The sequence below is a fragment of the Rhodocista pekingensis genome, assembly GCF_042665545.1.
Lineage (GTDB): Bacteria > Pseudomonadota > Alphaproteobacteria > Azospirillales > Azospirillaceae > Rhodocista > Rhodocista pekingensis.
Genome location: NZ_JBHTCM010000018.1, coordinates 56,479 through 112,466, shown reverse-complemented (window position 1 = coordinate 112,466; position 55,988 = coordinate 56,479). Strand labels below are relative to the sequence as shown.

Annotated in this window: 51 protein-coding genes and 1 tRNA gene (2 of these 52 only partly in view); 20 read left to right on the top strand and 32 right to left on the bottom strand. The window is 72.1% G+C overall.

The genetic code is table 11. The annotated features are described in order from the left end of the window. On the top strand, nt 1-2,717 hold the 3' portion of the coding sequence (locus ACFQPS_RS15940; RefSeq protein ID WP_377360207.1) for an efflux RND transporter permease subunit. It extends 445 nt beyond the left edge of the window; the window shows 2,717 of its 3,162 coding nt (coding positions 446-3,162); the start codon falls outside the window, past its left edge; the stop codon is at nt 2,715-2,717. Nucleotides 2,718-2,757: 40 nt separating this feature from the next. Here the strand turns inward: ACFQPS_RS15940 and ACFQPS_RS15935 are convergent, their stop codons facing one another. After that, a complete protein-coding gene (locus tag ACFQPS_RS15935; protein WP_377360206.1) occupies nt 2,758-3,774 on the bottom strand; it encodes an SDR family oxidoreductase in 1,017 nt (338 codons plus the stop codon). 284 nt (nt 3,775-4,058) lie between these two features. Here ACFQPS_RS15935 and ACFQPS_RS15930 point away from each other — a divergent pair, with 284 nt between their 5' ends. From ACFQPS_RS15930 to ACFQPS_RS15920, 3 genes are all read left to right on the top strand, one after another. Continuing rightward, nucleotides 4,059-4,613 (top strand): hypothetical protein, encoded by a 555-nt coding sequence (locus ACFQPS_RS15930; RefSeq protein ID WP_377360205.1) that lies wholly within the window; start codon nt 4,059-4,061, stop codon nt 4,611-4,613. Nucleotides 4,614-4,657: 44 nt separating this feature from the next. Continuing rightward, nucleotides 4,658-5,185, top strand: coding sequence for a hypothetical protein (locus ACFQPS_RS15925; protein ID WP_377360204.1), 528 nt, complete (start codon nt 4,658-4,660; stop codon nt 5,183-5,185). A 189-nt stretch (nt 5,186-5,374) separates the two neighbouring features. Then, nucleotides 5,375-6,823, top strand: a complete 1,449-nt coding sequence (locus ACFQPS_RS15920; RefSeq protein ID WP_377360203.1) for a coniferyl aldehyde dehydrogenase — start codon at nt 5,375-5,377, stop codon at nt 6,821-6,823. A gap of 14 nt (nt 6,824-6,837) precedes the next feature. Here the strand turns inward: ACFQPS_RS15920 and hutH are convergent, their stop codons facing one another. The 4 genes from hutH to ACFQPS_RS15900 are packed head-to-tail and all read right to left on the bottom strand — an operon-like array spanning nt 6,838 to nt 12,275. Continuing rightward, nucleotides 6,838-8,367, bottom strand: coding sequence for a histidine ammonia-lyase (gene hutH, locus ACFQPS_RS15915; RefSeq protein ID WP_377360202.1), 1,530 nt, complete (start codon nt 8,365-8,367; stop codon nt 6,838-6,840). Further along, entirely contained in the window at nt 8,364-9,191 is an 828-nt protein-coding gene (gene hutG / locus ACFQPS_RS15910) for an N-formylglutamate deformylase (protein ID WP_377360201.1), read from the bottom strand. The genes hutH and hutG overlap by 4 nt, the downstream gene beginning before the upstream one ends. 5 nt (nt 9,192-9,196) lie before the next feature. Further along, nucleotides 9,197-10,891 (bottom strand): urocanate hydratase, encoded by a 1,695-nt coding sequence (hutU, locus tag ACFQPS_RS15905; RefSeq protein ID WP_377360200.1) that lies wholly within the window; start codon nt 10,889-10,891, stop codon nt 9,197-9,199. Nucleotides 10,892-10,901: 10 nt separating this feature from the next. Then, nucleotides 10,902-12,275, bottom strand: coding sequence for a formimidoylglutamate deiminase (locus ACFQPS_RS15900; protein ID WP_377360199.1), 1,374 nt, complete (start codon nt 12,273-12,275; stop codon nt 10,902-10,904). Between the two features lie 147 nt (nt 12,276-12,422). Here ACFQPS_RS15900 and hutI point away from each other — a divergent pair, with 147 nt between their 5' ends. Next, nucleotides 12,423-13,682 (top strand): imidazolonepropionase, encoded by a 1,260-nt coding sequence (hutI, locus tag ACFQPS_RS15895; protein WP_377360198.1) that lies wholly within the window; start codon nt 12,423-12,425, stop codon nt 13,680-13,682. A 22-nt stretch (nt 13,683-13,704) separates the two neighbouring features. Here hutI and hutC read toward each other — a convergent pair whose 3' ends face one another. Continuing rightward, a complete protein-coding gene (hutC, locus tag ACFQPS_RS15890; protein WP_377360197.1) occupies nt 13,705-14,547 on the bottom strand; it encodes a histidine utilization repressor in 843 nt (280 codons plus the stop codon). A gap of 138 nt (nt 14,548-14,685) precedes the next feature. On the opposite strand from hutC, the gene ACFQPS_RS15885 reads away from it, so the two are divergent. Then, nucleotides 14,686-15,141, top strand: a complete 456-nt coding sequence (locus ACFQPS_RS15885; protein ID WP_377360196.1) for a hypothetical protein — start codon at nt 14,686-14,688, stop codon at nt 15,139-15,141. Nucleotides 15,142-15,172: 31 nt separating this feature from the next. Here ACFQPS_RS15885 and ACFQPS_RS15880 read toward each other — a convergent pair whose 3' ends face one another. Next, entirely contained in the window at nt 15,173-15,343 is a 171-nt protein-coding gene (locus ACFQPS_RS15880) for a hypothetical protein (RefSeq protein ID WP_012568372.1), read from the bottom strand. 147 nt (nt 15,344-15,490) lie between these two features. Then, nucleotides 15,491-16,087: a pseudouridine synthase gene (locus ACFQPS_RS15875; protein ID WP_377360195.1), complete on the bottom strand. Its 597-nt coding sequence runs from the start codon at nt 16,085-16,087 to the stop codon at nt 15,491-15,493. Nucleotides 16,088-16,272: 185 nt separating this feature from the next. Here ACFQPS_RS15875 and ACFQPS_RS15870 point away from each other — a divergent pair, with 185 nt between their 5' ends. Next, nucleotides 16,273-17,055, top strand: a complete 783-nt coding sequence (locus tag ACFQPS_RS15870; RefSeq protein WP_377360194.1) for a superoxide dismutase — start codon at nt 16,273-16,275, stop codon at nt 17,053-17,055. Between the two features lie 36 nt (nt 17,056-17,091). On the opposite strand, the gene ACFQPS_RS15865 is transcribed toward ACFQPS_RS15870, so the two are convergent. The 3 genes from ACFQPS_RS15865 to ACFQPS_RS15855 all read right to left on the bottom strand — a co-directional run bounded on the left by ACFQPS_RS15865 (nt 17,092) and on the right by ACFQPS_RS15855 (nt 22,612). After that, entirely contained in the window at nt 17,092-17,787 is a 696-nt protein-coding gene (locus ACFQPS_RS15865) for a TrmH family RNA methyltransferase (RefSeq protein WP_377360193.1), read from the bottom strand. Between the two features lie 296 nt (nt 17,788-18,083). After that, a complete protein-coding gene (locus ACFQPS_RS15860) occupies nt 18,084-21,254 on the bottom strand; it encodes an efflux RND transporter permease subunit (protein ID WP_377360192.1) in 3,171 nt (1,056 codons plus the stop codon). Next, the gene (locus ACFQPS_RS15855) at nt 21,251-22,612 is read right to left on the bottom strand and encodes an efflux RND transporter periplasmic adaptor subunit (protein ID WP_377360191.1); all 1,362 of its coding nucleotides are present in this window, start codon (nt 22,610-22,612) and stop codon (nt 21,251-21,253) included. Before ACFQPS_RS15855 ends, ACFQPS_RS15860 begins: the two co-directional genes overlap by 4 nt. A gap of 329 nt (nt 22,613-22,941) precedes the next feature. Between ACFQPS_RS15855 and ACFQPS_RS15850 the strand changes: the two genes are divergently transcribed. From ACFQPS_RS15850 to ACFQPS_RS15840, 3 genes are all read left to right on the top strand, one after another. Continuing rightward, nucleotides 22,942-23,151: a hypothetical protein gene (locus ACFQPS_RS15850; protein WP_377360190.1), complete on the top strand. Its 210-nt coding sequence runs from the start codon at nt 22,942-22,944 to the stop codon at nt 23,149-23,151. Between the two features lie 192 nt (nt 23,152-23,343). After that, on the top strand, nt 23,344-25,989 hold the full coding sequence (pyp, locus tag ACFQPS_RS15845) for a photoactive yellow protein (RefSeq protein ID WP_377360189.1): 2,646 nt from the start codon (nt 23,344-23,346) through the stop codon (nt 25,987-25,989). A gap of 403 nt (nt 25,990-26,392) precedes the next feature. After that, the gene (locus ACFQPS_RS15840; protein WP_377360188.1) at nt 26,393-27,433 is read left to right on the top strand and encodes an SH3 domain-containing protein; all 1,041 of its coding nucleotides are present in this window, start codon (nt 26,393-26,395) and stop codon (nt 27,431-27,433) included. A gap of 78 nt (nt 27,434-27,511) precedes the next feature. On the opposite strand, the gene ACFQPS_RS15835 is transcribed toward ACFQPS_RS15840, so the two are convergent. The 10 genes from ACFQPS_RS15835 to ACFQPS_RS15790 form a co-directional block, all read right to left on the bottom strand. Next, nucleotides 27,512-28,078 carry a hypothetical protein gene (locus ACFQPS_RS15835; RefSeq protein WP_377360187.1) on the bottom strand — a complete coding sequence of 189 codons (567 nt, stop codon included), beginning with the start codon at nt 28,076-28,078 and terminating at the stop codon, nt 27,512-27,514. Between the two features lie 12 nt (nt 28,079-28,090). Next, a complete protein-coding gene (locus ACFQPS_RS15830) occupies nt 28,091-29,935 on the bottom strand; it encodes a DUF294 nucleotidyltransferase-like domain-containing protein (RefSeq protein ID WP_377360186.1) in 1,845 nt (614 codons plus the stop codon). 177 nt (nt 29,936-30,112) lie between these two features. Then, nucleotides 30,113-31,876: a sodium:solute symporter family protein gene (locus ACFQPS_RS15825; protein ID WP_377360185.1), complete on the bottom strand. Its 1,764-nt coding sequence runs from the start codon at nt 31,874-31,876 to the stop codon at nt 30,113-30,115. A gap of 22 nt (nt 31,877-31,898) precedes the next feature. After that, a complete protein-coding gene (locus tag ACFQPS_RS15820; RefSeq protein WP_377360184.1) occupies nt 31,899-32,168 on the bottom strand; it encodes a DUF4212 domain-containing protein in 270 nt (89 codons plus the stop codon). Nucleotides 32,169-32,383: 215 nt separating this feature from the next. Then, nucleotides 32,384-34,063: a PepSY-associated TM helix domain-containing protein gene (locus ACFQPS_RS15815; protein ID WP_377360183.1), complete on the bottom strand. Its 1,680-nt coding sequence runs from the start codon at nt 34,061-34,063 to the stop codon at nt 32,384-32,386. Nucleotides 34,064-34,065: 2 nt separating this feature from the next. Continuing rightward, on the bottom strand, nt 34,066-34,377 hold the full coding sequence (locus ACFQPS_RS15810; protein ID WP_377360182.1) for a hypothetical protein: 312 nt from the start codon (nt 34,375-34,377) through the stop codon (nt 34,066-34,068). Further along, complete coding sequence (locus ACFQPS_RS15805; protein WP_377360181.1) at nt 34,374-34,667, bottom strand: hypothetical protein; 294 nt, start codon at nt 34,665-34,667, stop codon at nt 34,374-34,376. Before ACFQPS_RS15805 ends, ACFQPS_RS15810 begins: the two co-directional genes overlap by 4 nt. Nucleotides 34,668-34,686: 19 nt before the next feature. Beyond that, nucleotides 34,687-37,032: a TonB-dependent siderophore receptor gene (locus ACFQPS_RS15800; protein WP_377360180.1), complete on the bottom strand. Its 2,346-nt coding sequence runs from the start codon at nt 37,030-37,032 to the stop codon at nt 34,687-34,689. A 286-nt stretch (nt 37,033-37,318) separates the two neighbouring features. Continuing rightward, nucleotides 37,319-38,503: a hypothetical protein gene (locus ACFQPS_RS15795; RefSeq protein WP_377360179.1), complete on the bottom strand. Its 1,185-nt coding sequence runs from the start codon at nt 38,501-38,503 to the stop codon at nt 37,319-37,321. After that, nucleotides 38,494-38,988: a DUF4365 domain-containing protein gene (locus ACFQPS_RS15790; protein ID WP_377360178.1), complete on the bottom strand. Its 495-nt coding sequence runs from the start codon at nt 38,986-38,988 to the stop codon at nt 38,494-38,496. Before ACFQPS_RS15790 ends, ACFQPS_RS15795 begins: the two co-directional genes overlap by 10 nt. A 118-nt stretch (nt 38,989-39,106) precedes the next feature. Between ACFQPS_RS15790 and ACFQPS_RS15785 the strand changes: the two genes are divergently transcribed. Continuing rightward, nucleotides 39,107-39,736 (top strand): hypothetical protein, encoded by a 630-nt coding sequence (locus ACFQPS_RS15785; RefSeq protein WP_377360177.1) that lies wholly within the window; start codon nt 39,107-39,109, stop codon nt 39,734-39,736. Between the two features lie 52 nt (nt 39,737-39,788). Here ACFQPS_RS15785 and ACFQPS_RS15780 read toward each other — a convergent pair whose 3' ends face one another. Next, on the bottom strand, nt 39,789-40,790 hold the full coding sequence (locus ACFQPS_RS15780; protein WP_377360176.1) for a helix-turn-helix transcriptional regulator: 1,002 nt from the start codon (nt 40,788-40,790) through the stop codon (nt 39,789-39,791). Between the two features lie 400 nt (nt 40,791-41,190). On the opposite strand from ACFQPS_RS15780, the gene ACFQPS_RS15775 reads away from it, so the two are divergent. Both ACFQPS_RS15775 and fliN read left to right on the top strand, forming a co-directional pair. Beyond that, nucleotides 41,191-41,505, top strand: a complete 315-nt coding sequence (locus ACFQPS_RS15775; protein ID WP_377360175.1) for a hypothetical protein — start codon at nt 41,191-41,193, stop codon at nt 41,503-41,505. Between the two features lie 78 nt (nt 41,506-41,583). Continuing rightward, on the top strand, nt 41,584-41,901 hold the full coding sequence (fliN, locus tag ACFQPS_RS15770) for a flagellar motor switch protein FliN (protein WP_377360174.1): 318 nt from the start codon (nt 41,584-41,586) through the stop codon (nt 41,899-41,901). A gap of 30 nt (nt 41,902-41,931) precedes the next feature. Here fliN and ACFQPS_RS15765 read toward each other — a convergent pair whose 3' ends face one another. Beyond that, entirely contained in the window at nt 41,932-42,714 is a 783-nt protein-coding gene (locus ACFQPS_RS15765) for a substrate-binding periplasmic protein (protein WP_377360173.1), read from the bottom strand. A gap of 521 nt (nt 42,715-43,235) precedes the next feature. On the opposite strand from ACFQPS_RS15765, the gene ACFQPS_RS15760 reads away from it, so the two are divergent. Next, nucleotides 43,236-43,727: an Hsp20 family protein gene (locus ACFQPS_RS15760; protein WP_377360172.1), complete on the top strand. Its 492-nt coding sequence runs from the start codon at nt 43,236-43,238 to the stop codon at nt 43,725-43,727. A 69-nt stretch (nt 43,728-43,796) separates the two neighbouring features. After that, a complete protein-coding gene (locus ACFQPS_RS15755; protein WP_377360171.1) occupies nt 43,797-44,015 on the top strand; it encodes a DUF1150 family protein in 219 nt (72 codons plus the stop codon). A 139-nt stretch (nt 44,016-44,154) separates the two neighbouring features. Here the strand turns inward: ACFQPS_RS15755 and ptsN are convergent, their stop codons facing one another. The 8 genes from ptsN to ACFQPS_RS15715 all read right to left on the bottom strand — a co-directional run bounded on the left by ptsN (nt 44,155) and on the right by ACFQPS_RS15715 (nt 50,600). Next, nucleotides 44,155-44,613 carry a PTS IIA-like nitrogen regulatory protein PtsN gene (gene ptsN, locus ACFQPS_RS15750; protein WP_012568346.1) on the bottom strand — a complete coding sequence of 153 codons (459 nt, stop codon included), beginning with the start codon at nt 44,611-44,613 and terminating at the stop codon, nt 44,155-44,157. 60 nt (nt 44,614-44,673) lie between these two features. Then, nucleotides 44,674-45,309: a ribosome hibernation-promoting factor, HPF/YfiA family gene (hpf, locus tag ACFQPS_RS15745; protein WP_377360170.1), complete on the bottom strand. Its 636-nt coding sequence runs from the start codon at nt 45,307-45,309 to the stop codon at nt 44,674-44,676. 195 nt (nt 45,310-45,504) lie between these two features. Further along, nucleotides 45,505-47,034, bottom strand: coding sequence for an RNA polymerase factor sigma-54 (rpoN, locus tag ACFQPS_RS15740; protein WP_377360169.1), 1,530 nt, complete (start codon nt 47,032-47,034; stop codon nt 45,505-45,507). Nucleotides 47,035-47,203: 169 nt separating this feature from the next. Continuing rightward, entirely contained in the window at nt 47,204-48,037 is an 834-nt protein-coding gene (lptB, locus tag ACFQPS_RS15735) for an LPS export ABC transporter ATP-binding protein (RefSeq protein WP_377360168.1), read from the bottom strand. Continuing rightward, nucleotides 48,034-48,861 (bottom strand): LptA/OstA family protein, encoded by an 828-nt coding sequence (locus ACFQPS_RS15730; RefSeq protein ID WP_377360167.1) that lies wholly within the window; start codon nt 48,859-48,861, stop codon nt 48,034-48,036. Before ACFQPS_RS15730 ends, lptB begins: the two co-directional genes overlap by 4 nt. Nucleotides 48,862-48,866: 5 nt before the next feature. Beyond that, nucleotides 48,867-49,487, bottom strand: coding sequence for an LPS export ABC transporter periplasmic protein LptC (gene lptC / locus ACFQPS_RS15725; protein ID WP_377360166.1), 621 nt, complete (start codon nt 49,485-49,487; stop codon nt 48,867-48,869). A gap of 267 nt (nt 49,488-49,754) precedes the next feature. Further along, nucleotides 49,755-50,369, bottom strand: coding sequence for a ribonuclease D (locus ACFQPS_RS15720; protein ID WP_377360165.1), 615 nt, complete (start codon nt 50,367-50,369; stop codon nt 49,755-49,757). A 146-nt stretch (nt 50,370-50,515) separates the two neighbouring features. Then, nucleotides 50,516-50,600, bottom strand: a tRNA-Leu gene (locus ACFQPS_RS15715). Between the two features lie 336 nt (nt 50,601-50,936). Here ACFQPS_RS15715 and ACFQPS_RS15710 point away from each other — a divergent pair. Next, entirely contained in the window at nt 50,937-51,902 is a 966-nt protein-coding gene (locus tag ACFQPS_RS15710; RefSeq protein WP_377360164.1) for a complex I NDUFA9 subunit family protein, read from the top strand. A gap of 81 nt (nt 51,903-51,983) precedes the next feature. Here the strand turns inward: ACFQPS_RS15710 and ACFQPS_RS15705 are convergent, their stop codons facing one another. Continuing rightward, nucleotides 51,984-52,796, bottom strand: coding sequence for an undecaprenyl-diphosphate phosphatase (locus ACFQPS_RS15705; protein ID WP_417715212.1), 813 nt, complete (start codon nt 52,794-52,796; stop codon nt 51,984-51,986). A gap of 534 nt (nt 52,797-53,330) precedes the next feature. Between ACFQPS_RS15705 and ACFQPS_RS15700 the strand changes: the two genes are divergently transcribed. The 4 genes in view from ACFQPS_RS15700 to gltB are tightly spaced (at most 56 nt apart) and all read left to right on the top strand, a layout consistent with a single transcriptional unit that may run on beyond the window. Next, nucleotides 53,331-54,779, top strand: a complete 1,449-nt coding sequence (locus ACFQPS_RS15700) for an NAD(P)-dependent oxidoreductase (RefSeq protein WP_377360163.1) — start codon at nt 53,331-53,333, stop codon at nt 54,777-54,779. 3 nt (nt 54,780-54,782) lie between these two features. Next, complete coding sequence (locus tag ACFQPS_RS15695) at nt 54,783-55,061, top strand: DUF2442 domain-containing protein (protein ID WP_377360162.1); 279 nt, start codon at nt 54,783-54,785, stop codon at nt 55,059-55,061. Between the two features lie 56 nt (nt 55,062-55,117). Further along, on the top strand, nt 55,118-55,765 hold the full coding sequence (locus ACFQPS_RS15690) for a glutathione S-transferase family protein (RefSeq protein ID WP_012568336.1): 648 nt from the start codon (nt 55,118-55,120) through the stop codon (nt 55,763-55,765). 11 nt (nt 55,766-55,776) lie between these two features. After that, nucleotides 55,777-55,988, top strand: the 5' portion of a protein-coding gene (gene gltB, locus ACFQPS_RS15685; protein WP_377360161.1) for a glutamate synthase large subunit. Its footprint extends 4,345 nt past the window's final position; only the first 212 of its 4,557 coding nucleotides appear in the window; its start codon is at nt 55,777-55,779; the stop codon falls past the right edge of the window.

Genomic DNA, 55,988 nt, shown 5'->3' with positions numbered 1-55,988 from the left:
ACCAGCTTGAGCTGACCGACTATGTCCGGCGCTACTATCTGGACACGCTGAACACCGTCCCCGGCGTCGCCAGCATCCGCATCTCCGGCCGGCGCGACTTCGCCATGCGGGTCTGGCTGGACCGCGACGCCATGGCCGCCCGCGGCGTCACCGTGCGCGACGTGGAGACCGCCATCCGGCGGGAGAACACCGAGCTTCCGGCCGGCCGCATCGAATCCTCCCAGCGCGAATTCACCGTCCGCACCGACACGCGCCTGTCCACGCCCGGCCAGTTCGCCGCCATCGTGGTGCGCCAGGACGGCGCCAACCTGGTCCGCATCGGCGACGTGGCGCGGGTGGAGGTCGGCCCGCGCGACGACCGCGGCGACTTCCGCCTGAACGGCACCCAGGCCGTGGGCATGGGCATCCAGCGCCAGTCCACCGCCAACACGGTGGAGGTGTCGCAGGCCGTCCACGCCGTGCTGGACCAGTTCCGCGCCTCGCTGCCGCCGGGCATGGCGCTGGAGGTCCGGCAGGACGACGCCGTGTTCATCAACCAGTCGATCTACGAGGTCTTCCACGCCATCGGCGTCGCCATCCTGCTGGTGGTGCTGGTCGTCTGGGTCTTCCTGCGCACGGCGCGCGCCACCATCATCCCGGTGGTCGCCATCCCGGTATCGCTGGTCGCCGCCTTCGGCGTGCTGGCGCTGCTGGGCTATTCCATCAACGTGCTGACCCTGCTGGCCTTCGTGCTGGCGGTCGGGCTGGTGGTGGACGATGCCATCATCGTGGTGGAGAACGCCGCCCGCCGTATCGAGGAGGGCGAGCCGCCGCTGCTGGCGGCCTTCCGCGGGGCGCGGCAGATCGGCTTCGCGGTGATCGCCACCACCCTGGTGCTGCTGGCGGTGATCTTCCCGCTGACCATGCTGGACAACGAGCAGGGCCGCCTGCTGCGTGAGTTCGCCGTGGCGCTGATGGCGGCCGTGGGCTTCTCCTGCGTCGTCGCCCTGACGCTGTCGCCCATGCTCTGTTCCAAGCTGCTGCGGGTGCATGACGAGGGCAACCGCTTCTTCGTGGCGACGGAGAAGGTGTTCACCGGCATGTCCAGCCTCTACGGCCGGACGCTGCGCGCCGCCCTGGGGGCGCCGCTGCTGGTGCTGGCCCTGTTCGCCGCCGCGGTGGGCGGGCTGGTGGTGACCTACCAGTCGCTGGAGAGCGAGCTGGCCCCGCAGGAGGACCGCGGCGTCTTCCGCATCTCCGTGCAGACGCCGGAGGGCTCCACCCTCGACTTCACCAACCGCGAGGTCATGGCGGTGGAGACGCTGCTGGAGCCCTACCTCGCCAGCGGGGAGGTCAATTCCGTTCTCACCATCCTGGCCCCCGGCTGGGGCGGTGGCTCGGGCGTCAACCGCGCCATGCTGGTGGTGCGGACCCCGCCCTGGGACGAGCGCAGCCGCGGCGTGCAGGAGATCGTCGCCGAGCTGATGCCGAAGATGGCGCAGATCCCCGGTGCGCGCATCAACCCGCAGATCCCCTCGGGCCTGGGCCTGCGCGGCGGTGGTTCCAACCAGATCCAGTTCGTGCTGCGCGGCAACACCTATGATGAGCTGGCGGAATGGCGCGACGCCATCATCTCCCGCCTCCAGGAATACGGCCGCATCTCCACCCTGATCGCCGACTTTGACGAGACCAAGCCGCAGCTCCGCGTGCAGGTGGACCGCGACCGCGCGTCGGACCTGGGCATCGGCATCTCCGACATCGGCTCCACGCTGGAGACGATGATGGCGGAGCGCCAGGTCACCCGCTATCTGGACCGCGGCGAGGAATACGACGTCGTGCTGCGCGCCGAGGCGGACCAGCGCTCGAACCCGCGCGACCTGTCGAACATCTACATCCGCGGGTCCAAGACGGACCAGCTCGTGCCGCTGGCCAACCTCATCCAGATCAGCGACATCGCCGGGGCGACGGAGCTGAACCGCTACGACCGGCTGCGCTCCATCACCATCACCGGCACGCTGGAGCCCGGTCTGACCATGGGCGAGGCCATCGACATGGTGCGCGCCGCGGCGGCGGAGATGCTGCCGCCGGAGGCGCAGCTCGCCTTCGAGGGCGCGGCGCGGCAGCAGCTCGAGGCGTCGTCCTCCATCTTCTTCGCCTTCGGCATGGCGCTGCTGGTGGCGTTCCTGGTGCTGGCGGCGCAGTTCGAGAACTTCCGCATGCCGCTGATCATCATCCTGGCCGTGCCGCTGGCCCTGTTCGGCGGCGTGCTGGCCATGGCGCTGACCGGCATGACCGACAACATCTACACCCAGATCGGGCTGATCCTGCTGGTCGGGCTGATCTGCAAGAACGCCATCCTGATCGTGGAGTTCGCCAACCAGCTCCGCGACGAGGGGCTGGCGATGCGCGAGGCGGTGGTCGAGGCGTCCAAGCTGCGCCTGCGCCCCATCCTGATGACCAGCATCGCCACCGTGTTCGGCGCCCTGCCGCTGGCCCTGGCCGAGGGGGCCGGGGCGGAGTCCCGCATGGCGATCGGCTGGGTCATCGTCGGCGGCGTCACCGTCGGCACGCTGCTGTCGCTCTACGTGACGCCGCTGCTCTACAGCCTCGCCGCCCACGGGGTTCAGCCGGTCGGCGCCATCCGCCGCCGGCTCCAGGACCTCGACAGCCAGTATGCCGAGCATGGCCCCGCCACCGGGCAGGAACCCCGGGGCGGGCACGGCGCTGCGGCGGAGTGAGCCGCGGGCCGCGTCCGGTGGCCGCCGGACGGCGGCGGGATCAGAGCACGCGGCCGTGCTTCTGGTAGCGGTACCAGGCGGCAGCCCCCAGGGGGACCGCCAGGGCCAGCAGGCCCGCAGCACCGATGCCGGCGGCGTGGCCGCCATTGCCGCCGGTGCGGTGCTGCCGCTCGATCCAGCCGCCGCGCATGCCCGTGCCCTCGGGCATCGGACGCAGCACGCCGCCCTCGGTGGCGGGGCGGGTGCTGTCCTGGAACAGACTCCGCCGCGTCATCCGGGCCAGGCCGCGCTCCAGCGCCCCCTGCCCCACGGCCATGCCCATCTCCAGCACCCAGGGCGGGATGCCGACGCCGACCTCCCGCCGCGGCCGGAAAGCGAGGCCGAGGATGGCACGGGCCACCTTCTCCGGCGGCGTCGCCGGCTCCAGCGCCTGCACGTCGCGGCCGGTATGGTTCGCCGCGTGCTGCCAGAAGGGCGTGTCGATCGGGCCGGGCAGGACGGAGCAGAGATGGATGTCGTCCAGCCCCTCCAGGTGCAGTTCCTGCCGCACCGTCTCGACGAAGCCCAGCACGGCGTGCTTCGCCGCCACGTAGGGCGACTGGTAGGGCGTCGGCACGCGGCCGGCGATGCTGGCCGTGGTGATGAGGATGCCGCGGCCGCGCTCGCGGAAATGCGGCAGCACGGCCCGGAAGCCGTTGACCACGCCGTAGAAGGTCGAGTTCACGACATTGGCGAAGACCTCCGGCGGGGTCTGCTCGAACGTGCCGAAGCTGGCGATGCCGGCATTGTTGACCCAGATGTCGATGCCGCCATAGGCGTCGATGGCCCGGTCGGCGAGGTGCCGGACCTGGGCCGCGTCGCGCACGTCGGTCGGCACCACCATGGTCCGGCCGCCGTCACGGATCACCATTTCCGCCGTCCCGTGCAGGCCCTGCTCGCGCCGGGCCGCCAGCACCACCGTCGCCCCTTCGCGGGCGAAGGCGTCCGCGGTGGCCTTGCCGATGCCGCTGGATGCGCCGGTGATGACGACGACCTTGTCGCCCAGGCGATCCGCCATGGTGTCCTCCGTTGTTCCGTGGCCAGGGACCGCGTCACGGCGGGCGTCACGGCGGTCGGCTTCCCAACAGGCCGGGGCGGACATGGTTTCCCGCCGCCGGACGACGGTCCGGGATCTGCCATGGCGCATCGACGCGCCAGGACCCGCATGGTATAGAACCCCTGCTGCTGCGGATTTCCCCCTCTGCAACCTGTCGAACCCAGCCCGCGTCCGGAATAATCGGTGGCCGTTCCGGGCTTTTGACTGCTTGCAGTCGCGTGGCCACATGATCGGGACGGATCGACGTGTGGCTGGAAGGCTTCAGTATTAACCTGTTCATTTTCACGGTGCTGGGGGCCTGCGGGATGGTCTCGGCGGCACTGATGCGACAGGTGCGCCTTGTCGTCGGCCGCCGGATGCAGGCGACCCTGGAACTCCGCAACGAGCGGATGCGCCGCCGCTACGATCAGATGCGCGCCACGCATGAGGCGGCGGTCGCCCGCATCGCGGAACTGGAGACGGAGCGGCGCATGACCGTCGGCCAGATCCAGGAGATGAAGCGCCGCCTGCTGGCCGCGAAGCAGGAGAGTTTCGAGATCGTCCACGAGCTGGGGGAACCCGGGGGCGACCGCCGCCCCTTCGTCGGCGACATGACGCTGGGACCGATGCTGACGGTGGGGCGCGTCCATTCCGGCGACAGCCGGGTGCGCGGCCTGCGCCATGTGCTGGAGGTCTGGGCCGCCACCCCGGCGGAGGCGACGCGGCTGGCACGGCTGGCCTTCGCACCGGACGCCGGCTTCACCGTCCCGCCCTTGCAGCCCGCCGTCCCCGGCAGGCCCGCCCGCAAGGCGGCCGAGTGACGGGGTCCGAGTGACGGGGACCGAGTGACGGGGCCGAAGCGACCATGATCCTGAACCTGATCCTGCTGCTGCTGTTCGTGCTGGCGCTGGTGCAGTTCGCCGTCACCCTGCGCCGGATGGAGGGCGACCGGGCCGACCGCCACCGCGCCACCGCCCGGCTGGAGGGGGAGCACCGGGCACTGAAGGAGGTCTGCGCGGAGGTGCAGCAGCGGCAGGCCCAGGCCGACGCCGCCATCACCGAGGCGGAGGCCGAGCTGACCCGCCTGAAGGAGCTGCGCGCCGATGCCGAGGCGGAGCTGCACGCCGCCCAGCAGATGCCCAGGCAGCGGCTCCACATGATCGACCGCGCCGGTCTGGTCCATCAGCGCCTGTGGGAAGTGACGGTGGTGAATGACGGACAGGGCAGCCTGCGGGCGGGGCCGCCGCCGGCGCAGGCCGGGGACTGGGCGGCCGGCCGCATCTGCCTGATCGGCGCCGCCACCGAGCGCGACGCCCGCCACCGCATCGAAACGCGGTTCCCTTCGGCCCAGGGCTATCGCATCATCGGCGTGCAGCGCTTCCGCCGCGGCTGATCGCCGCGACACCCGCCCCGCGGACGGCCACCCCCCGCACGGCCACCCCGCGGACGGCCACCTCGCGGACGGCCACCTCGCGGACGGAGTGCCGGACGGACCGGATGCGCGCTTGCCGTGTGTGCCGACACGGCCAACATCGACAACAGCCGGGCCGGCCGGAGCGGGACCCGGACAGGGAGGAACGCCATGACCGATGCCGTGATCGATTTCCCGGTACAGGACGCCCGCACGGGCGACCGCCGGCTGTCCCAGCTTCTCGACGCCCAGCGCAATGCCTACCTGCTGCACGGCCCCCTGTCGGAGGAACGCCGCGCCGCCGCCCTGGACGGTCTCCATCAGGCGGTGCTGAAGTACCAGGAGGCGCTGGTCGAGGCCGTGCGCCAGGATTTCGGCCACCGCTCCCCGCATGAGACGCGGCTGGCCGACATCTTCTCCACCCTGAGCGCCATCCGCCATGCCCGGAAGCATTTCCGGCGCTGGATGAAGCCGCAGCGCCGGCCCATCGCCCTGACCTTCCAGCCCGGCCGCGGCCGCGTGCTGTACCAGCCGCTGGGCGTGGTCGGCATCATCAGCCCCTGGAACTACCCGATCCAGCTCGGCCTGACGCCGCTCGCCGCGGCGATCGCCGCCGGCAACCGGGTGATGCTGAAGCCGTCGGAGTACACCCCGGCCACCGCCGCCCTGCTGGAGCGGGTGCTGGCGGAGGTGTTCGAGCCGGTGGAGGTCGCCGTCGTGCAGGGTGGGGCCGAGGTGGCGCAGGCGTTCAGCCGGCTGCGCTTCGACCATCTGCTGTTCACCGGCTCCACCCCCGTCGGCCGCCACGTCATGCGGGCGGCGGCGGAGAATCTGGTGCCCGTCACCCTGGAGCTGGGCGGCAAGTCGCCCACCATCGTGGCCGCGGACTATCCGCTGGACAAGGCGGCGGAGAGCATCGCCGGCGGCAAGCTGTTCAATGCCGGCCAGACCTGCATCGCGCCGGACTATGTGCTGCTGCCGCGCGGCCGGGAGGAGGCGTTCATCGCCGCCTACCGCGCCGCCGTCACCCGCTTCTATCCGCGGCTGGAGACGAACCCCGACTACACCGCCATCGTGAACGACCGCCACTACCAGCGCCTGACCGGCCTGCTGGAGGACGCGAAGCGCCGCGGCGCGCGGGTGGAGACGATCAATCCCGGCAACGAGGTGCCGGACCCGGCCCGGCGCAAGCTGCCGCCGACGCTGCTGACCGGCGTGCCGGACGAGGCGGCGGTGATGCGGGAGGAGATCTTCGGCCCGATCCTGCCGCTGGTCCCCTATGACAGCCTGGAACAGGCCTACGCCTACATCAACGACCGGCCGCGGCCGCTGGCGCTCTACCTCTACAGCCATGACGAGGGCGTCGTGGACCGCACGCTGGAGCGCACCGTCTCGGGCGGCGTCACCGTCAACGACACGCTGCTGCACGTCGCGCAGGAGGAGCTGCCCTTCGGCGGCGTCGGCGAGAGCGGCATCGGCGCCTACCACGGGGAGGCCGGGTTCCGCACCTTCAGCCACGCCAAGTCCGTGTTCCACCAGTCGCGGCTGAACGGCACCGGCCTGATGCGCCCGCCCTACGGCGCGAAGATGGAGCGGCTGCTGAAGTTCCTGATCCGCTGACCCCCGTCCCCGCGTCAGGCGGCCGCCAGCCAGTCGGTCCCGCTGGCGGCCCGCCCGGCGGCGATCAGGCCCCGCGCCGCCTCGATGTCGGGGGCGAAGTGGCGGTCGCGGTCGTAGAAGCCGACCTCCGCCCGCACGGCGGCATGCACCGCCTCCAGCGGGGCGGAGCTGCGCAGCGGCCGGCGGAAGTCGATGCCCTGGCAGGCGGCCAGCAGCTCCACCGCGACGATGCCGGCGGCGTTGTCCGCCATCTCCAGCAGCCGGCGGGCGGCCCAGGTCGCCATGCTGACATGGTCCTCCTGGTTGGCGCTGGTGGGGATGCTGTCCACGCTGGCCGGGTGCGCCAGCCCCTTGTTCTCGCTGGCCAGCGCGGCGGCCGTGACCTGGGCGATCATGAAGCCGCTGTTCAGCCCGCCGTCGGTCACCAGGAAGGCGGGCAGGCCGCCATTGTGGTGCGGGTCCACCAGCATGGCCGTGCGCCGCTCCGACAGCGAACCGATCTCCGCCAGGGCCAGGGCGATCTGGTCGGCGGCCATGGCGACGGGCTCGGCATGGAAGTTGCCGCCCGACAGGATGTCGCCGTCGTCGGGGAAGACCAGCGGATTGTCGGTGACGGCGTTCGCCTCCGTCGCCAGGGTGCCGGCCGCGAAGCGGAGCTGGTCCAGGCAGGCGCCCATGACCTGCGGCTGGCAGCGCAGGCAGTAGGGGTCCTGCACGCGGGTGCAGCTCAGATGGCTGGCCCGGATCGGGCTGCCGGCCAGCAGCCGGCGGTAGCCGGCGGCGGCGTCGATCTGGCCGCGCTGGCCGCGCAGAGCGTGGATGCGGGCGTCGAACGGCGTGTCGGAGCCCTGCGCCGCGTCGATGCTGAGCGCCCCCGCCACCAGGGCGGCGTCGAACGCCCGCTCGGCTGCGACCAGCCCGGCGAGCGCCAGCGCCGTGGAGGCCTGGGTGCCGTTCAGCAGCGCCAGCCCCTCCTTCGGGCCCAGCTCCAGCGGGCGCAGCCCGGCGGCGGCCAGGGCGTCCGCCGCCGACACGGTGCGCCCGGCCAGCCGCACCTGCCCCAGCCCGAGCAGCGGCAGCACCAGATGCGCGAGCGGGGCGAGATCGCCCGAGGCGCCGACGGAGCCCTTGGCCGGCACCAGCGGCAGCGCCTCCGCCGAGACCAGCGCCGCCAGCGCCCTGATCACCTCCCCGCGCACGCCGGAGAAGCCGCGCAGCAGGCTGGCGACCTTCAGCACCAGCATCAGCCGCACCACCCTGTCCGGCATCGCCTCCCCGGTGCCGGCGGCATGGCTGAGCACGAGGTTGCGCTGAAGCTGGGCCAGCCGGTCCGGCTCGATGCGGGTGCGGGCCAGCAGGCCGAAGCCCGTATTGATGCCGTAGACGGTGCGGCCGGAGCCGATCACCTCCGCCACCGTGCGGGCCGACGCCTCGGCCGCCTCCAGGTCCTGCGGGGCGATCTCCAGCCGCACGGGGCCGGCCAGCACGCGGCGCAGGTCGGCCAGGGTCAGGCCGGCGGGGGTCAGGCGCAGGGTCTCGGTCATCGCGGGGACTCCGGAAGCGGGGCGGCAGGGGGAAGCGCCGCGACATGCTCGGCGGCGGCGGACAGGAAGGTCTCGATCATGCGGCGCAGGACGGGGCGCAGCGCCCCCGCCTTCGCCGGGTCCAGCCGGGGCGGCGGCCCCTCGGCCAGATGCGTGGCCTGGGAGAGTTCGAGTTGGAGGGCGAACACGCGCTCCGCCGGGCGGCCGTAATGGCGGGTGATGTGGCCGCCCTTGAAGCGGCCGTCCAGCACCGCGGTGTAATCGTCGCCGGCGGCCGCCAGCACGGCGCGGGCGACGGGGGGCGGGCAGGACAGGCCGCCGTTGCTGCCCAGGTTCAGGTCGGGCAGCCGACCGTCGAACAGGCGCGGCAGGACGGGGGCGATGGAATGCGCGTCCCACAGCAGGGCATGGCCGAAGCGGTCGCGCAGCCGCGCCAGCTCGGCCGCGATCCGGTCATGGTAGGGCTGCCAGATGTCGGCCCGGAAGGCGGATCGTTCCGCTGCCGTAACAGGCTTCGCCCAGACCGGACCGCCGGCGAAGGTGGTGTCCGGGAACAGGCCGGTCGTGGTCTGGCCGGGATAGAGGCTGGCATCGTCCGCCGGCCGGTTGAGATCGACCAGATAGCGCGACCGGGTCGCCACGATCACCGAGGCGCCGAGCCCGCCCAGGAAATCGTAGAGGGCATCGACATGCCAGTCGGTGTCCGGCAGGTCCCGCGCCGCGGGGGCGAGCCGGTCCGCCAGCGCGTCGGGCATGCCCGTACCGACATGCGGCATGGAGACCAGCAGCGGGATCGTTCCGGAAACGAAACGGTATGGCGTCATGGCCGTTACTCCCGCATCCGGTCGAGCATGGGCAGGTCCAGGCCGTGGCGGCGGGCGCAGTCGATGGCGTCCGCATAGCCGGCGTCGGCATGGCGCATCACGCCGGTCGCCGGGTCGTTCCACAGCACCCGCTCCAGCCGGCGGGCGGCGGCCTCGGTCCCGTCGCAGACGACGACCATGCCGGAATGCTGGCTGAAGCCCATGCCCACGCCGCCGCCATGGTGCAGGCTGACCCAGGTGGCACCCGAGGCGCAGGTCAGCAGCGCGTTCAGCAGCGGCCAGTCGGACACCGCGTCGGAGCCGTCGCGCATCGCCTCCGTCTCCCGGTTCGGGCTGGCGACGGAGCCGCTGTCCAGATGGTCGCGGCCGATCACGACGGGGCCGATCTCGCCGCGCGCCACCATCGCGTTGAAGGCGAGACCGACGCGGTGGCGGTCGCCCAGGCCCAGCCAGCAGATGCGGGCCGGCAGGCCCTGGAAGGCGATGCGCTGCTTCGCCATGTCCAGCCAGCGGTGCAGCGGAGCGTCCTGCGGCATCAGCTCCTTCACCTTGGCGTCGGTGCGGGCGATGTCCTCGGGATCGCCGGACAGCGCCGCCCAGCGGAACGGCCCCTTGCCCTGGCAGAACAGCGGCCGGATGTAGGCCGGCACGAAGCCGGGGAAGGCGAAGGCGTCGGCCAGCCCCTCCTCCTTCGCCATCTGCCGGATGTTGTTGCCGTAGTCGAGCGTCGGCACGCCCATGGCGTGGAAGTCCAGCATGGCCTGGACATGCGCGACCATGGAGCGCCGCGCCGCGGCGGCGACCGCGCGGGGGTCGCGCGCGCGCATCTCCTCCCAGCGGGCCAGGGTCCAGCCGGCCGGCAGGTAGCCGTTGGCCGGGTCGTGGGCGCTGGTCTGGTCCGTCACCACGTCGGGCCGGGCGCGGGCATCGCCGGCCGCGGCACGGCGGGCCAGCTCGGGGAAGATCTCCGCCGCGTTGCCCAGCAGGCCGACGGAGACGGGCCGCCGCTCCGCCCGCGCGCGGGCCATGATCTCCAGCGCCTCGTCCAGGCTGTCGGTGCGGAGGTCCAGGTAGCGCGTCGCGAGGCGGCGGTCGATGCGGCTGGGCTGGCACTCCACCGCAAGGCAGGAGGCGCCAGCCATTGTGGCGGCCAGCGGCTGCGCCCCGCCCATGCCGCCCAGCCCCGCCGTCAGCACCCAGCGGCCGGCAAGGTCGCCGCCATAGTGGCGCCGGCCGACCTCCACGAAGGTCTCGTAGGTGCCCTGCACGATGCCCTGGGTGCCGATATAGATCCAGGAGCCGGCCGTCATCTGGCCGTACATCATCAGCCCCAGCCGGTCGAGCGCGTCGAACTGTTCCCAGGTCGCCCAGTGCGGCACCAGGTTGGAGTTGGCGATCAGCACCCGCGGCGCGTCGGCATGGGTGCGGAAGACGCCCACCGGCTTACCGGACTGCACCAGCAGGGTCTGGTCCTGCTCCAGCCGGGTCAGGGTGGCGGCGATGCGGTCGAAGCTCTCCCAGTCGCGGGCGGCGCGGCCGATGCCGCCATAGACGATCAGCTCCTCCGGCTTCTCGGCCACCTCCGGGTCCAGGTTGTTCATCAGCATCCGCAGCGGTGCCTCGGTCTGCCAGGAGCGGGCGGTCAGGGTCAGGCCGCGGGCGGCGCGGATGCTGCGGGAATTGTCGCGGCGGGTGGACATGGGCGGGCTCCTAGGCGGTGAGGCGGGCGACGGTGCGGCGGTAGCGGGCGGCGACGGTCTCCTCCGCCGGGTGCCGCCCCGCGGCGACGACCCGGCGGCCGCCGACGACGACGTCGCGCACCGGGTTGCCGTGGTTGGCGAAGACCAGCGCGTCCAGCAGGGCGTCGCCCTCCCGGCTACAAAGGGACGGATGCCCGGCGTCGAGCACGAGGAAGTCGGCCCGGCGGCCTGGGGCGAGGCGGCCGGCGGCGCGGCCCAGGGCCTGCGCCCCGCCGTCCGCCGCGTCCAGCCAGAGCCGCGCGCCCAGGTGGGGGCTGCGTCCCGGCAGGCCGAAGGAGCGGCGGCCGGCGGCCAGCCGCTGGCCGTAATGCAGCCAGCGCAGCTCCTCCCGCGGATCGACGGAGACATGGCTGTCGGAACCGATGCCGAAGCGCCCGCCGGCACGGCGGAACGGCTCCCAGCGGAACAGCCCGTCGCCCAGGTTGGCCTCCGTCGTCGGGCAGAGGCCGGCGACGGCACCGCTGGCGGCCAGGGCGGTGGCCTCGGCCTCGGTCATGTGGGTGGCGTGGATCAGGCACCAGCGCCGGTCCACGCCCGCCTGTTCCAGCAGGAACTCCACCGGCCGGGCGCCCAGATGGTTCAGGCACTCCTCCACCTCCTTCGGCTGCTCGGCCGCGTGGATGTGGACGGGGGCGTCGGGGTCGCGGGCGCGCAGGCCGGCCAGCGCCTCCCGCAGGGCGCCCGCGGGCACGGCGCGCAGGCTGTGCAGGGCCAGCCCCAGGCGCAGGTCGGGACCCGTCTCCGGCGCCAGCGCCTCCAGCAGCGCCAGCAACCCGGCGGGCGTGCCGGCGAAGCGGCGCTGGCCGTCCGCCAGCGGCCGCCCGTCCAGCCCGCCCGTCATGTAGAGCACCGGCAGATGGGTCAGGGCGATGCCGGTCTCCCGCGCCGCGGCCAGCACCGCGCGGGAGAGCGCGGCGGGGTCGGCGTAGGGCCGGCCGTCGGGATCGTGGTGCAGATAGTGGAACTCGGCCACCGCGGTGTAGCCGGCCTTCAGCATCTCGATCTGGAGCTGGGCCGCGATGGCATGCACGTCGTCGGGCGTCAGCCGGGCGACGAAGCCGTACATGGTGCGGCGCCAGGACCAGAAGCTGTCGCCCCCCTCCCCGACCCGCTCGGCCAGTCCGGCCATGGCGCGCTGGAAGGCGTGGCTGTGCAGATCGGGCAGGCCCGGCACCACCGGGCCGGCCAGCCGCTCCGCCCCCTCGGGCGAGCCGCCGGGGATCAGGGCGGCGATGTCGCCGCCCTCGGTCAGCTCGATCCGCACCCCTTCGGCCCAGCCCTCGGGCAGCCGGACGCGGTCGGCGTAGCAGGCGCGCAGCAGCACTCCCCTCTCCCTGTCCGCGGCGGCGCCGCCGCCCGGCGGGCCGGGTCGGCCGATCGCGTCCGCGCTGATGGTTTCCGCATGGCTGTCTATACAGGTTAGTCTAGCGGCGCCGTTGCGGCCCCGCAAGACACCCGGCAGGATGCGCGCATGACAGACGCACCCCCCTGGGACATCCTCTGGACCGGGGCGGCGCTGGCGACGCTGGCCCCCGGCGCGCCCGGCACCGCCGCCGGCGACCCTTACGGCGCCATCCCCGACGGCGCCATCGCCGCCCGCGGCGGCCGCATCGCCTGGGTCGGCCCGCGCGCCGCCCTGCCCGGTGAGTCGCAGGCCCTGGCCGCCCGCGTCGTGGATCTGGGCGGCCGCTGGGTCACGCCGGGCCTGATCGACTGCCACACCCATCTGGTGTTCGGCGGCGACCGGGTGGAGGAGTGGGAGCGCCGCCTGAACGGGGAGAGCTACGAGGCCATCGCGCGGGAGGGCGGCGGCATCGCCCGCACCGTGCGCCTGACCCGGGAAGCGACGGAGGAGGCGCTGTTCCGGTCCGCCGCCCGCCGCCTGCGCCCCCTGCTGGCCGAGGGCGTGACGACGGTGGAGGTGAAGTCCGGCTACGGGCTGGAGCCGGAGGCGGAGCTGAAGATGCTGCGCGTGGCCCGCCGGCTGGAGCGGGAACTGCCGGTGCGGGTGCGGACCACCCTGCTGGCGGCGCACGCCCTGCCGCCGGAGCGGCGCGACGACCGCGCCGGCTACATCGACCGCATCGTGGCGGAGATGATCCCCGCCGCCGCGGCCCAGGGGCTGGCCGACGCGGTGGACGCCTTCTGCGAGACGATCGCCTTCACCCCGGAGGAGGTGGCGCGGGTGTTCGACACGGCGCGGCGGCACGGGCTGCCGGTGAAGCTGCACGCCGACCAGCTCTCCGACCTGGGGGGCGCGGCGCTGGCCGCCCGGTTCGGCGCCCTGTCGGCCGACCATCTGGAGCATGCCGGCGAGGCCGGGCTGGACGCCATGGCGGCGGCCGGCACGGTGGCGGTGCTGCTGCCCGGCGCCTTCTACCTGCTGCGCGAGACACGGCTGCCGCCGGTGGCGGGATTCCGCGCCCGCGGCATCCCCATGGCGGTGGCGACGGACCTGAACCCCGGCACCAGCCCGGTGCAGTCCCTGCGGCTGGCGCTGAACATGGCCTGCACCCTGTTCCGCCTGACCCCGGCGGAGGCGCTGGCCGGCGCCACGCGGGAGGCGGCCCGCGCCCTGGGGCTGGCGGAGGAGGCGGGAACGCTGGAGGCGGGGAAACGCTGCGACCTCGCCATCTGGGAGATCGGGCGCCCGGCCGAGCTGGCCTACTGGCTGGGCGGCGGCGCCTGCGCCGGCCGCGTCCTGGCGGGCGTGCCGGTGGACGGGGCTTGAAACCTCCTGGCGGACTGACCCGTCAGCCCGGCCGGAAGCGGCCGCCCAGCCGGTAGCGGCCGCCGGGGAACCAGAGTTCGACCAGGGAGGCGACACGCCCCTCCGCACGCCCCTCTGCACGCCCCTCCGGCGCCGTCTCCGCCCCCTCGCCCGGCCCGCCCTCCGTCTCCGCCTCAGCCGCGGCGATCCAGGTGCGCCGGCGCAGCAGCAGGCAGGGCTCCCCCACCTCCATGTCCAGCAGGGTGCGGGTGCGGGCGTCGGGCAGCACGGCCTCGACCAGATGCTCCACCTCCCGCACCGGGGCGACGGCCAGCAGATGCTCCGACGGCGTCGCCTGGGCGAAGTCCTGCGCCAGATAGTCGGGCGCGGCGTCGGGCGCCACCCAGCGGTCTTCCAGCAGGATCGGGCGGCCGTTCTCGGCATGCACCAGGATCGAATGGAACAGCGGCGTCCCCGCCGGCCGGCCGAAGCCTTCCGCCACCTCGCCCGCCGCCGGCTCCGTCGCCAGATGCAGCACGCGGGCGGAATGGGCGCCGCCGCGGGCCTGGATCTCGTCGGCGATGTTGCGGATCTCCAGCACCGTGCCCAGGGGCTTGGCCGGGGCGACGAAGGTGCCCGCCCCGGCGACGCGGGTCAGCCGCCCCTCCGCCGTCAGTTCGCGCAGGGCGCGGTTCGCCGTCATGCGCGAGACGCCCAGCGCCGCCACCAGCTCATGCTCGGAGGGCACGCGGTCGCCGGGTTGCAGGGCACCGTCGCGGATGCGCTCCAGCACATAGGTCTTCACCCGGCGGTAGAGCGGCGCCTCCGCCCCGCCGCCGTCCGTTCCGGTCCTGCCGTCCGGCTGCGTCCTTCCGTCGTCCAGCACCACCGTTCCCCCGCCGCCCGGGCATCCCCATCTCCAGGGGCCACCCCACCCGGCACACCATAGCCGGCCCGGCGCGGGCGGTTAAGCCCGGACGGGAAAGACGGGAACGGACGGAAGGACCGGAAAGCGGACGACGGCATGACGAGACTCTTCCTCGACCTCGACGGCGTGCTGGCCGACTTCGACCGCGGCGTGGAGCGGGTCACCGGCCGCCGGCCGGACCAGCAGACCACCCGCGAGATGTGGCGGGCACTGGCGCAGGACGCGGATTTCTTCGGCACGCTGGCGCTGATGGCCGATGCCCGCGATCTCTGGGACTACTGCGTCCCGCACCGGCCGGTGATCCTGACCGGCCTGCCGCGCGGCGACTGGGCCGACGCGCAGAAGCGCCGCTGGGTCGCCAACATGCTGGGCAAGGAGGTGGAGGTCATCACCTGCATGGCGCGGGACAAGCCGGACTGGTCCGGCCCCGGCCGGGTGCTGGTGGACGACCGCGCCACCACGCGCGAGGGCTGGGAGGCGCGCGGCGGCCACTTCGTCCAGCACAGCTCCGCCGCGCTGTCCATCGCGGCGCTGAAGGAACTGGGCTTCTAGGCCCCCCGCCCTGATCCCGGGGGCCGCCCCCTCAGCGGCCGAGGCGGCGCAGGCCCATCCGCACGCCCACGCCGGCCAGCAGCACGACCAGGACGGCCAGCAGCACCAGCATCAGCGCCCCGCCCAGGACCGCTTCCAGCGTGTCCCAGAACCCGACCTGGGCGATCAGGATGACGAGCAGAAGGAAGATGAACAGGGGCATGGGCGCACCTCCGTCGGGGGCGGCCGTCGGCGTCGGCCGCTGAAGTCAGGCGGGGGCCGGCGGGCGGGGCGCGGCCGGGCGTCCGGTCCCTGCCCCCACGCCGGGCGTCTGTCCTGCCAACGGTGGCGCGTCCCGGCTGTTCCCCGCTCAGCGCCGGGGCGGACGCGACGCCGCACGCGGCGACGAAGACGGGGGCGGGGGCGGGGGCGGCGCGTCGCGCCACTCCCCGGGGGCCAGCCCCTCCAGGGTCCAGGGGCCGACGGCCCGGCGCACCAGCCGCAGGGTCGGCAGCCCCACCGCCGCCGTCATCCGCCGGACCTGACGGTTGCGCCCCTCGCGCAGGGTCAGCTCCAGCCAGGCGGTGGGGATGGATTTCCGGAAGCGGACCGGCGGCGTGCGCGGCCAGAGGCCGGGCGGCTCCGGGATCGCCCGCACCGCCGCCGGCAGGGTCGGGCCGTCGTTCAGCACGACGCCGCGGCGCAGCGCCTCCAGCGCCGCCTCTTCCGGCGTGCCCTCCACCTGGGCCCAGTAGGTCTTCGCCATCTTGTGCCGGGGGTCCGCGATGCGGGCGGTCAGGGCGCCGTCGTCGGTCAGCACTACCAGCCCCTCGCTGTCGCGGTCCAGCCGGCCGGCGGCATAGACCCCCGGCACCGGCACGAAGTCCTTCAGCGTCGCCCGGCCGTCCGCGTCGGTGAACTGGCAGAGCACGTCATAGGGTTTGTTCAGCAGGATCACGCGGGTCATCGCCCTGCTTCCCACGCCGCGGCCCCCCCCCGCAAGGGGGCGCGGACCGGGTGGACCTTCGCCGTCCGGATTACCCCGGCAGGATCGTACCGCCCGCCGGCCCCGCCCTTCCGGGGGATGGCACCGCCGGGCAGCGGGCACGACCTGTTGCAGGCGATCCCGTTGCGCCTTCGGAAGGACCCGAGATGCCGATGCCGACCCGCCGCCGCCTGCTTGCCGCCGCCACGGCCGCCGCCGCCGCCGCGACCTTCGCCCGCCTGCCCGCCATCGCCCAGGGCAGCCCCCCTCCTGGAAGCGGCCCCTCGGGAAGCGGCCCCTCGGGAAGCAGGCCGCCCGGCAGCCCCTTCACCCTCCCGGAGCTTCCCTATGACGTGACGGCGCTGGAGCCGCACATCGATGCCCGGACCATGGGCCTGCACCATGGCAAGCACCACCAGACCTACGTCACGAACCTGAACAACGCCCTGGCCGAGCACAGCCAGCTCCACGGCCTGTCGCTGACCGACCTGCTGAAGCGCCTGGGCGAGCTGCCGGAGGGCATCCGCACCGCCGTGCGCGACAATGGCGGCGGCCATGCCAACCACAGCATGTTCTGGACCATCATGGGGCCGAACGGCGGCGGTGAGCCGACCGGCGCCGTCGGAGAGGCCATTGCCCGCGACTTCGGCGCCTTCGAGGACTTCAAGAAGACGTTCAACGAGGCCGGCACGAAGCAGTTCGGCTCGGGCTGGGTCTTCGTCACGGCCGACACGGAAGGCAAGCTGGAGATCGTCGCGCGTCCGAATCAGGACACCCCGCTGATGGACGGCAAGCCGGTGCTGATGGGCAATGACGTGTGGGAGCACGCCTATTACCTGACGTACCAGAACCGCCGCGCCGACTATCTGGCCGCGTGGTGGAACACGGTGAACTGGGGTGCCGTGAACCAGCGCCTCGCCGCCATCCGCCAGGGCGGCAGCGTGCTCTGACGGCGGTTCCCGCCGCCGGGGCCGGGGTCGCCCGCCTCAGGGCCGCGTCATCTCCCAGGCCAGGATGGCGGCGGTGGCGGCCACGTTCAGGGACTGCACCAGCCCCGACCCGGGCAGCGTCGCCAGCTCGGCGCAGGCGCGCAGGGTCTCCGCCGGCAGGCCGTCCTCCTCGTTGCCCAGCAGCACGGCCGGCGGCTTCGGCCCCCCGGTCAGCCGGCCCAGGGCGGGGTGCCCGCCCAGCGCCGTACCGACGACGCGGTAGCTCTCCGCCAGCCGCCGCACCGCCGCGGCGAAGCGCTCGGCGCGGTAGATCTGGACATGCTCGAAGCCGCCCTCGGCCACGCGGTAGGCGGATTCCGACGGCTGCGCCTGCCCCGGATGGTCGGAGATCACCAGCCGGTCCAGCCCGAAGAAGGCGGCCGTGCGCACGATGGCGCCCAGATTGTGCGGGTTGCCGATGCCGTCCAGCAGCAGCAGCGGCCGGCCCTCCGCGGCCCAGCGCCTGGCCCAGTCGGGGTTGAAGGGCAGCACCTGCCGCGGCTCGGCCACGGCGACGACGCCGCCATGCAGCGGCGTGCCGGCGACCCTGTCCAGCTCCTCCTTCTCCACCAGCCGATAGGGCTTCCGCGCCTCCGCCAGCCGGGCGCAGAAGGGGCCGACCGCCTGCCGGTGGCGCTCCTCGTAGAACAGGCGCTGCACCCGGTCGGGGTCGCGCGCGAAGACCGCCGCCACCGCCGGCAGCCCGCAGATGCGGAACGGCTTCGGCGGCGGTGCCTTGGCCGTGGCAGGCCGGGGCGCGCGCGGCTGGGGCGCGCGGGCCTGGGGATCTCGGGCCTGGGAATCTCGGGGCGGGGGGAGCGGCATGGTGGCGACCGGTCGGCTGCGGGGGCCCCTTCATTGGCACGCCCCGGTCCGGCCGCACAAGGCGCTTGCCCGGCCTGCCCCGGACGCCAACCGCCCCGCCCGGGGGACCGGATGGGGCGGCAGGATCGGCGGCAGGGTCGCCAGCAAGGTCGGCGGGGGCTGGCCTACTCGGCCGGGGTGCGGGCCGGGCGCGGGGCGTCGGGGTCGCGGGCCAGCCAGCGGCCGCCCCGCTTCAGCCCCCGCCAGACCCGGCCGGCGCCGGACTTCGCGTCCTCCACCACCATCAGCATGGCCGGCATCAGCAGCAGGACCAGCAGCGTGGCGGTGCCGATGCCGAACACGAAGGTGATCGCCATCGGGATCATGAACTGCGCCTGGAGCTGCGTCTCCAGCATCAGCGGCAGCAGGCCGAAGATGGTGGTGAGCGAGGTCAGGGCGACCTGGCGCAGGCGCTCCACCGCACCGTCCACGACGGCAAGGTGCAACGGCTCGCCCGCCGCGTGGCGCTCGTCGATGCTGGTGACGACCTGGATGCTGTCGTTCACCAGGATGCCGGCCATGCCCATGATGCTGATGTAGCTGAACATGGTCATGTCGGCGCCCATGATCCAGTGGCCGTACACCGCCCCCGCCACGGAGAAGGGGATGACCGCCATCACCGCCGCGGGGCGGGTGAAGCTGCCCATGATCCAGGCCAGGACCAGATAGATGCCGACCAGCGCCACCAGGATGCCGGCGTAGAAGTCGGCCCAGAACTCGGCCTCCTGCTCGGCGCCGTCCCCCATGTTCCGGGCGACGCCGTACTTCTCCATGATGCGGGGCAGATGCTCCTTCTCGACGGCCTCGCGGATTTCGCCCGGGTTGGACTTGTGGATGTCCACGTCGGCGAAGACGGAGACGGTGCGCTGCCCCTTGCTGCGCAGGATGCGGGCCAGACCCGGCCGCTCCTTCAGGGTGACCACGTCGCCCAGCGGCACCTCCTCCCCCGCGGGGGAGCGGAGCCGCAGGTTGCGCAGCGCCTGCTCCGACTGGTCGGTGGCGGGCAGGCGGACGCGCACGGTCACCTCCTCGTCGCCGCGGGGGAAGCGCTTGGCGATGGCGCCGTCCAGGGCGTCGCGGAGCTGGCGGCCGACGATCTCCGTCGTGAAGCCCAGGGCCTCGCCGCGCGGGGTGACGGCGGCCACCAGTTCCGGCTTGCCGGCCGGCAGGTTGTCGCGGATGCCGCTGACCCCGGCGAAGCCGCGCAGCGCGTCGCGCAGTTCCAGCGACGCCTGCTTCAGCACATAGGGGTCGTCGTGCTGGAGCCTCCAGCCGATGTTGCTGCCGCCGAAGCCGGCGCTGTCCTCCTCGAACACCGCTTCGTCGATGCCGGGCAGCAGGCGCGTCTCGGCCTCCCACATCTTCATGATGTCGGGCAGGCGGTCGTCGCGCAGGTCGGCGGAGATCACCTCGGCCTCCATGCCGCCCATGTAGTCGCCGACCTGGGGCACGACACGGCCGTTCACGGTCGCGCCGACCTGGCCGAAGGTCATGGTCACCAGGGCGCCGCGTTCATAGCCCAGCTTCGCTTCCACCCGGTAGAGCGCGGCCTCCGCCTCGTCGAGCTGCTGCGCCACCACCTCGCGCGGGGTGCCGGGGGAGAACAGCAGGTTCAGCGTCAGCGACTGGCCTTCCGGCTGCGGCGAGAAGGCGAAGTTGACCCGGCCGCCGGCCTGCAATCCGATGGCGAGGCACATGGCCGTGACGGCGGCCGCCACCGTGGCGTAGCGGTTGTCCACCGACCACTGCACGACGCGCTTGAAGCGGCCGTCGCGGAACCGCAGGAAGGAGCGGTCGAACCAGAGGCGGGCGCGGGAGGAGTGGCCCTTGTCATGCTCCAGGGCGTGGCGGATGTGGCTGGGCAGGGTCAGGAAGCAGCCGACCAGACTGGCCAGGATCACCGCGATGGCGACCATGGGCAGCGGTTCGACATAGTCGCCGTTGGGCCCCTGCATCATCAGCATGGGCGCGAACGCCGCCACCGTCGTCACCGAGGCGGCGACGATGGGCCAGAACATGCGCCGGGCCGCCGTCTCCACCGCGCGGGTCGGGTCCCAGCCGCGCTCCTGGAGGGTCTGGGCATGCTCGGCCACGACGATGCTGTCGTCGCAGATGATGCCCACCATCATGATCAGCGCGAACAGGCTCATCATGTTGATGCTCTGGCCGAGCCACATCATGATGGCGAAGGTGACCGAGAGCGACATCAGCACGTCGACGACGATCCACCAGGTCACCCGCGGGCGCAGGAAGATGTAGAGCACCGCGAAGACCAGGACCATGCCGCCGACGGCATTGTCGACCAGCATGTCGATGCGCTGTTCCAGGGCATCGGTCTCGCGGTCGTAGATCTCCAGCTTCAGGGTCGGCGGCAGGGTCGGGCGGATCTGCTCCAGATAGCGGTCCACCACCGCGGTGATGGCCAGCAGGTCGCCGTTCTTCGCCTTCTGGAGTTCCAGGCGGATCGCCGGGTTGCCGCTGCGGCGGCCGCTGACGGCGCCGTCCTCGTAGGTCTCGCGCACCGTGGCGATGTCGCCCAGCGTCAGCAGGCGCCCCTGGGCATCGCCGCGCAGGGTCAGCCCGGCGATGCCCGACGCCTGCTCCTGCCGGCCCAGGGTGCGGATCTGCTTCTCCACCCCGCCGGTGAGCGAGCCCGAGGGCACGTCGCTGGAGATGTCGCCGATGCGCTGGGCGACATCGCCCAGGGTGGTGTCCAGCCGGTCCAGCTCGGCGGCCGGGATCTCCACCCAGATCTCGGTGTCGCGCAGGCCCTCGACATTGATGCGGTCCACGCCGCGGGCCATCAGCCCGTCCCGGATCTGCTTCGCCCAGGCCCGCAGGGCCGGTTCGGGCAGCGGCCCCGACAGCACCAGGTTCATGATGTCGTCATAGACCAGGAACTGCTGGATGACCGGCCGTTCCGAGCCCTGCGGCAGGGTGGTGACGCTGGCGACCGCCTGTTCCACCTCGGTCATGGCCCGGGTCATGTCGGTGCCGGACCTGTACTCGATGAACAGCTCGCCGATGCCCTCGCGGGAGCGGCCGACCACGTCGTCCACCCCGTCCAGGTAGCGGACCTCGCGCTCCAGCGCCTCGACGATGCCGCGGTCCACGTCGTCGGCCGAAGCACCGGGCCAGACGACGGCGACGGAGATCTGGGGAATGTCGAAGTCCGGCTCCATCTGGACTTCCAGCCGCTGCATCCCCCAGACGCCGCTCAGCAGCATCAGCAGCATCAGGATGTTGGCCGCCACCTTGTGGCGGGTGAAGGAGCGGATCAGGGCGTTGGGGTTCATGGCGCGTCCTCCGCCTTGGGCGCGTCCTTGGGCGCATCCTCCGCCTTGGGCGCGGCCGGGCCTTCGGCGGCGGGGGCGCTGCGGGTGGTGACCTTCAGGCCGGGCCCGATCTCCTGGAACCGGGTGACGACGGCGCGGTCGCCCGGTTGCAGGCCACCGGACAGGTAGACGGCATCCGACTTGACGGCGACCACCTCCACCGGGCGGGCGGCCAGCCGGCCGTCCTCGATCACATAGACGGTTCCGCCGTCATGCAGGGCGGGGGCGGGCAGCCGGATCACGTCGGCATAGAGGCGGTCGGGAATGGTGACGCTGACGAAGGCGCCCGGCCGGATCGCCTGGCCGGTCAGGGTGCCGTCGAGCTGCACGAACAGCGCGACGCCGCCCGCCGCGGTGTCGATCCGGTCATCGACGCGGACCACACGGGCGGGGAATTCCAGCCGGTTCTGGCCCAGCGACCAGACCACCCGGGCCTCCCGCCCGATCAGGCTCTCGCCGCTGGCGACCAGCCGGCCGTAGGTGTCGGTCGGCACCGTCACCTTGGCCTCCAGACGCTCGGCACCGGAGATCACGGCGACCCGGTCGGCCGGGGTCAGGTACATGCCGGCCTCGGCCCGCGCATCGCCGACGAAGCCGTCGAACGGGGCCACCAGGGTCGTCCGTGCGAGGTCCGTCTCGGCCGCCTTCACGGCAGCCTGGAGCCGGGCGATGACCGCCTGCTGCGCCCGCACGCGGGCCTGTTCGGCGGCATAGGCGTTCTGCGTCTCCTCATAGCGGGGGGCGGCGACGATGCCGCGCTTGAACAGGGTCTCCGCCCGTTCCGCCTCGCGCTCATGGGCCTTGAGGTTGGCCCGCAGCTCGTCCAGCCGGGCGCGGGCCTCGTCCAGGTCGGCGCGGCGCTGGGCCAGGACCAGTTCGTGGTCCACCGGGTCGAGAGAGAGCAGCGTCTCGCCCTCCTTCACGACGCCGCCGTCGCGCAGCGCCGGGGAGACGGACAGCACCGTCCCGCTGACCAGGGGCCGCAGCTCAGAGGTGCGGCCGGCCAGCACGGTGCCCAGCGCGACCACCTCCGGCCGGTGGTCGCCGCGCGCCACGGTCACGGTATCCACCGCCCACTCGCGTTCGGGCTTCGTCTCGCGCGCCGGTTCGGGCTTCGTGGCGATGAAGGTGACAAGGCCGGCGACCCCGACCGCCAGGATGCCGACGGCGATCAGGCCGCGGCGCCAGCGCCGGAGCAGCCCGGGCGCCCCGGCACGGCCCCGGCGCGTCCGCGGCGCCGGGAAGTCCACGGGGTCCGCCGGGACGGGTGCGGCCTGGGCATAGGCCTCCCGCCGGGCAAAACTGTCGAGCGAATCCATCCCCCCTCCTGCTGCGCGTAGTCTGTCGTGCGGTCCCGGCCCGCGACCCGGTCCTTGAGGGATCGCCGGAGCCTGTGACCATTCCTGGGCAGCCTTAAGCAGAATGCGTGCCAGCCTCGGGGTAGCGCCCGGACAGCCTTGATTTCCGGGGCCAGGATCCCAACGCCCCACTCACGGGGCGTCCGGCACGGTGGCGAATACCGCCATTCCGTGGCGATCCCCGCCACCGGGGCTGCGACAGCACCAGGGGCCGGGAGCAGACCGCCCCCCGGCTGTTGAGCTTCGAGCGGGTGGACGATCCCCGCCCCCCGACAGGCCAGGAGCCCCCCATGACCCAGAACAGACGACCCGACCGCGACCCGGCCCCCCGGCCTGTCGGACAGGACGGCCGGCCCGGGCCGGGCGAAGAGACGCAGGCGCCGGAGCGGACGCCGGGCGACGGCAGCTTGCAGGGCGCCACCCCGGCCGGCCTCACGGTGGAGGAACTGCGCCGGCGCGCGGAGGACACCGACCGCCCGGCCGAACCGGGCACCGGCTGAGGCGGGCCCCCGCGACTCGGCGGAGCCCCGCGGCATAGTCGCCCGGTCCGCGGCGGCGATGGCGGAAAGGGCGCGGAAGGGCGGCAGGCGGTGGCATTTCCGCGACCGGGAGGGTGCTCCGGGGGAGTTACCTCCTTCTCGACAGGGGGTACCGGCGCTACTATCGGCGGAAACCCCAGAGACGAGCCCGTCGTGCCGGACCGGACCACCGACGACTTCGGCCCCTTCACCGAGCATATCCGCGGCACCATCGACGGGATGGGGGCGGCCGAGTTCGACTCTTTGCCGGTCGGTGCCATCCAGGTGGACGGCAGCGGCACCATCCACCGCTACAACAGGACGGAAAGCCAGCTCAGCGGCCGCATCCCCGAGCGGGTGATCGGGCGCAACTTCTTCACCGAGGTGGCGCCCTGCACGAACATCCCGGCCTTCAGCGGCCGCTTCATGGACGGGGTGACCTCCGGCACGCTGGATGCCCGGTTCGACTTCGTCTTCGATTTCCAGATGGCGCCGGTGCGGGTGCAGATCCGCATGCAGAATGCGGGCGTGCCCGACCGCTACTGGATCTTCGTGCGCAAGCTGGAGGACCTGCGTCCCCCCGGACAGGCCCCGGTGGCGGTGCAGTCGACCCCGGTCAGCGGCGAGGTGGTGGATTTCTCCGTCTGCGAGCAGGAGGACATCCGGCGCGTCGGCGCCATCCAGCCCTGGGGGGCGGTGCTGGCCGCCGATCCGCGGGACTGGACGGTCTGCGCCGCCAGCGACAACGCCCAGGATCTGCTGGACGCCGACCGGCCGCCGCTCGGCCGGCCGCTGGCCGAGGTGCTGGGCGCCGGCCCGGTGGCGGCGCTGGCGGACTGGCTGCCGGACCGGGCCGACCCGTACTGGCGCGGAGAGATCGGCCGGGGACGGCGCATCGACATCCGCGCCCACCGCAGCGGCGGCTGCGTGGTGCTGGATCTGGAGCCGGTCGTCTCCCCTGCCGACGCGGCGCCGGTGTCCACCCTGCTGGCGACGGTGGAGGCGGACGTGGCCACCATCCGGCAGGCGGCCTCCCTGGCCGGGCTGGCCCAGGCCTGCGCCCGTTCGGTGCGGTCCCTGACCGGGTTCGAGCGCGCCATCGTCTACCGTTTCGACGCCGACTGGCACGGCGAGGTGATCGCCGAGGACAAGGTGGAGGACTGGCCGCAGTCCTTCGCCGGGCTGCACTTCCCCGCCTCGGACATCCCGCGGCAGGCGCGCGAGCTGTACAGCCAGTCGCTGTCGCGCCATGTCCCCGACCGCGACTACGTGCCGGTGCCGGTCCATCGGGTGGAGGGGACGGAGCCGCTGGACCTGTCCTTCTCCCGCCACCGCAGCCTGAGCCCCGTCCATCTCCAGTATCTGCGCAACATGGGGGTGGCCGCCTCCATGTCCTTCTCCATCCTGGTGGAGGGGCGGCTCTGGGGCATGGTGGCGGCGCACCACCGGCAGCCGCACCATGTCGGCATTCCCCGCCGCTCCGCCGCCATGACGGTGGTGGAGGCGGTGGCGCTCAGCATCGCCGCGGTGGAGCGGGCGGAGGCGATGCGCGGCCGGCAGGTGGACCACGCCGTGCTGACGGCGCTGATGGTGCAGATGGCCTCCTCCGACGCGGTGGAGCCGGCGCTGACGCAGCAGGCGACGCGGCTGACCGACCTGTTCGGCGCCACCGGGGCCGCGCTCTCCATCGACGGCCATCTGCTGACGGTGGGCGACTGCCCGCCGCCGGCGGAGGTGGCGGCGCTGCGGGCCTGGCTGGAGCCGCGCTGGGGCGGCGCCGGCCTGTTCCGCACCAGCAGCCTGTCCTCGGTCTTTCCCGACGCCACCGCCTACCGGCAGCAGGCCAGCGGGCTGCTGGCGCTGCGCCTGTCGGGCGGCGACTTCGTGATGTGGACCCGGCCGGAGGAGCCGCGGCTGATCACCTGGGGCGGCGATCCGGCGAAGCCGCTGGGCGCGGCCGGGCAACGGCCGATGCCGCGCATCTCCTTCGACCGCTGGGTGGAGGAACGGCGCGGCCATGCCGCCCCCTGGCCGCCCTGGGCGGACGAGATCGCCACCTCGCTGCGCCATGCCATCAGCGACATGATGCTGCGCCACCTGCGCCATGTGAAGGAGCTGAGCGACCAGCTCGCCGCCAGCAACGAGGCGAAGTCGCGCTTCCTGGCGAACATGAGCCACGAGCTGCGGACGCCGCTGAACGCCATCCTCGGCTTCTCCGACCTGATGATGTCCGGCGTGGCGGGGACGCTGCCGCCGCGCATCCAGGACTATGTGCAGAGCATCCACGCCTCGGGCGAGCACCTGCTGCGCATGGTCAACGACGTGCTGGACCTGTCGCGCATCGAGGCCGGGCGGATGGAACTGGCGCCGGAGCCGCTGGACGCCGGCATCCTGGCGGCGGAGTGCGTCGGCATGCTGCTGCCGCGGGCGGTGCGCGGCGAGGTGCTGCTGGAGGTGCAGGCGGAGTCGCCCCTGCCGCTGACGGCGGACGCGCTGCGGCTGCGCCAGATCCTGCTGAACATCATCGGCAACGCCGTGAAGTTCACCCCGCCCGGCGGCCGGGTCGATGTGCGGGCGCGGGCGCTGGCCGGCGGCGGGGCCGTCTTCACCGTGCGCGACACCGGCCCCGGCATGACGCCGGAGGAAGTGCTGACCGCCATGGAGCCGTTCCGGCAGGTGGCGCAGACCCGCGCGGCGGTGGAGGGCACGGGGCTGGGCCTGCCCATCGCCAAGTCCCTGGTGGACCTGCACGCCGGCAACCTCGCCATCGAAACCGCCCCCGGCCTGGGCACCACCGTCACCATCGAGATCGGGGCCTGACCCCGGAAGCAGCCGCCCCCGGAAGGAGAGCGGAAGGCGGACCCGGTGGCCGGGCCGCCATGGACGGTCGCCGCCGAAGATACCGATGCGCCGGATCACGGCCAGGACAGAGCCGGGACACAGGCCTTGCCGGGCCGGTCCTGTCCGGCGCGACCGCTTTTTCTGACGGTTGATGTTCGTTCTGGATTTCCCGTTCTTAAATAACTTGGCTTGGTTTTTCAGAATTCTTGTCGCCGAGCCGCACTATCCGGACACCCATGCCGGATACGAGATAGTGGCGATTGAAACGAATACATTTGTACCCAGCGCTTGACCATCGCTTTTTGGCGGATATACCTCGAAAATAAGTACGTAAAAGGATTAATTCGCCCGGACGGGGCGGACATCCACGACAGCGAGGACCATGATGAAAGTGAAAGGTGTTGTCGCGCTGGCCCTTGCCGGCTCGATGCTCTCTGCCTGCGTTTCCACCGGCACGACCATGGGGGGTGGCTCGTCGGTTGCGACGGGGTCGGCCGGGGCCGCCGGCACGCAGAACGCCAACGCGCAGCTTGAACGCTGCGACCGCCCGCTGGGCACCATCGCCCTGGTGGAGAATCAGCCGAAGTCCCCGATCCTGGTCATGATGGGGCTCACCAGCCCGATTCCCGCCGTCCGTCTGGTCATGCAGCAGACCGGCTGCTTCCGCGTCGTCGCCCGCGGCGACGACTTCGAGCGCATCCAGCAGGAACGCGCGCTCGCGGCCGGCGGCTCCTTGCAGGCCGGGTCCAACCTCGGCGGCGGGCAGCTCGCGGCGGCCGATTTCATCGTGGATGTCCACGTCCTCTCGCAGAACGAGAATGCCGGCGGGACCGCCGCCGGGCTGGGCGCGTTCGTGCCGGGCATCGCCGGCGCGGTGCTGGGCGGCCTGCGCACGAAGGAGAGCACGGCGAACGTCATGCTGACCGTCACGGATGTGCGGACGGGCGTGCAGGAGGCCGTCGCCACCGGCTCGGCGGAGTCCCGTGACATCGGCTGGGCGTTCGGCGCCGGCGGCTTCGGCTCCCTGCCGATCGCGGGCGGTCTCGGCGGCTACGAGAACACGGAGATGGGCAAGACCATGATCGCGGCGATCATGGATGCCGTGAACAAGCTGGTGCCGCAGTTCCGCGCCATGCCGCAGGTCGCGGCGGCGCTGAAGGCCCCGCAGGCCACCCCGATGGCGGCGGTGTCGTCCGTGGGCGGGGTGCCGGCGGCGACCCCGCAGCCGGGGACCACCTACCGCGCCACCGAGGGCGTGAACCTGCGCGGCGGTCCGGGGACCAGCGCCGAGGTGATCGGCCAGATCGCCCAGGGTGCCGCGGTCCAGGCGACCGGCGAGCACGAGAACGGCTGGTTCCGCGTGCGGACCGCCAGCGGCCAGACCGGCTGGGTCGCGGCGCGCACCCTCCGCACGGAGAACTGACCGTCGCCGCGGCACGGCAGGGCCCCCGCCCCGCCCCCCGGGGCGGGCCGTCCTGCCGAGCGGACCCGACGCCCCTGACTACAGGGCCGGCCCCGCGGCGGCCGGCCCGGCGGCAGCCGGTTCCGCGGCGGGGGCCGTGCTGACGGCGCAGGCGATGGCCTGGAGGCCGGGGATCGTCGTGGTCGCCCAGGCCAGGGCGGCGGGGTCGCCGCCGTCCCAGCCGGGCGGCACCACGGCGTCGCGGGCGGCACCGCAATCCACCAGATGCCGGGCCAGCAGCGTCTCCTCCCCCCGGCGCAGCAGCACCAGATCCAGCAGCACCAGCCCCGGATGGCCGGGATGGTGGCGCCGGCTGGCCGTGTCCGCCAGCAGCAGCGCATCGGTCACCGGCCAGAGATAGGAGAGCGGGTCGAACGGGCTCCGCCCCTGCACCCGGTCCAGCACCACCATGTCCGGCGGCAGCAGCCCCTCCATCCGCGGCGCCCACTGGTAGCGCAGCGCCGCCGTGACGGCGACGACGCCCAGCGCCGCCGCGACGGGGGCGAGCCAGCGCGGCGCCCGGCGCCCGGCGAGGCGGAAGCCGAGAAGGAGAAGACCCGCGGCGGCGAGCGCGGCGGAGGCGGCGGCGAGAAGGTCGAGCAGCATGCGGGTATCCGTTCAGCCCCGGCCGCCGCGGTAGGCGGCGAGGGCCGCCGCCTGCATGGATTTCACCACGGCGAAGGCGTCCTTGAGATGGCCGCGGTCGAAGGGCGACAGCTCCTCCGGCAGCACATAGTTGTCCGGCGGCCGGCCGGCCGCCAGCAGGCGGGCCTGATGGCGCAGCCGCACCAGCCCCAGGAAATCCAGCGCGTCGATCAGGTCGTGCGCGCCGCTGGCGCTGACCGTCCCCGCCTCCCCCGCCGCCACCAGCCGGTCGCGGCTGTTCACCGGCGGCAGCCCGGCATCCAGGGCGTAGAGCCGGGCCAGATCGACGATGGGGACGAGGCCGGCATGCTTCATGTCCAGGCTGTGGCGGTGCTCCCCGCCCGGGATCAGCACGAGGTTGCGGAAGAAGCCCAGGGGCGGCCGGTGCGTCATCGCCGCCCCGGTCATGTGGCCCAGGAACAGGCGGTTGCCGCGGGCGACGGCCAGGACCGTCCGTTGCAGCTCCTCCACCAGGGGCGCGTGCCCGGCCACGGCCCGCATGTCGAAGAAGACGCTGGCCTTCATCAGCGCCTCCGGCTCCGGCATGCCGATCCAGCGACCGAAGGTCTCCTTCCAGGCGGCCAGCGGCATCCGCCATGCCGGGTTGCGGGCCATCATGTCGCCGGGACACAGCTCGTAGCCGGCGGCGGCCAGCCCCTCGCAGACCAGGGCGGCGAAGCGCGCGAACCAGTCGCCATGGGCGGCGGGATCGTAGGCGTCGTCGATCACCAGGGCGTTGTCCTGGTCGGAGCGCACGGTCTGTTCCTGCCGCGCCTGCGAGCCCAGCGCCATCCAGGCATAGGGCACGGGCGGCGGGCCCAGCCGGCGCTCCGCCAGCTCCACCAGCCGCAGGGTGGCGGCATCGGTCAGCGCGCTGACGGCATGGCCGATGCCATAGGCGCTGGCCCCCGTCTGCACCAGATCGTGGACGAGCTGCGGCAGCGGCCGCAGCGCGTCGGCGATGCCGGCGGCGTCCTCGCGGGTGCCCACGTCGGTCGCCAGGAAGGCGAAAGAGCGGCCCTGCGCCCGCAGCAGGTCGGTGCCGGTGACGACGCCGACCAGCCGCCCGCCGCGCAGCACCGGCAGATGGTGGATGCGGTGGCGGGCCAGCAGGATCTGCGCCTCGAACAGCAGGGCCGTGTCCTCCACCCGCGTCGGCTCCGGCGTCATCACGGCGGAGACCGGCAGCGACGGGTCCAGCCCCGCCGCCAGCACCCGGTTGCGCAGGTCGCGGTCCGTGACGATCCCGACCAGCCGGTCCGCCGCCACCACCGGCAGGCAGGAGATGTCCGCCTGCCGCATCCGGCGGGCGGCCTCGGCGATGCTGGCCTCGGGCGCGACCACCACCGGCTCCCGCCGGATCAGGTCGGCCAGCCGGCGGCCCAGCAGCCCGGCGGGGCCGTCCCAGCCGGCCGGCGGGGCGGCGGGGGTGTCGCGCCGGCGCTCGCTGCCCGGCGGCGCGAAGAAGCGGGCGACGGCGGGATGCGTGGCCCGGAGGCGGCGGAACTCCGCCGCCGGAATGTCGTAGAGGAGCGTGTCCTCCAGCGCCGTGATGCGGTTGCCGGCGGGGGCGCCCTCCAGTACCGCCTGGACGCCGGCCGCCTCCCCCTCCCCCCGGCGGGACAGCAGCTCGCCGGACGGGGCCTGGACCTCCAGCGCCCCGGCGGCGACAAGGCTGACGGCGGTAACCGTGCCGCCGGGCTCCACCAGCACCGCCCCCGCCGGCAGCCGCCGCACGGCGATGGCGGCCGCCAGCCCGTCCAGCTCGGCCGCGGGCAGGCCGTCGAAGGGCGGGCGGGACAGCAGCAGACCCCGCACCGCCTCCTGCCCGGCCTCCTGCCCGGCCGGCCGGCCGGATTCGGGGCCTGTGCCGGGGATGCCTGGTGCAGCCCCGGCGCTGGTTCCGGAAGGCGTATCGTTATCGCTGTCGGGGATCATGGCGGCACCCGGAACCGGGACGGGGCGGCGGCTGCCCGCCACCCCGCGGCCCGGACGTCAATGCTCCATCGCGGCCTGCGCCCCGCGCGGGGAGCGGATGAAGGCCACCAGTTCCTGCACCTCCTGCGGCGGGGCGGCCGTGACCCGGCTGACCACGAACGCCACCACGAAGTTCAGGATCATGCCGACGAAGCCGATGCCTTCGGGCGAGATGCCGAACAGCCAGTTCTCGGCCACGTTCTTCGCCAGGGGTTCGATGAAGAAGCCCTTGAAGTAGATGATGTAACCCAGCGTGAAGAAGAGGCCGGTGAGCATGCCGGCGATCGCCCCCTCCCGGTTCACCCGGACGGAGAAGATGCCCATCATGATGGCCGGGAACAGCGAGCTGGCCGCCAGCCCGAAGGCGAAGGCCACCACCTCGCCCACGAAACCCGGCGGGTTGTAGCCGAGATAGCCCGCGATCAGGATCGCCACCCCCGCGGCGATGCGTCCGGCCAGCAGTTCCTGCCGTTCGGTGATGCCGCGGGCGAAGGTGCTCTTCATCAGGTCGTGCGAGATGGCCGAGGAGATCACCAGCAGCAGCCCCGCCGCGGTGGACAGCGCCGCCGCGATGCCGCCGGCCGCCACCAGCGCGATCACCCAGTTGGGCAGGCGCGCGATCTCGGGGTTGGCCAGCACCAGGATGTCGCGGTCCACGGTCAGTTCGTTGCCCTGCCAGCCGAGCTGCTGCGCCCGGGCCGGGTCCATGCGGGCGTCGTTGTAGTACTGGATGCGGCCGTCGCCGTTCTTGTCCTGGAACTTCAGCAGGCCGGTCTGCTCCCAGCGCTGCATCCACTCCGGCCGGTCGGCATAGACAAGGTTGGACTCCGCCGCCCCGACCGGGCCGGTCTGCACGGTGGAGGTCAGGTTGTAGCGGGCCATGGCGCCCACGGCCGGGGCGCAGAGATAGAGCAGCGCGATGAACAGCAGCGCCCAGCCGGCGGAGGCGCGGGCGTCGCGCACGCTGGGCACGGTGAAGAAGCGCACGATCACATGCGGCAGCCCCGCCGTCCCCACCATCAGCGCCGCGGTGATGGCGAAGATGTCGATGGTACTCTTGCCCCCCGATGTGTAGGCCGCGAATCCCAGGTCGGTGACGATCTGGTTCAGCCGTTCCAGCAGGTACTGGTCGGTGCCCGTGACGGTGCTGCCGAGCCCCAGCGGCGGGATCGGGTTGCCGGTGAGCTGGAAGGAGATGAACACCGCCGGCACGATATAGGCCGTGATCAGCACCACGTACTGCGCCACCTGCGTGTAGGTGATGCCCTTCATCCCGCCCAGCACGGCATAGATGAAGACGATCCCCATGCCGACCACGAGGCCGGTTTCGATGCTCACCTCCATGAAGCGGGAGAAGACGATGCCGACACCGCGCATCTGTCCCGCCACATAGACGAAGGAGATGAAGATCAGGCAGATGACGGCGACGACGCGGGCCGCACTGCTGTAGTAGCGGTCACCGATGAATTCCGGCACCGTGAACTTGCCGTACTTGCGCAGATAGGGGGCGAGCAGCATCGCCAGCAGCACATAGCCGCCCGTCCAGCCCATCAGGTAGACGGAGCCGCCATAGCCGAGGAAGGCGATCATCCCGGCCATGGAGAGGAAGGAGGCGGCCGACATCCAGTCGGCCCCCGTGGCCATGCCGTTGGCGATCGGATGCACGCCCTTGCCGGCCACGTAGAATTCGCCCGTGGTCGCGGCGCGCGACCAGATGGCGATGCCGATATAGAGCGCGAAGGTGGCGCCGACGACGAGATAGGTCAGGGTCTTCAGGTCCATGGTCGTGCCTCCCGGCGTCGGCTCAGGGTTCGTGGACGTCGTATTCGCGGTCCAGCCTGTTCATGCGCCAGGCGTAGAAGGCGATCAGGACCAGGAAGACGAGGATCGACCCCTGCTGGGCGAACCAGAAGCCGAGCGGGAAACCGCCGATCTGGATCGCGTTCAGCGGCTCGACGAGAAGGATGCCGGCGCCGTAGGACGCGACGAACCAGATGGCCAGACAGAAAAGCACGGTGCGGACGTTGGCACGCCAGTAAGCCCGTGACCGGGCTTCGAGATCTGCGCCCTCCATGGGGGCCTCCCTGTAGTTATTTTCTGCAAGCGTACAATGAATGCACGCTGCCGTGCAACGACGCGGCGGCACCGGCGCCTGATACTGCACCACAGGAGGAGGCAGAAACGACTGGCGATCGGAAACCGTGCGGCGTACCCCGGACGGACCGGCCCGCCCGGGGGCGTCGAGGGCGGTCCGCCCCCGTCAGGCCCCGGGTGGACAGAGAGGGGCCGTCAGGCCCCGGACGGGCGGAGAGGGGCCGGGCGGGCGTCCGCGGCCCAGACGCTGTCGCGCGGGCCGGCGCTGGCGCGGCGCCGGGCCGCGTGGGCGGCAGCGGCCAGCAGGGCGGCCAGCGCCAGGGCCGTCAGCTCCACCAGGGCCGGCGCCAGCGCCCCCGGCGAGCCAGCGACCGTCATCAGGCCGGTAGCGGGAACGGCGAGCAGGCAGAGCGCCGCGGCCAGCGCCAGTTCCCAGCCGGCGCGGGCGGCGCCGCGCCAGAGCGCCCAGCCGGTGCCGGCCAGGAAGACGGCATGGTAGATCAGGCTGTGCAGCGTCTCCGTCGCGCCGTCGCCCAGCCAGCGGGCGGCCGCCAGCGTCACCGCCGTGCCGGCGACGCAGCCCAGCGGCACGCCCACCGTCAGCGCTCCCAGGATGCGGGTCGAGCGGGTCTGCTCCGGCACGCCCGCGGTCCCTGCCGCCGCCCCTGCTGCTGCCCCTGCTGCCGCCTCTGCCGCGGCCCGGCGCTCCCGCCGGCGGCGCGTCTCCACCCAGAGCAGGTTGCCCGTGTAGAAGAGGAAGGCGCCGGCCAGTCCCAGCAGGAAATAGGCCCAGCGCACCGGCGTGCCGCCGAAATTGCCGTAGTGCAGGGCGAAGAAGCTGGTCACGGTCGCCGACCAGCCGTCCTGCCGGCCCGGCATGTAGTCCACCGCCACCACCCGCCCGGTGGCCGCGTCGGCCGTCACCATGCCATAGAGCGGGGTGCGGATGCCGTAGGCCGGGTCGCCCCCGGTCGCCCGCACCACCCAGCCCGCCCCGGCAGCGCCGCCGCCCGGAGCCCCGCCCCCGGCCCGGGGGGCGAAGGCGAGCTGGAGGGGCTCGAAGCCCGGCACCGCCGCCCTGACCTGCCCGGCCAGGTCCGCCGGGGACAGGAGAACGGGCAGCGCCGCCCCGTCGCCGGCCGGGGCCACGGCCGCCCGCGGCGGCGGTCCGCTCCGGCCGAAGGCCAGCCCCTGCGCCGTGTAGAACTGGTCGTGGAAGGCGAAGACCACCGCCGTCAGGGCCATGACCAGATGGAAGGGCAGGCTGAACAGGCCCAGCACATTGTGCGCATCCAGCCACATCCGCTTGACGTTGCGGCCCACGCGCAGGGCGAACAGGTCCTTCACCAGCGACGGCAGCAGGACGATCACGCCGGAGACCAGAGCGATGACATAGAGCAGCGCCACCGCCCCCATCAGCGGCATGGCGATCTCATGGTCCAGCGGCAGCCCGACCTGCCGGTGCAGCTCGTCGAAGAACTGGGCCACGGGGGACGGGCCGCGCGTCTCCACCTGGAGCGCACCGTCGGGCGTCAGGCTGGCGTAATGGACGGTGCCGTGGCCGTGCTCGGCCGCGTGCTCGTCCTCGGCCACGGTCCAGGTGACGCGGGCCGGGTGGGTGGCGTCGATGTGCAGGTTGACCGTGTAGCCCGCCGCCGCCTCCGGATGGGCGGCCAGCACCTTCTCCACCAGCTCGGGCGTGCGCTCCAGGGCCGGGGCCGGGGCCAGCCGCGCCGGGGCGGAGGCCCATTGCTGCACCGGACCCTCGAACATGGTCAGCGCACCGGCATAGAAGCCGATGAACAGGGCGAGGCCGGAGACGATGCCGACCCAGCCATGGATCTCCTTGTACATCCGCAGGATGTCGGTCCGCACTTTCACAGCCGCAGGCCCCCGAGCCAGGCGGTCAGGCCCCAGACCGGGATGTTGGCCAGCAGCAGCCACATCCAGGCGCGCAGGCCCGACCGGAAGAGGAAACAGAAGGACAGGACCAGCGCCCAGACGGGCGCCATCATCCACATGGAGAACTGGCCCTTGGCGGAGAAGAACGGCTCCCCGGCGTTCAGCAGGGTCCGCAGCAGGCCCGAGGCGCCGAGCGCCAGCAGGAAGCCCAGGACCAGCCCGGCCGCGGCCTTGCCGGCCCAGTCGCGGGCGGAAAGGGCGGGTCCGCCTGTCCGACCGCCGGTCATCGGGCGCCCTCCCCCCGCGGCCGGGTCCACCAGGCCAGCAGCAGCGGGGCGACGGACCAGACCAGCATGGCCAGAGTCACGGCGGTGAAGACCGCCGCCGCCGGGCCCAGGGCGGCCAGCAGCAGCGCCTGTCCGGCGACCAGCCCCGCCGCCCCCGCCCGGCCCAGCCAGCGCCGCCCGGCGGGTCCCGCCGGCCGCGGCCGGTTGGGCGAGGCGAGGTAGAGCAGCAGCGCCCCGGCCAGGACGGCGCCGTCGCCGCCCGCCCGCAGGAGTGCCGGCGCAATTTCCATGTCCGTCATCCCCGCCCCCTCACCACTTGTACTGCACGCGGGCGGTCAGGGTCCGGCCGTACCCGATGTAGCAGCCGGCCGCGATGCAGCTCGCCACATAGCGCTTGTCGGCGACGTTGTGGGCGTTCAGGGCCACGGAGAGCCCGTCCAGCCCCGGGGATGCGGTGCCGAAATCGTAGCGCAGGAACAGGTCGAACAGCGTGTAGTCGGGGATCTCCAGCGTGTTCGCCGTGTCGCCCACGCTCTCGCCGGTGTAGCGCACGCCACCGCCCAGGCCGACGCCCTGGAGCGGGCCGGTCTGGAAATGCTGGTCCACGAACAGGGACGCCATCCACTCCGGAAGCTGCGGCAGGGTGTTGCCGCGCTGGCTGGCGATGGTGGTCTTGGTGATCTCGCCGTCGCTGCGGGTCAGGGTGCCGATCACCGCCATGCCCCAGGGCAGGGTCGCCTTGCCCTCCAGCTCCAGCCCGCGCACGCGGCCCTCGCCCGTCTGCACCTGGCAGACGGAGACGCCGCAGAGCCTGCCCTCCGGATCGGCGGTCAGGATGTTCTGCTGCTTCACCTGATAGGCGCCCAGCGTGACATAGATGTTGTTGCCGCGCTGGTAGCGCAGGCCGGCCTCGATCTGCTGGCCGGTGGTGGGCTCGTAGGGCTTGCCGCCGTCGAGCTGGCTGGTCGCCGGGTCGCGGTTGGAGAGCAGCGGCTGGAAGCTCTCCGAATAGCTGACATAGGGCGCCAGCCCGTTGTCGAACAGCCAGACCGCACCGGCCCGCCAGGTGAAGGCATCGTTCTTCGTGTCCAGCTTTCCGCCGGTGACGGGGTTGTGGCTCTCGTCCTCGGCCCAGTCCTTCCGGCCGCCGAGGGTCACGCGCAGATTGCCGATGCTGATCTGGTCCTGGGCGTAGAGGCCGGTCTGCCGGCTGGTCGTCTCCGTCGGGATGAGCGGCGTCAGCGCGCCGGCGAAGCCGGCCGCCCCGCGCGGCACCGGATCGAAGATGTCGAGGACCGGCAGCACCAGCGTGGACCGCACCAGGGCGTAGGTGTGGTTCCATTCGGTGTGGAAATGATCGACGCCGGCCAGCAGCGTGTGCGCGACCGGCCCGGTCGTGACCCGCGCTTCGAGCTGGGTGTCCACGGCCACGCCGTCCGTGTCGCCGTCGCCCTGCACGGCGCGGCGGTTCAGCGTCCGACCGGGGAGGCAGCCGGCAAGGGTGGCCGGGCAGGTGGTCAGGGTGTTCCCCGACGGGACGACGCCGCGGTAGACGATGTCCACATGCATGTAGCGGGCGTTGTTGCGCAGCGTGACCGTGTCGGTCAGGGCGTGCTCGAACAGCGAGCCCAGCATGTACTGGTCGCGGTCGTAGCGGTTCCAGTCCGGCTCGCCCAGATAGGTTTCCTTGTCCAGCAGGCGCCCGTTGCTGCGGTAGAGCGTGCCGAGCGCCGGCAGGAACTGGAAGCTGGAGCCGCCCTCGTCGCGCTGGTACTGGCCGATCACGGTCCAGCTCGTGCGCGCGGTGGGCTGCCAGGTGACGCTGGGGGAGGCGTAGTAGCGGTCGGTCCCGACCCCGTCGATCTGCGTCTTGCCCTGCCGGGCCAGGGCGACGAAGCGGCCGGCCAGGGTGCCGTCCGCCGTGAGCGCGCCGCCGGTGTCGGCGCCGGCCTGGGCGCTCCACTGGCCGAGATCGGTGTAGCCCACACCCTGGAGCAGGATCTCCCCGTGCGGCGTGACGGTCGGGCGCTTGGTCACCACGTTGACGACGCCGCCGGGCGCCGACTGGCCGTAGAGGGCACCCGACGGCCCCTTCAGCACCTCGACCCGGTCCAGGGCGAAGGTGTCGAAGGCGGGCCGGATCCAGGTGCCCTCGCCGCCCGCGGCCATGCGCAGGCCGTCCACGAAATTGTTGTTGGAGGAGAAGCCGGCGGCGCCGAAGCCGCGCACGCTCACCTCGTCGACGCGGCTGTCCACGCCGGAGGGCGAGGCCTGCACGCCGGCGGTGTAGGACAGCGCCTCGGCCAGCGTGGCCGCGGCGCGCCGGTCGATCTCCTCGCGGCTGATGATGGAGATCTGCTGCGGCGATTCGATGATCGGCGTGTCGGTCTTGGTGGTGGCGCTGGCGCGGGACCGGCCGGTCGCCACCACGATGATCTCCTCGATTCCGTCCTGGGTGGCCCCGTCCCGGGCGGCCCCGACCCGGGCGGTCCGGCTACCCGTGGCCCGGTCAGCCGTGGCCCGGTCAGCCGCGGTCCCGTCACCGGCCGCGCGGGCGCCGCCCGTCGTCGCAGCCGCTGCCGCCCCCGCCGGCGCGGCGAGGCAGAGAAGGGCCATGGCCGCGGCGGAAGCCCGCACGCCATGAATCCTGCGCATCTTGAACACCGTGACCCCCTGATTGTCCGGCCCGGCCCCGCGCGGGGGAGCCGGCCCCCCGATCGCCGCCGGCCGTCCACCCCCGTCCACGGGCCCGGGCCCCTGGCATGAGAATGGTTATCATTAGCGGAGCCATACCCGCGTAGGCAAAGCCCACGGCTGTCGCGCCCGTCCCGGACTCTGTCGCGGCAGGCACGGCGGCGGAACAGACGGGGGGCCGGGGGGGCGAAGGCGAAGAGATGCAGGCGGGCGGGGGGAGTGGCTGCGGAAGGTCCCGGGCCTCCGGTCAGGCCCCTGCGGCGGCGGCCGGCGGCGGCTCCTCGTCCTCCGTCCCCTCGACGATGGCGAAGTTCCTGGCGTTCCGGACCTCCTGCGCCCGGTTCCGCCTGTGGAGATCGCCCTCGAACGAGATCGCCTTGCGGTCGCCATGGGCGGCCATGACGACGCCGTAGTCGCGGTCGGACAGCCCCTCGATCCGGATGGAACGCGGCCTGCCGTCGATCATCACGTTGACGAGCGCGGAACCGAGCGCATCCTCCGGCCGCCGCGTCAGGCGGACGACCCAGCCGGTGAGTTCCTGGTCCGGAAGGGGTTCACGGACCCGGAACTGGCGGGCCGCCTCCTGGAGAAGTCCGGCCGCGGAGCGACCGAAGTCCACCTTGAGGGGGCCCTTCGCATCGTCGGGACGGGGGGGCCGGACCTTGGCCCAGGTGATCCCAAGGTCCACCGTTCCCCCCACGCCCACCAGTTTCGCCAGCGCCTCGCAGAGATTGGCGGAGACCCCGTGCCGGACGCGGCGCTCGAATGCCGCGAAATCCTCGCTGACAGCCGCCTCCGTGACGGCGTCGCGCGTCGCCCGGAGGGCCCGGATGAGCGTGCGGGTGACGATGCGGGCGAACGGGTCGTCCTCGAACTCAGGCCCGAGGCGGGGCTGGCCACCCCCCAGCGCGGGATCGACAGGCGACAGGAGCGTGACGACGTAGCTCCCCCGCTCCGACTGCCCGAGGCGCACCGTTTCGAGATAATCGAGGGCGCTCTGGGGCTTCCGGTTGCCGTAGAGGGCACGCGGGGCATGCGCGGCACACGCGGCCGAGAGCAGCACCTCACGGGAGAGTTCGTGGACAGCGATGCCCGCCTGGAACGAGAGCGTGCCGTCGGCGGCGGCCTCCCCGGCGCGGACGCGGATGACGTCCGTCCCGGCCATTCTGAAATCGGTCAGGACGGAGGTTTCCGCGCGCCCCTCGACCGCGGCGACCACACGGACCGCGTCGGCAAGGCGCAGCGCATAGTCGCCAAGATCCTCCCGCAGCGGAAGAAGGATCTCCGGCGTGTCGGCGCCGTCTGGGACGAGGACGGCGGCCTTGTCGCCGATCCGCTCCTCCTCCCGCCAGCCGCGGGCGAGCAGATAGGCCCGCGCGTCCACATGGGACAGCGCGGCGAAGACCTCCCTGTCCGTGATCATCACGGCCATAACGGCTCCTCCGCCTCCACCCGGCGCATCATGTCCGTGAGGGATTCGGGAGTAAACAACCGATCGCGGGGAATATGCACCGTCACGGACGTGGTGTTCCCGGTCGCGGATTCCCCGGCAAGGGAACGCCAGTATGCGCACCGGCGCAGGATCAGTTCCGCCTCGCTCTGTGCCAGCCACTCCTGCTCGTTCTCGGGCATTGCCAGAACGATCAGGATGCGGGGCACGACGCAGTCAGCCCGCAGGTCCTCATAGTTCTTGAGGGAGAGCGGGAATGCGATCTTGTCGGCGCCGATCAGATCCTGCTGCGCCGTTGCCTTGAGCTGGAAGTCGAGCCGAGGACGTCGGCCCGCCCGCCCCATGAACTGGCCGTCCACGCTGTCGTCATCCACTGGCGGGCGCGACACCTGGAAGCAGGCCTTGGCGGCGACCGCCTGGACATAAGCGGTCGAGAGGCATTCCATGCGTTGCGTGACATTCATCATGGTGTGTCGGCCCGCATGGCTGTCCGCCCTGGCTGTTTCGCCCGGAGTCTGACACCTTCATGCGGGATTTTGAAGATGGTCCGGAAACCCGAAGATGGATCGGCCGAGAACGGGATTGATGAGAATATTTTTCCCGCTTGGCGTCGTTCTTGCGCTTGTTGCCCTGGCACCTGCCGTTGCGCAGGAAGGACGCGAAACCGGCAAGGCCGCGGACTGCGCGGTCGAGACCGGGCCTATGCTGCAACTCTCCCCGGATGCGTTCGATCAGGACATGACCGGCGGATGGCGGAATCTCGCGTCCCGCGATGGCTGCGCGAAGGCCGCAGCCGACCTGATCAGAACCTACATCGACCATAACTGGGGTCGGATCCCCCAGAAGAACCTGCATGCCATGTACTGGCATGCCGGGCAGATGGAGGCGCTGGCAGGGGATTATCAGAAGGCGATCCCGCTGCTGATGGCGGGCGTGTCCCCGACCGCGAGGGGCCGGGAGATGGGCTTCCATGACTATGCCCAGGGAACCATCGCGTTCCTGAACCGGGACCTGGCCGGACTGAAGGCGGCGAGACAGCGGCTCTCCGTCCTGCCGGAACCAGCCTGGTTCAAGACCGAATTCAAGGATTCCAGCTCAATCACCTGGCCTGCCAATCTGAGCATCCTGGACAGCCTGATCCGGTGCTTCGAGTCCCCTTACGCGGTCGCCTATGCGGGCATCTGCCCCGAGACGGATAAGGAACCTCCTCCCTGACACCGGCCCCGTGGCGCGGCGCCCCGACCGCAGGTCCGGAGCCGGCCCGCCGTTAATGCCGCACGCCCCTTGCCGTGGGGGTTTCGCCGAAATGGCGGCGGTAGGCGGCGGAGAAGGCGGAGGGGCTGGCGAAGCCGACACGGTAGCCGGCCTCGGCCGCGCCCAGGCCCTGTTCCTCCATCAGCAGCCGCGCCATGGCCAGCCGGCGGGCGCGGACATAGCCGAAGACGGTGGTGCCGAACACGGCCCGGAACCCGGCCTGGAGCGTGTTGCGGTTCAGCCCGACCTGACGGGCGAGGTCGAGCGTGCCCGGCGGCGAGACGAGCGAGGCGTCCAGCACGGCCTGCGCCCGCAGCACGGCGTCGTGCTGCCGCCGTCCCAGGGCGCGGGCGAGCGGCCATTCCTCGCGCAGCAGCTCCAGGGTGCGGAACAGGATCTGGGTGACCGCGCTCTCCCGGTAGAGGCGGCCCAGCGAACCGCCGTAGGGCATCGCCACCAGCCCCCGCGACAGCCCGGTCAGCAGCTCGCAGCGGCGCAGCCCGACGCTGCGGAAGCCCGGCGCCAGCAGGCGCTCCAGCCCGTCCAGTTCGCGCCCCGGCAGCACGTCGGCGAACTGCTCCAGGAAGGAGGGGTTGACGGTGATGCCGGTGCGCACGCCGCGCTCGCCCGCATGCAGCCGGCGGACGCAGCGCCGCGCCTCCCCGAAGCCGGTGACCCGGGCGCGGCCCTGTTCGGCGGGCAGTTCCTCCCCGGCATCGGGGCGGAAGCTGCCGGTGCGGCCCTGGAGCAGCACCGCCACCATGACGGAGCGGTCGATCGTCTGGGCGATGGTGGCGTCGGAGACGGATTCCATGTCGCTGGCCGAGCCGACGAGGCCCGGCTGCACCTCGTCCATCCAGAGCCAGCCGCGGAACTGGCCGGTCAGGATGCGGCGGCGGTCGTCGGGCAGGGGTGGCGGCTCCGCCGGCGGGGCCCGGAGCACCAGCGCCGCGGCCTCGCGGACGATGTCCGCCACGGCGAATTCGCCTTCCATCAGACGCGAGCGTGTCGCCATGCCGGTTCCGTCCACCTGCCTGCCTGCCTGCCGGGTGGGGCAGCACCACGCCCCGGACTCCGCTGATAATCATTCTCAACAGAGGCGGGGAATGTCAAAGGCGCCGGCGGCAACCCTGCCGTGCCCGGCGTGCCCGACGCCGCGTCCGCCGCATTGTTGCGGGCGACTCCGCGTTTGCGCGCGCACCCGACTCCGGATGGTTGCGACATCCTTAACTTGACCTGCGATTGTGTACAGCGATCGCTTGACAAGCGATCCGGACGACCCGCAGTCTGACTTCCCGAACGCAGGGGCGCGGGGCCGATCCCGGCGGCCGACAGGGCCGGGAGGCTTGGAGTCCACGATGCCCGAGTCCACGATACCCGGGTCCACGATACCCGGGTCCACGATACCCGGGTCCATGGTGCCCGACACGGCGCTGGCAGAGACAGCGCAGGCCGACACGGCGGCGCAGGCCGACGCGCCGGTTCCGTTCACCCGGCGACGGCTGGCCTTGTCTCTCTACCGTGAGTTGCGGGCCGCCGGCAGCATCGACCGTGCGGCGGTGCAGGCCGCCCTGGCCCGCACGGCCGCCTCCTCCCCCTGGTGCCCGCAGGCGGACCTGCTGGCCGCCCTGTCCGACGCCATGCTGCGCCTGATCGCCTGCGAGCCGGATCTGTTCTGGCGCGATCCGCCGCGCCCGGCGCTGCGGCTGCTGGCCGGAACCGGGGCCTGACGGGTCCGGTCCCGGATGGGGTCGGTCTCCTGAAAGCCACACCTCCCCAGGGCGTCCGCTTTCGCCTATAGTCCGCGCATGGCCCTGACGAACAGCGATGCCGCCGAGAGCGGCGAAACCCCGGAACGCAACAGCATCCTCTCGGTGCCGGTGCAGGTGTCCGTCCGCCTGGGCCGGCGGCGCATGCGCATCAGCCAGTTGCTGCGCCTGGGCCCCAGCGACGTGGTGGACCTGGAGCGCATGGTGGGCGAGCCGGTGGACCTGTTCGTCAACGACCGGCTGGTCGCCCGCGGCGAGCTGGTGGTGGTGGACGGCCGGCTGGGCCTGACCATCGTGGAACTGATGCCCCAGGCCAGCCGCGGCCGCGAACCGCTGGGCCCCGGCCCCGGCGAGTAGGCCCCGCGTCCTGCCCGTCAGGCGACCGCGTCAGGGCGTCGGCCCGGCGGCGCTTTCCTGAAGGTCCGGGAACAGGGTCCGGATGGCCGCATCCAGCCGGTCCAGGGTGGCGGCCGGCACGCTCCAGCTGCACATGAGATGGCGCAGATTGCCCACCGGCACGTCCGGCAGGGGCACCGGCACCAGCGTGCCGGGGCGCAGCCCGGCCGCGCGCTCCAGCATCGGCAGTTCCTCCGGATCGGCGAAGGTGTAGTCGAAGCGCCGCGACGCCACCATGCGCAGCACCTGCGCCGGCGTCCCCCGCACCCGTTCCACCGGCCGCACGCTGGCCGCCAGCAGCCGGTCCAGGGCGGTTCCGTAGGAGAAGCCGTGGACGACGCCCAGCCGCAGGTCCGGCCGCTCCAGCAGCCGCTGCGCGCTCTCCACCCGGCGCAGCTTCCCCGCCACCTCCGGCAGGCCGACGGCCACCTGCGCCTCGCTGCGGTGGAACGGCAGGCTGAAGACGGCGAAGCGGCGCCGCTCCTGCGTCACGAACCAGCCGATGGAGCATTGCGGCTCGGCGCCCATCTCCATCTCGGCCAGGATGCGGCTGGCCGGCACGGACCGCAGCTCATAGCGCAGGCCGGCATGCTCCAGGATGCGCCGCGTCTCTTCCAGCATGCTGCCGGCCGGCACCCCGTCGGGGCGGGTGTAGTAGTAGGGCGGCCGCTCGAAGAAGGTGACCAGCAGCCGTTCGCCCGCCAGACCGGCACCGGCCAGCAAAGCGGTGAGGACGCCAGCGACCAGGACGGCGACCGCAGAGCCGACAGGCACCGCCCCGCGCCGCCGTCGGCGGACCCAGGCCGGAACTGTCGGAAGGGGCGGTCCCGCCATGCTGTTCCCCGATCGTTCGGCAGGCCATTTCGGCAACGCTATCATGTCCCACCCGAATGGGGAATGCGCTCCGCGCCGGAGTCGCAATCCTGCCTGTTTTTTAGGCAAACGCGGAGGTGCCTTGGTCCGTCCGGCCCGACTCGCCGCCGCCCACAGAGTTCTCCACAGATTCTGGGGAAACCGCGGGTCAAGCCCGTTCCCCCCGTCGCGTCTGCGCCGACGGAGCATCAGGCCCGCGCCCGGGCACCGGAAAGCGGCCCCGTGACAGCAGAGGGCGGCGGCGCTTGCCTTGACCGGAAAGGGGAAATAACCATGTAAGCGATCGGGCGGTGCCATGTCGGGCCGCCCACCCGGGTGCCGCAGGGACCGGGGGCCGGCTGGAGCGGGGTGGCTGGGCCGCTCGCCGAAGGGGCCGCCCGGGGCCGGCGACTCCCGCAGCTCGCTCGCCTGAGGAGGACGCTGTGACGACGCGCCTGTCCCTGTTCAACAGCCCGTTCCTGTTGGGCTTCGACCAGTTCGAGCGGACGCTCGACCGGATCGCCAAAAGCGCCAACGAGGGCTATCCGCCCTACAATATCGAGCAGATCGGCGAGGATGGCCTGCGCATCACGCTTGCCGTGGCCGGCTTCACCTCGGACGATCTCCAGGTCCAGACCGAGGACAACCAGCTTGTCATCCGCGGCAAGCAGGGCGACGACCGAAACCGCCTCTATCTGCACCGCGGCATCGCCGCCCGGCAGTTCCAGCGCAGCTTCGTGCTGGCCGACGGGATCGAGGTGATCGGCGCCACCCTGGACAACGGGCTGCTGCACATCGACCTGCGCCGCCCCGTCCCCGAACCCAAGGTCCGCACCATCAGGATCGGCACGCCGCAGAACGGCGTGGATGCCGACGGGCCGCAGACGATCGACGTGTCGCCCGACGCCCGCGCGCCCGACGCGCGGATCGGCTGACCCCCTCCTTTTCCCGCCTGCGGCGGCCCCCCGGCGGGGCCGGCCCGCCCCGAACGCGAGTCCCTTCCCATGAATCCGACCAGCCAGTCCCTGCGCACCCTGTCGCCGCAGGATTTCGCCACCTTCGGCCTGAACGATCTGGCCTATCTGAAGCCGGTCACGGCGGAAGGCCAGGCGGGCATTGCCATCCATGCCGCCGACGGCACCGAGCTGACGGTCGTGCGCGACCGCGCCCTGGCCGTCGCCACCGTGCGCCAGAACGACATGGAGGCGGTGAGCCTGCACTGACCGGCCCAAGGGCGGGGCCGGGTCCGTTCGGCGACCGGAACGGTCCGCTGCCGGAACGGTCCGGAACAGAAAAGGCGCCGGGAGGGGGACCTCCCGGCGCCTTTGTTGTGTCCACGGCCCGGAGCCGGCAAGGCCGCCGTCAGGCGGCGTTGCTCTGCTCGGCGTGGGTCAGCAGGGCATAGATCGCATCGGCGCTGGCCGCGCCACGCAGCTTGTCGCACAGGACCGGGTCCCGCAGCAGGCGGGAAACCCGGGCCAGGGCCTTCAGATGGTCGGCCCCCGCCGTCTCCGGCGCCAGCAGCAGGCACATCAGATCGACCGGCTGTTCGTCGATGGCTTCGAAGTCCACCGGACGCTCCAGCCGGGCGAAGATCGCCATGACACCGGCGATACCCGCCAGCTTGCCGTGGGGGATGGCGATGCCGCGGCCCACACCCGTGGTCCCGAGGCGTTCGCGCTCCACCAGCACGTCGAAGATGGCCCGTTCGTTCTGACCCGTCAGTTCGGCGGCCTTGCGCGCCAGCTCCTGCAAGGCCTGCTTTTTCGAGCCGGCCTTGAGGTTGGGGAGGACGGCCTCCGAAATGATCAGGTCATTCATGGCGAACGCGGCCGCAGGAAGGGCTGTGGCGGCTTGCCGACGAAGCTGCATGGATCACGCTCAAGCTCCCTGGACCCCGGTCCCGGCCGGGTCCACCCACCCGATGTTCCCGTCGGGCCTGCGGTATACCATGTTCAGGCCGCCATGGGCACGGTTGCGGAACATCAGGGCGGGAATGTCCGTCAGATCCATCCGCATCACGGCCTCCCCCACGGTCAACGTCTGGATGGCGGTTTCCATCTCGGCGATGATCATGGGCTGCTGGCCTTCGTCGCCCGCCTGGGCGGCGTCGGTCCCGGCATCGAGGCTGTCCACTTGGTCGTCGGCGTCACCGTCGTCCAGGGGCGGGGCCTCCAGGATATACTTCCGCGCCAGCAGGGGCGCTTCCTCGGCGGCGCGGCCGTGGTGGTCGCGCATCCGGCGCTTGTAGCGCCGCATCCGCTTGGCGACCTTTTCCGCGGCGTCGTCGAAGGCGGGATAGGGCTCCGTCGCCTCACCGTACGACTGCAACAGGATTCCGCGTCCGACGTGGACCTGGATGTCCGCCTTGAAGAGGTGGGCATCGCGGGAGATCACGACCGTCGCGTCCAGTGGGTTGCCAAAATACTTGGCGACCAGGGCCGAGATCGTGTCGGTGACGTGCGAACGCAGGGCATCGCCCACGTCCAACTGCTTGCCTTTAACTGTTACCTGCATGGCAGTCCGTTCCAATCGGCACTTACGAAGAGAAATGCGGGAAGGTGGTATCGGGGCGGCCTTCTGCCGGACCCGTGCTACGCCTGGGGGCCTTTCCGCCCCTGGGCCCGGCTGCACCCGGAGGGCCCGGAGAACGGCGTCCGGCAGCAGGCCGGAACGGATACCGGGGCGCCCCGACCGTGATCAGCGCGGCATTCAGAGACCAAGAACCTTCTCCCGGCGGCGCTGCACGGAGGATGGGATTTTCATGCCCTCACGATACTTCGCGACGGTCCGGCGTGCAATGTCGATCCCTTCCGCGCGGAGGATCTCCACCAGCTTGTCGTCGGACAGGACGTCATCGGGTTTTTCCGCGTCGATCAAGGACTTGATGCGGAACCGCACGGCCTCGGCGGAGTGCGCGGCCTGCCCGTCCGCGCCGGCGATGGCGGAGGTGAAGAAGTACTTCAGTTCGAACACGCCGCGCGCCGTGGCGATGAACTTGTTCGTCGTGACGCGGCTGACGGTGCTTTCGTGCATGCCGATGGCGTCCGCGATGTCGCGCAGGATCAGTGGCTTCAGGAACTGCAACCCGTGCAGGAAGAAAGCGTCCTGCTGGCGCACGATCTCCGTCGCCACCTTCAGGATGGTGTTGGCCCGCTGGTGCAGCGATTTCACCAGCCAGCTCGCCTGCTGGAACCGTTCGGAGATGTACTCCTTCTCCGTCCTGTTCCGGGCGGCGCCGGAGACGCGGGCGTAGTACCGCTGGTTGACCAGCACCTTGGGCAGGGTGTCGGTGTTCAGCTCGACGATCCAGCCGCCGCCGGGGGCGGGGCGCATCAGGATGTCGGGCACCACCGTCTGCACCGGGTCGTGATCGAAGGCCAGCGCCGGCTTGGGGTTCAGCGCCTTGATCTCGGCCACCATGTCGGCCAGATCCTCGGCGTCCACCTGGCAGACCTTCAGCAGGGCCGGGATGTTGCGGCCGGCCAGCAGCGGCAGATTGTCCAGCAGGGCCTGCATGCAGGGGTCCAGCCGGTCCAGCTCGCGGAGCTGGAGCGCGAGACACTCCTTCAGCGAGCGGGCGAAGATGCCCGGCGGGTCCAGCTTCTGGAGCCGTGCCAGCACCGCCTCCACCCGCGCCAGGGGGCAGCCGAGCTGCTCCGCCAGGGCGGCGAGATCGGCCGTGAGATAGCCGGCCTCGTCGAGCTGGTCCGTCAGGGCGCGGGCGACCAGCCGGTCCAGCGGGTCGGGCAGATCCATGACGATCTGCTGCTCCAGATGGTCGCGCAGGGTGGTCCGCCCGGTGAGCGTCTGCTCCAGCGAGCCCTCGTCATCCTCGAAGCTGCCGCCGCGCGCGGACCAGGAGCCGAAGGCTTCGCCGCCGTCGCCGGCCTCGCGGATGTCGGCCTGGCTGGAGTTGGTCCAGACATTCTCATAGTCGGTGTCCAGCGGCGCGTCGGCCGCGGGCGCCATGCGGTCGCTGGTGGCCAGCTCCACCGTGTCGCGGGTGCGCCCCTCGGGCACCGGCGCCTCCGGCTCGACGCGGTCCACGCCGTCGGGCGGGGCGTCGCGCCAGCGCTCGCCGTCGTCGCGCTCCAGCAGGGGGTTCTGCTCGATCTCGCGCTCGACGAATTCGGACAGTTCCAGGTTCGACAGTTGCAGCAGCTTGATCGCCTGCTGCAACTGCGGCGTCATCACCAGCGCCTGGGTCTGCCGTAGGTCAAGCCGTTGTTGGAGCGCCATTCCCGACCGCTTCCCCCCCGGGGTTGTCCTGCCGGGGGTATTCTAAGGGCCGGTCCGGGGCTGCCGCAACCCCCGCGCCGTGACACGCTCGCAAGAAGTGTGCCGATCGGCCGCAGCACCGGGGGCGCATCGGGGGGCCGCCGGAGGGAGGCGGGTAAGGAGGCCGGGATCAGAGGCTGAAGCGTTCGCCCAGATAGACGCGGCGGACATCCTTGTGCGCCACGATCTCCGACGGCGCGCCCTCCATCAGCACCATGCCGTCGTGCAGGATGTAGGCGCGGTCCACGATGTCCAGCGTCTCGCGGACATTGTGGTCGGTGATCAGCACGCCGATGCCGCGCTCGCGCAGATGGCTGACCAGCTCGCGGATGTCGTTCACGGCGATCGGGTCGATGCCGGCGAAGGGTTCGTCCAGCAGGATGAAATGCGGCTGGCTGGCCAGGGCGCGGGCGATCTCCACCCGGCGGCGCTCGCCGCCGGAGAGCGCCAGCGCCGGGGTGCGGCGCAGATGGGAGATGGAGAACTCGGCCAGCAGCTCGTCCAGCATGTGCTCGCGGGTGTCGCGGTCGGGCTCCACCACCTCAAGCACGGCGCGGATGTTGTTCTCCACCGACAGGCCGCGGAAGATGCTGGCCTCCTGCGGCAGATAGCCGATGCCCAGCCGCGCCCGGCGGTACATGGGCAGCTCGGTGATCTCCGTCCCGTCCAGGGTGATGCTGCCGTAATCGGGCAGGATCAGGCCGGTGATGATGTAGAAGCAGGTCGTCTTGCCGGCCCCGTTGGGTCCCAGCAGGCCGACCGCCTCGCCGCGGTTGACCGACAGGCTGACGTCGCGCAGCACCGGGCGGCCCTTGTAGGACTTGCCCAGCTTCGAGGCGACCAGCCCGGGATTGTTGGCGACCAGCCGCGGACCGGTGCGGCCCTGGTCCGGGCGGCCCTGATCGTCGGCTCCTGCGCCGGGGCGGCCCTGCGCGGGCGGGGGGGCGGTATCCGTTCGGCTCATTTCTTCACTCCCTGACCCGCCTCCTGGCCGGGCACGAAGAGACCGCGGACGCGGCCCTTCCCGCCCTCAGGCCCGGACAGGATGCGGCTGATGCCGGTCTCCAGGTCCACTTCCGCCGCATTGCCGTTCAACTGGTTGCGGCCGCGGGTGATCTTCACGTCGCCGGTCAGCACGGCGACGCGCTGCGTCATGTCATAGGTGCCCTGGTCGCCCCGGGCCACGTCGGTCGGGGTGGTGATGACCACGCTGCCCTCCGCGTCGATCCGGGTCAGGTCCAGGTCGCCCTGCTCGTTCTCCTGCAACAGCCCGACCAGCCGGTCGGCGCGCACGCGGTTGTCGCCGCGCACGGCGACGGCGTCGCCCCGCGCCACGGCGAGGTTCTGCTCGCGCCAGTATTCCAGGCTGTCCTTGGCGGTCACCACGTCCTGTTCCGTCTCCAGCCGCAGGCCCTGCCCGGTCAGCACGGCCACCTGCCTGTCCACCTCGTAGACACCGCGGTCACCATAGGCGGTCTGTCGTGGCGCCTTTATGACGACGCCGCCCTCCGCGGACAGGCGGTAGATCTCGGTGCCGCCGGTGGGCAGCTCCCGGTAGTACGCGGTCAGCGTGTCGGCCCTGACGGAGAGATCGCCGCGGGTGGCCACGGCGTTGCCGCGGGCGACATAGGCCTGCCGCTCCTTGTGCCATTCCAGGGCCTGGTCGGCGTCGATGGCGACGGGCGCCTTGCCCTCGTCCAGCCGGGCGGTCTGCGCCCGCGCCGGCAGGGCAGCCGGCAGGATCAGGGCGCCGGCCAGCAGCAGCGCGGCAAGGCGGGTATGGTTCATGCCGGTCATCCGCGTCCCCCCATCCCGTCCGCCAGCAGCAGCCGCGCCCTGCCGGTGAAGACGATGGTGTTGCCGTCGTCCAGGATGCGGAAGCCGCCGGCCTGGATGTCGCCGACCGGCCCCTGGCCGCGGACCGGGGCGTTGCCCCAGGCGATGCCCTTCTGCGTATCGACCTGCGCCATCTCTGTCGTGAACTCGTAGCCGCCGTCCTGGAACAGGGTAACGTCTCCCTCCAGGACGAGCTGTCCGCTCGTCTGGTCATAATTGCCGCGCCGGGCCGACATGGTGATCCAGTCGCCGCCCTTCAGCGTGATCTCCGCCTGCGGGTTCACCAGATCGACACGGCCGCTGCCGCCGCCGACCTGCACCGCCTTCTCCGCCCGCACCTCGAAGGGCCGGGCGCCCTTGTCGGTGCCGAGATAGCGCGCATCCACCATTTCGAGCTGTCCCGTGTCGGGGCCGGCGCGCTGGCTGTCCTGGCGGCCGGAGAACAGCGGCCACGCGGCGATCAGGGCCAGCACGGCCGCGGCCAGCGCCGGCAGCGCCACCTTCGCCAGATTGACCATCCGGGTGTGCTGCTGCGCGTCCGCCACGCCGCCGCGGGACGGGCGCCGGGTCAGCGCCACGGCCACGTCCGGACGCGCCGATGCCGGACGCGCCGACGCCGGGCGTCCCGGCCGGGGCGCGGGCCTGTCACCGTCGGGCGGAACCGGGGGGGAGGTCATGGTCGGGCGGTGTCGCTGTCTCGGAAGAGCGGGCTCGGAAAGGCAGTCCCGGAAGGGGGGACCTGCGCCGTCAGTCTACCCGACGGCGGAATCCCGGGTCAAACCGGGCCTGGACAGGCTATCCGCCCGCGCGGGGCGGAACCGGGGCGGCACACGGTACGGCACAGCTCAGTGCGCGAACAGGTCAGGCTCGGCCCAGCCGCCCAGGTCCAGCAGGGCGCGCGTCGGCAGAAAGCGGAAGCACTCCTGGGCCAGCGCCGTGCGCCCCTCGCGGGCCAGCATCCCGTCCAGCCGGGCCTTGATCTCGTGCAGGTGCAGCACGTCGGAGGCGGCGTACTTGAGCTGCTCGGCCGTCAGCTCGTCGGCGCCCCAGTCGGAGGACTGCTGCTGCTTGCTCAGCTCGACGCCCAGCAGGTCGCGGCAGAGATCCTTCAGACCGTGCCGGTCGGTGAAGGTGCGGGTCAGCTTGGAGGCGACCTTGGTGCAGTAGACCGGGCCGGTCAGCACGCCGAGATAGGCCTGCATCACGGCGATGTCGAAGCGGGCGAAGTGGAACAGCTTCAGCGTGCCGGGATCGGTCAGCATCCGCTTCAGATTCGGCGCGTCGTAGCCCGCCCCCTGGCGGAACTGCACCAGATGGCAGCGGCCGTCGCCGGCGGAGAGCTGCACGAGGCAGAGCCGGTCGCGCGCCGGGTTCAGGCCCATCGTCTCGGTGTCGATGGCGACCACCGGACCGAGGTCCAGGCCGTCGGGCAGATCGCCGTCGTGCAGGTCGATGGGCATGGGCGCGGTCCTCCAGGGCGGTCTCGTCGGCCGGCGACCACGGGCGGCCGACGGCCACGGGCGGCCGGCGGCTACGGGCTGCCGGGACCCGGAAACGCATCAGGCCGCCGGCGAAACGCCACGGCGGCCTGATGCGTAAGAAGCGGTGGTGCCCAGGAGAAGACTCGAACTTCCACGCCTTGCGGCACAGGTACCTGAAACCTGCGCGTCTACCAATTCCGCCACCTGGGCACGCGGTGGAGCGGGTTAATAAAGGCCGCCCGCCCCCCTGTCAACACCCTTGTTCCGGGCCCGCGAAAAATTTCCGCGCGCCCCGACACGGCCCCTGTCGCCCGCGGGCACCGCCCCCGTACCTCACCTGAACGCGCCCCCGCACACCCACGCCCCTGTGCACGCCCACGCACACGCGCCCCTACGCGCGCGCGCACGCATAGGGGCGCAGGGGGGACGCAGGGGCATGCGTCACTGGTTCTACCCTCCAGGCTCTTGTATAAGCGTCGGCGCGCCGCCGGGGGCGGCGGGGACCGGTTCAGAGAAAGATCGGCGGAAAGATCGGCGGAGAGATCAATGGTCTATCGCTACCGAATCGCCACGGTGTTCGGCGGGTCCGGCTTCATCGGGCGGCATCTGATCCGCCGGCTGGCCCGCACCGGGTGCGTCATCCGGGTGCCGTCGCGCCAGCCGGCCGATGCGGCCTTCCTGCGGACGCTGGGATCGGTCGGGCAGATCGTGCCCCTGCCGGTGACGATCCGGGACGACCGGTCGCTGGCCTATGCCATCCGCGGGGCCGATCTGGTCATCAACCTGATCGGCATCCTGGCGCCGTCGGGCGGCGGCTCCAGCTTCGAGGCGATCCAGGCCGAACTGCCCGGCCGCATCGCCCGCATCGCGAAGCAGGAGGGAGTCGCCCGGCTCGTCCAGATCTCCGCCATCGGCGCGGACCCGAACTCGCCCAGCGGCTATGCCAGCAGCAAGGCGGAGGGCGAGCGCCGCGTGCTGGAGGCGTTCCCCGAGGCCACCATCCTGCGCCCCTCCATCGTGTTCGGACCGGAGGACGGCTTCTTCAACCGATTCGGGGCCATGTCCATGGTGTCGCCGTTCCTGCCCCTGATCGGCGGCGGGACGACCCGGTTCCAGCCGGTCTATGTCGGCGATGTCTGCGACGCGGTGATGCAGGCGCTGGCGACCCCCGACTCGATGGGCCGCACCTACGAGCTGGGCGGCCCGCGGACCTACACCTTCAAGGAGCTGATGCAGCTCGTCCTGAAGGAGACCGGGCGGAGCACCCGGCTGCTGGAGATCCCGTGGTGGCTCGCCACCGTGCAGGCGGCGGTGCTGGAGCATCTGCCGGGTAAGCTGCTGACCCGCGATCAGGTGCGGCTGCTGCGCACGGACAATGTCGTCTCCGGCGCCCTGCCGGGGCTGGCCGAGCTGGGCGTGCAGCCCACCACGGCCGAGGTCATCATCCCCACCTACATGGACAGGTTCCGCATCGGCGGGCGCTTCAGCGCGCCCGCGGCCGACGGGACATGACCCGGCGGGCCGGGACGGAGAGACAGGAAAGAAAGCGGCCGGGCGTGCCCGCGGGGGTGCCCGGCCGTCCGCGGCTGACCGTCAGCCGGCCAGGAAGCCGAACCAGACCAGCATGGCCGAGCCGACGACGATCCGGTACCAGGCGAACGGCGTGAAGCCGTAGCGGGCCACGAAGTCCACCAGCGTCTTCACCACCAGCAGCGCCGAGACGAAGGCGGCGGCGAAGCCGACGGCGATCAGCCAGACCCCGTCCAGCGTCATCACGTCCAGGTTCTTGTAGACGTCGTAGACGGACGCCCCCAGCATCGTCGGGATGGCGACGAAGAAGCTGAACTCCGCCGCCGTCCGCCGGTCCACCCCCATCATCAGAGCGCCCAGGATGGTGGCGCCGGAACGGGAGACGCCGGGCACCAGGGCCAGGCACTGCACCAGCCCGATCTTCAGGGCCAGCAGCGGCGGAAACTCCTCCACCGCATGCCAGCGCGAGGCCGGCACCAGCCGTTCCACCGCGATGATGGCGAAGCCGCCGACGATCAGGGCGACGGAGACGACCAGCGGGCTGAACAGCACGCTCTTGATGAAGCCGTGCGCCGCGGCGCCGATCACGGCGGCGGGCAGGAAGGCCAGCAGGATGGCGCCGGCGAAGCGCCACGCGGCGGGATCGCCCGCCAGCACGCCCAGCAGCACCCGCCAGAGCTTGGCGAAATAGACGACCAGGATGGCGAGGATGGCGCCGAGCTGGATGACCACCTTGAAGACATCCTGCTCCTGCCCCTGGAACCCCAGGAATTCGGCCACCAGGATCAGGTGACCCGTGGAGGAGACGGGCAGGAACTCGGTCAGCCCCTCCACGATGCCGAGCAGGAGGGCTTCGAGATAGGGAACCGTATCGATCAAGATCGGGGTCCGTGTCTTGCGGAACGGGAGGGCGCGGCGCGCCGATGCGTCGCACGACGCCCCGCGCTTATAGCAGCCGCCCCCCGTCGGAGCGAGGGCGGTGCGTGCGGCGCAGCACGGGCCGGGACCGCCGCGGCGAGGGAGCGCGCAGCGCCGGCGCCCGGGATGGCGTAGGCTGCTGTCCGGCATCCAGGGCAATAGGCCCGGATCGGACCCATTGGCGCCCGCTGCGGTCGAAACTCATTCGCAACCCCCGCGCGCAGGCCAGATATGCACCGCATTTTGGTCAGCATTACTGACATATCGGCGAAAAAGTGCTGGCTCGTCCAGGGCGTTGGTTTTATATGAACCCCCGGAGGACGGGAACGGGCAGTGCCGTTGCGCCATCCGCATCACCCAACGGCCGCCTCAACCAGCGGCCGGATCGACCAACCGCCGGATCAGATAACCGCCGGACCGACAGACCACCGGATTGACAGTCCGGACGCCGTGGCGGGCCCGCCGCGGCGGCGCGACAAGGGGAAAGCCGCCATGGCGACGCAGAAGATGCTGGGCTTCGTCCACACCGGGCAACGGATGCCCGACAAGCGGGACGCCACCCTGCGCCGGCAGGACTTCCAGGAGATCTACGCCCGCTTCAGCGACGCCGCGGCGAAGCAGCAGGCGGGCCGCTGCTCCCAGTGCGGCGTGCCCTTCTGCCAGGTCCACTGCCCGGTGCAGAACAACATCCCCGACTGGCTGAAGCTGACGGCGGAAGGCCGGCTGGAGGAAGCCTACGAGGTCTCCCAGGCGACCAACAACTTCCCCGAGATCTGCGGCCGCATCTGCCCGCAGGACCGGCTGTGCGAGGGCAACTGCACGATCGAGCAGTCCACCCACGGCACCGTCACCATCGGCGCGGTGGAGAAGTACATCACCGACACGGCCTGGGAACGCGGCTGGGTGAAGCCGGTGAAGCCGGTGCGCGAGCGCGCCGGCAGCGTCGGCATCATCGGCGCCGGCCCGGCCGGGCTCGCCGCGGCGGAGCAGCTCCGCCGCAAGGGCTACGAGGTGCATGTCTATGACCGCTACGACCGCATCGGCGGCCTGCTGATCTACGGCATTCCCAGCTTCAAGCTGGACAAGGAGGTGGTGCTGCGCCGCGGCGCCCTGCTGGAGCAGGCCGGCGTCCGCTTCCATCTGGGCTTCGATGTCGGCCGCAACGCCAGCCTGACGGAGCTGCGCCTGCGCCATGACGCGGTGCTGATCGCCTGCGGCGTCTACAAGGCGCGCGACCTGGGCGGCCCCGGCGCCGGGCTGGACGGCATCATCCCCGCGCTGGACTACCTGACCGCCAGCAACCGCAAGGGGCTGGGCGACACGGTGGTGGATTTCGAGACGGGCATGCTGAACGCCCACGGCAGGAACGTCGTCGTCATCGGCGGCGGCGACACCGCCATGGACTGCGTGCGCACGGCCATCCGCCAGGGGGCCGCCTCGGTGAAGTGCCTGTACCGCCGCAACCGGGCCAACATGCCCGGCTCCCAGCGCGAGGTGGCGCACGCCGAGGAGGAGGGCGCGGAGTTCGTCTGGCAGGCGGCGCCGGAGGCGTTCCTGGGCGACTCGCACGTCACCCATGTCCGCGCCCACCGCATGCACATGGGCGTGGCCGACGCCACCGGCCGGCAGACGCCGACCCCGATCGAGGGCAGCGGCTTCACGCTGGAGGCCGATCTGGTCGTCAAGGCCCTGGGCTTCGACCCGGAGGACGTGCCCACCCTGTTCGGCGACCCGACCCTGAAGGTCAGCCGCTGGGGCACGGTGCAGGTCCACCACCGCACCCTGATGACGAACCTGGACGGCGTCTTCGCCGCCGGCGACATCGTGCGCGGCGCCAGCCTCGTCGTCTGGGGCATCCGCGACGGCCGCGACGCGGCGGAGAGCATCCACCACTACATCCAGGCCAAGGTGACCCAGCCGGTCGCGGTGGCGGCGGAGTAGCCGATGCGCTTCATCCGCTCCGCGAAAGCCAACCCCGACTTCACCGTCACGGTCGAATGGGCCGAGGGGGGGAGCGATACCATCGACTTCACGCCGCTGATCCAGGGTCCCGCCCTGGCGCCGGTCCGCGATCCCGACTTCTTCGTGTCGAAGCTGGAGGTGGTGTTCGACGGCTATGCCATCGGCTGGCCGGAGGAGCTGCACTTCAGCGCCGACAGCCTCTGGTACCGGGCGCACCCCGACGACCTGAAGCGCGACTACCCCGACGTGGCCGCGGAGTGACGACGCCATGGGCCGCTTCCCTGTCGTCCCGCCACGTCCCCGCCAGGACCCTTGAGATGCTCCGGCTCTACGACAACCTCTCCTCCGGGAACGGCTACAAGGTGCGCTGGATGCTGGCGCAGCTCGGCCTGCCGCATGAGCGGGTGGAGCTGGACATTGACCGCGGCGACAGCCGCACGCCCCAGTTCCTGGCGGTCAACCCGAACGGCCGCGTCCCGGTGCTGCGGCTGGGGCCGGGCGACCATCTGGCCGAGTCCAACGCCATCCTGCGCTGGCTGGCCGAGGGCACGCCCTTCTGGCCGGACGGGCGGCGCGAGAAGGCGGCCGTGCTGCAATGGCTGTTCTGGGAGCAGTACAGCCACGAACCCAACGTCGCCACCGCCCGCTTCTGGATCACCCACCGCTTCGAGATGACGCCGGAGCGCGTCCATGCCCTGGTGCTGAAGCGGGAGCAGGGCTACGCCGCCCTGCGCCAGATGGAGGCGCACCTGATGCGCCACGACTGGATGGTGGGCGACCGCTGCACCATCGCCGACGTGGCGCTCTACGCCTACACCCATGTGGCCGAGGAGGGCGGGTTCGAGCTGGACCGCTTCCCGGCCGTGCTGCGCTGGCTGGACCGCTTCGCGGCGCAGCCCGGCCACATCCGCATCACCGACCCGACGGGCACGGACGTGCCCTTCGACCCTGACCTTCTTGCCTGACGGGGCCCGCCATGACCGACGACATCCGCAACGCCGGTGAGATCTTCGCGCGCGACTATGCGCGGAACCGAGCCCTGCTGGAGACGGAAGGGCAGATCGACACGGCCGAGCACGACGCCTGCGGCGTCGGCTTCATCGCCGCCCTGGACGGCGCCCCCCGCCGCGCCGTGGTGGAGCGCGCCATCGACGCGCTGCGCGCGCTCTGGCACCGCGGCGCGGTGGA

Excerpts from the sequence above, each read along its gene's own strand:
- lptB (WP_377360168.1), bottom strand. The coding sequence starts at position 48,037 with ATGAGCCGAACGGATACCGCCCCCCCGCCCGCGCAGGGCCGCCCCGGC.
- ACFQPS_RS15730 (WP_377360167.1), bottom strand. The coding sequence starts at position 48,861 with ATGAACCATACCCGCCTTGCCGCGCTGCTGCTGGCCGGCGCCCTGATC.
- ACFQPS_RS15840 (WP_377360188.1), top strand. The coding sequence starts at position 26,393 with ATGATGAAAGTGAAAGGTGTTGTCGCGCTGGCCCTTGCCGGCTCGATG.
- rpoN (WP_377360169.1), bottom strand. The coding sequence starts at position 47,034 with ATGGCGCTCCAACAACGGCTTGACCTACGGCAGACCCAGGCGCTGGTG.
- ACFQPS_RS15790 (WP_377360178.1), bottom strand. The coding sequence starts at position 38,988 with ATGATGAATGTCACGCAACGCATGGAATGCCTCTCGACCGCTTATGTC.
- ACFQPS_RS15755 (WP_377360171.1), top strand. The coding sequence starts at position 43,797 with ATGAATCCGACCAGCCAGTCCCTGCGCACCCTGTCGCCGCAGGATTTC.
- hutH (WP_377360202.1), bottom strand. The coding sequence starts at position 8,367 with ATGACCGAGACCCTGCGCCTGACCCCCGCCGGCCTGACCCTGGCCGAC.
- ACFQPS_RS15780 (WP_377360176.1), bottom strand. The coding sequence starts at position 40,790 with ATGGCGACACGCTCGCGTCTGATGGAAGGCGAATTCGCCGTGGCGGAC.
- ACFQPS_RS15860 (WP_377360192.1), bottom strand. The coding sequence starts at position 21,254 with ATGAACCCCAACGCCCTGATCCGCTCCTTCACCCGCCACAAGGTGGCG.
- ACFQPS_RS15885 (WP_377360196.1), top strand. The coding sequence starts at position 14,686 with ATGACGAGACTCTTCCTCGACCTCGACGGCGTGCTGGCCGACTTCGAC.
- ACFQPS_RS15700 (WP_377360163.1), top strand. The coding sequence starts at position 53,331 with ATGGCGACGCAGAAGATGCTGGGCTTCGTCCACACCGGGCAACGGATG.
- ACFQPS_RS15690 (WP_012568336.1), top strand. The coding sequence starts at position 55,118 with ATGCTCCGGCTCTACGACAACCTCTCCTCCGGGAACGGCTACAAGGTG.
- ACFQPS_RS15810 (WP_377360182.1), bottom strand. The coding sequence starts at position 34,377 with ATGACCGGCGGTCGGACAGGCGGACCCGCCCTTTCCGCCCGCGACTGG.
- hutU (WP_377360200.1), bottom strand. The coding sequence starts at position 10,891 with ATGTCCACCCGCCGCGACAATTCCCGCAGCATCCGCGCCGCCCGCGGC.
- ACFQPS_RS15720 (WP_377360165.1), bottom strand. The coding sequence starts at position 50,369 with ATGCCCATCGACCTGCACGACGGCGATCTGCCCGACGGCCTGGACCTC.
- ACFQPS_RS15880 (WP_012568372.1), bottom strand. The coding sequence starts at position 15,343 with ATGCCCCTGTTCATCTTCCTTCTGCTCGTCATCCTGATCGCCCAGGTC.
- ACFQPS_RS15870 (WP_377360194.1), top strand. The coding sequence starts at position 16,273 with ATGCCGATGCCGACCCGCCGCCGCCTGCTTGCCGCCGCCACGGCCGCC.
- ACFQPS_RS15800 (WP_377360180.1), bottom strand. The coding sequence starts at position 37,032 with ATGCGCAGGATTCATGGCGTGCGGGCTTCCGCCGCGGCCATGGCCCTT.
- fliN (WP_377360174.1), top strand. The coding sequence starts at position 41,584 with ATGGCCCTGACGAACAGCGATGCCGCCGAGAGCGGCGAAACCCCGGAA.
- ACFQPS_RS15925 (WP_377360204.1), top strand. The coding sequence starts at position 4,658 with ATGATCCTGAACCTGATCCTGCTGCTGCTGTTCGTGCTGGCGCTGGTG.
- hpf (WP_377360170.1), bottom strand. The coding sequence starts at position 45,309 with ATGCAGGTAACAGTTAAAGGCAAGCAGTTGGACGTGGGCGATGCCCTG.
- ACFQPS_RS15820 (WP_377360184.1), bottom strand. The coding sequence starts at position 32,168 with ATGGAGGGCGCAGATCTCGAAGCCCGGTCACGGGCTTACTGGCGTGCC.
- ACFQPS_RS15775 (WP_377360175.1), top strand. The coding sequence starts at position 41,191 with ATGGTGCCCGACACGGCGCTGGCAGAGACAGCGCAGGCCGACACGGCG.
- ACFQPS_RS15855 (WP_377360191.1), bottom strand. The coding sequence starts at position 22,612 with ATGGATTCGCTCGACAGTTTTGCCCGGCGGGAGGCCTATGCCCAGGCC.
- ptsN (WP_012568346.1), bottom strand. The coding sequence starts at position 44,613 with ATGAATGACCTGATCATTTCGGAGGCCGTCCTCCCCAACCTCAAGGCC.
- ACFQPS_RS15710 (WP_377360164.1), top strand. The coding sequence starts at position 50,937 with ATGGTCTATCGCTACCGAATCGCCACGGTGTTCGGCGGGTCCGGCTTC.
- ACFQPS_RS15785 (WP_377360177.1), top strand. The coding sequence starts at position 39,107 with ATGAGAATATTTTTCCCGCTTGGCGTCGTTCTTGCGCTTGTTGCCCTG.
- ACFQPS_RS15825 (WP_377360185.1), bottom strand. The coding sequence starts at position 31,876 with ATGGACCTGAAGACCCTGACCTATCTCGTCGTCGGCGCCACCTTCGCG.
- ACFQPS_RS15695 (WP_377360162.1), top strand. The coding sequence starts at position 54,783 with ATGCGCTTCATCCGCTCCGCGAAAGCCAACCCCGACTTCACCGTCACG.
- ACFQPS_RS15835 (WP_377360187.1), bottom strand. The coding sequence starts at position 28,078 with ATGCTGCTCGACCTTCTCGCCGCCGCCTCCGCCGCGCTCGCCGCCGCG.
- ACFQPS_RS15920 (WP_377360203.1), top strand. The coding sequence starts at position 5,375 with ATGACCGATGCCGTGATCGATTTCCCGGTACAGGACGCCCGCACGGGC.
- ACFQPS_RS15850 (WP_377360190.1), top strand. The coding sequence starts at position 22,942 with ATGACCCAGAACAGACGACCCGACCGCGACCCGGCCCCCCGGCCTGTC.
- ACFQPS_RS15935 (WP_377360206.1), bottom strand. The coding sequence starts at position 3,774 with ATGGCGGATCGCCTGGGCGACAAGGTCGTCGTCATCACCGGCGCATCC.
- ACFQPS_RS15875 (WP_377360195.1), bottom strand. The coding sequence starts at position 16,087 with ATGACCCGCGTGATCCTGCTGAACAAACCCTATGACGTGCTCTGCCAG.
- ACFQPS_RS15795 (WP_377360179.1), bottom strand. The coding sequence starts at position 38,503 with ATGGCCGTGATGATCACGGACAGGGAGGTCTTCGCCGCGCTGTCCCAT.
- ACFQPS_RS15805 (WP_377360181.1), bottom strand. The coding sequence starts at position 34,667 with ATGGAAATTGCGCCGGCACTCCTGCGGGCGGGCGGCGACGGCGCCGTC.
- hutI (WP_377360198.1), top strand. The coding sequence starts at position 12,423 with ATGACAGACGCACCCCCCTGGGACATCCTCTGGACCGGGGCGGCGCTG.
- hutG (WP_377360201.1), bottom strand. The coding sequence starts at position 9,191 with ATGACGCCATACCGTTTCGTTTCCGGAACGATCCCGCTGCTGGTCTCC.